Here is a 57,671-nt window from a genome sequence, read left to right as displayed (position 1 = left end):
CAATTTTCCTCAAGCCCAAGTTGAACTGGAAACAGCAACTGATTTAATGTATGCATCTGGAGCGGCGATGGAACTGGCGGCAAGTTTTAATAGGCAGGAGTACGAACATCTAATTCGTCCAGCGATGATGCCTCCTAACGTTCGCTCTGACAATTTTAGCGGACTCATGTCTTGGGATCATGCCTCACTGATCAAGATTTGGAAAAGACTTAGCCCTGTTTTTGAGACGCTGCCTGATGTACTCCATCCTCAACACAATCGATTCGTCGCTGCCTATGTTAGCTTGTCGAGCGCCCACACAGCCGTTTGTCAAAAGTTTGGAGGTGGTGAGGCAGGAAGTTTGCGGTGTAACAAAACGTCGGCAGTGAGTAAGTTAGAGAATTTCGCGGACATTCGCTTAAAGCTGCTTGATCCAAATCATCGAGTTACTGGTGGTTGCCCATTCCACCCCAGTCAAGTTTAGGGAAAGGCGATGGCTGGGAGAATTGGCTAGATCCGCCATTTTACCTGATCACAAAGAATCTTCTGATTCTTTGTGTCAAACTCTATTGAGAGTCTAGTTTACGGCAAAAAATGTAGGAATCTGCTCGTCAAATGTAATCTGAAGTTCCAAACATCCCTGATTTTTAGAGAAACAATTTAACGTTGACAATGACAACCGTACAAACCTCCACTCCTGCTCAACCTCCTTTCCCAAGACCTACACCTCTGAAGGGTGATAATAAAACGAAGTACCTGGACATAAACTTTGTCGGGCAGCGTTAATTTTTCCAACGTTTAAAAAAAAGCGATCGCCTCTACTGTCTCTGAGCGGCGATCGCTAATTTGGTTCCCTCAATTTGACGCAACCGATCCATCACGCTCACCACCCGACCGTGATGTACATAGAGTAGAGACGCGCCATGGCGCGTCTCTACTTAATTAAATCCTGAACAAATCTAGGCAACTCAAGATAGACTTCCGCAAAATCACGGTTGTGTCTAGTGGAACAAACTGGAGAGAATAAAATCAGTCCCTTTGTGGGCGATGTTCACCCAGCATTATTGTTAGAAAAATATCTTCCCAATCCCACAAACCAACCCCTGCGTTTTGTAGATATCGCTGCACCTGTATGGGATAATAATGGGCAATTTAGCGGGGTTTTAGGAGCGCACCTATATTGGCAATAGGCAGAAAAAGTTCAGGAGAATTTACTCGATCCTGTACAGCAACGGGAACAGGTTGAACTGTTGATTCTAGCGGCTGATGGCACGGTGCTAGTGGGTTCTCCTGAGGCGCAATTGTCCCCTCTGGCGTTGGCGAACTTAAGGGAGTCTCAACCTGGGGAATCGGGTTATCGGGTGGAAACCTGGTCAGATGGCAACTCTTACCTGACGGCTTTCCAGAAAACGAACGGGTTTAAGACATATCCGGGATTAGGATGGATTGTACTGGTGCGACAACCTACACCCCTTGCCTTTGCCGCCGCCAGACAACTCCAACAGCAGATTTTCCGGTGGGGATTAGTTCTGGGTTTAGTCTTTGCCAGTGGGAGTTGGTTGTTTGTCGAACGTATCACTCGCCCCCTGTTGGGGATTACGGCGATCGCCGATCGCCTGCAACGGGGTGAAAAAGACGTGAACATCAAAGTATTACCGGGGAACGATGAGGTAGCCAGACTCTCAATGTCGTTCCAGAAACTGATGAACACACTGGGACAAAAAGAACAAGCGCTGTTAGCCACGAACGCTAATTTAGCCGCCGCCAAGCAACAGTTAGAGGACTATTCTCGCACCTTAGAAGTGAATGTTCAACAGCGAACTCAGGAATTACAAACGGCTAAGGAAGCGGCTGATGTTGCCAATCGCGCTAAGAGTGAATTCCTGGCAAACATGAGCCACGAATTGAGAACACCCCTGAATGGTATCTTGGGGTATGCTCAAATTCTTAAGCGAGAAAAAAGTTTGAGTGCCAAGCAACAGGATGGTTTAGGTATTATTCAGCACAGTGGTGAACACTTGCTTACCCTCGTTAACGATATCTTAGACCTATCTAAAATTGAAGCGCGAAAAATGGAACTCCATCCCAGTGAGTTTCATTTGCCTCAATTTCTCAAAAGTATTGCTGAACTTGTCCGCATTCGTGCTGATCAAACAGGAATTGCTTTTACTGAGCAATTTTCTGCCTCACTACCTGGGGTTGTGTGGGGAGATGAGAAACGGTTGCGACAGGTATTGCTGAATTTGTTGAGTAATGGGATTAAGTTCACTAAAACGGGTGGCGTGGTGTTTAAGGTTGGCTATGTAACCGAGATGGAAAATGGGCAGAATCAGGGAGAAGAGTCTGAGTTAACTCAACATTCACTCCGGGCGGATATTGCAGCGAAAAACTCCCCAGGAATCGGCAAACTTCGGTTTCAAATTGAAGATACGGGCATCGGGATGACACCCGAACAAGTAGCCGAAATATTTTTGCCGTTTCATCAAGTGGGTGAGCATTCTCGTCAAGTGGAAGGAACGGGATTGGGACTCGCGATCGCGCAACGGTTCGTGCAAATAATGGGAGGGGAAATTCAGGTTAAAAGTCGTTTAGGTCAGGGGAGTATTTTTTGGCTGGATTTAAGGTTGCCACAAGTTCAAGCCGGGAGAACTCTTACTCGAAGTAACTGGGACGAAATTACAGGATTTAAGGGGGTATCCTCTAAGGTTTTGGTTATAGACGACAAATGGGAAAATCGCTCGATAGTGGTTGATTTATTGACACCGTTAGGATTTAAACTGATTGAGGCAAACGATGGGCAAGATGGATTGAATAAAGCCAGGATGTTGAAACCCGATATTATTTTTACTGACTTAGTGATGCCAGTAATGGACGGTTTCGAGACGATCAGACAGCTACGCCAAGACCCCCAGTTTCAGGCTGTAGCAATTATTGCCATGTCTGCCAGTGTTTTTGATTACAATCGTCAGCAAAGTTGTCAGGCAGGGTGTGATGGTTTTCTACCCAAACCGATTCAATTTCCGGAAGTTTTAGAACAGTTGAGAATTCATCTGAATTTGGAATGGGTGTATAACCAGTCAGAGGTCAAAAGTCAGACAACCCAAGTCAGCGATAGTGAACCATTGCTGAATAGTAAAGTCATTGCCCCACCACCAGAAGAATTGGCAGTCTTGTTCGATCTAGCGATGCGAGGTAACATTAAGGGTATCATAGATAAAGCCACTCTCCTGGAACAAGCGAATCAGCGTTTTGTACCGTTTACAACCCAATTGCGCCACTTTGCCAAAGGGTTTCAGGAAAGACGAATTCGTGAGTTCCTGAAACACTATATGAATAGAGAAATAGAGTAATTAAGTATGGACATGGAACAAGGGATAATTCTAATCGTTGACGATAATCCCACGAACTTGGGCGTCTTGTCCGAGGGTTTGAGCGATTCTGGTTTTGAAGTCTTAATTGCTCAAGATGGAGAGAGCGCGATCGAACGGGTAGACTATGCTCACCCTGATATTATCTTGTTGGACGTACTTATGCCAGGAATTGATGGCTTTGAAACCTGCCGTCAGTTGAAAGCAAACCCCTCCACTCAAGACATTCCAATCATTTTTATGACGGCGCTTTCTGACACAGTAGATAAAGTGAGAGGATTTGAACTGGGTGCAGTGGATTACATCACCAAACCCATTCAGCATGAAGAAGTTTTAGCCAGAGTCAGAACTCACCTAACAATCCGCAAACTGACACAGCAACTGCAACAGCAAAACGCCTGTCTGAAACAGGAAATTATTGAACGTCAGCAAGCACAAGAGGCACTCCAGCAAAGCGAACAACGCTTACAAATGCTAGCGAAAAATGTACCGGGAATGCTTTACGAATTTTTGTTGGGTTCCGATGGTTCAATGGCTTTTCCCTATATTAGTCCTGGCTGTCACCAAATCTATGAACTCGAACCTGAAGTTATCCAGGAGAATGCTACAGTAATTATTGAGCTAATTCACCCGGATCAGCGCGAGTATTTTGAGCAATCTGTTGCCATTTCAGCCCAAACGTTACAACCCTGGAACTGGGAAGGACAAATCATTTTACCATCTGGTAAGAATAAATGGATTCGTCGTTCCGGACAAGCTGCACCTTTTGAGTTTACCTGTGAGTATAATACACCCAAAACCCCAAACAGGATTGCTACCTGTTTAGACGAAAAACTGGTGCGGCATATTATTGGCAATTTGCTCTCCAATGCGATTAAATACTCCCCCGAAGGGTCTACTGTAAAACTGTCTCTATGTTGTTCATCCAAGGACGCGACTTTCACGATTCAAGACCAAGGAATTGGCATTCCCGAATCAGACCAAAAACGACTGTTTGAAACATTTCACCGGGCGGCGAATGTGGGGAATATCGAGGGAACTGGATTAGGATTGGCAATTGTCAAAAATAGTGTGGACGCCCACGGGGGAACGATTACTTTATCTAGCGAGGTTGATGTGGGTACAAGATTTACGGTTACGCTACCGTTAATATCCTTGTGAGTGGAACAAAACGTCTAAATAAATAGCTCTTCAGATGGAATCCCCATTTCTTCGGCTATGGTTTCCGCCCATATCTTCAGTTCCGTCCATTCTGTCTCACTTATCTCAGTCTTTATCAGTTTGAGAGTCGCAAATGTCCATTCATGGTTGATTATTTCTTGAATCCTCAACGCATCTGCACATAGAGTTAACCCCAGTTGTTCCTCTTCCTGACTGGGTGGTGGTGCCAGATGCTGTAATTGTTCCTCTAGCTGCTGCCATTGCTGTGGACTGATTAATTCAGCGATTTGAGGATGAAGTCGTTGCCAACTAACCGGTGGAGACACAGAATTGAAGTGAACTGCTCGATAGAGAATACCCCACCAAGCTTCTAAAGCAGCCCAGAGCCGTTGGTCTATAAAATGACGCTCAACCCAATCTTTAAATTCACTGGCTACTCCGGTAGTTGTTTGTTCTGCTAGTTGTTGTATCGTCTCCCGAATGGCTGGCTCTGGATTTTTCTGTTGCTGTATCGACTCTGCAAGTTGTTCGTGAAGTTGCCCCAGGGAGGCTGAATGCTCAATTAACGCTTCAGGTATACCCATCGCAGGCATGAATGGTTTTGCCCACGGCAGTGTCAGTATTTTAGTAGCTTCTAACCAAGCCTTTAGCTGATTCGGTTTGGCTGCTTGAGTTGTGGTTGTAGCTATAGTGGTAATTGCATTAAGGGCGTCGAGATCGATTGAATTAGAATCATTCATTTGAGAGTAGGCAACAGGGAACAGGGAACAGGGAACAGTAAGGATTTGAGACTTTTTAACATGTATTAGCACAGCGGATAGTATTTATGTCTAGGTACTTAGTAAAGGAAAATAGTTAGATTAGCTATCTACAGAGGTGGGTAGATTCAGATTCAGTTCCTGGAAAAATTCCGAACTATTTTTCAGATCAATCGTCTGGGGAAACGCAGGCTGATTGTTGATTTGCAGGCGGTATGTTCCTTGCTGTAACCGTTCTAAATAATACACGCCAGCATCGTTGGTGATGGAAAATGATTGAGTACCAGCATCCGTTTGGATGGCTTCAACTCTCGCCCCACTCACGGGTTGACCTTGGTTATCGGTGACAATTCCCGATATGGTGTAAGACTGAACCAGGGGAATCAGAATCGGTGTATAACTCCCCGCCACTACCTCCACCGCCAAGGCTTCATTAATCACTTGCCAGTCAAAGGGAAACCCCGCTGGATCAAAGTCGAGGCGATAGATTCCAGGGGGTAAATTCATGATGATCCGATCCTCTTGGATATCGGCGCGTAATGATCCCAGAGACTGCTGATTCACTAGGAGTAAGGTGGAGTCGGTGTAGTATTTTTCCCCCGGATCAGGTTTACCATTTTGATTGCGGTCAAAGAAGGGTTGAATCAAGAGTCCGCCTTGGGTGCGGAGATAGTCGGTTTTGGTGTCTCTGGGGGTAATCCCTTGCTGGAGATTGAGACTGGAGACGAGGTTTAAGCTGAAAGCGGCGTTATCGGAACTCACGGCTATCCCTTGATATCGCGCTTGTAGGCGTAAACCGGGTAAAATCGAGGTTCCCACTGAGGCGACAATTCCGGAACCGCGAGAACCGATACCATACCCTAGTTGCGCGTCCCAGAGGGGGTTCCCATCCCCCGATTTTTGGGGGGAACGATAGCGCCAAGTGAGACTCGCTAAATAGTTATCACCATTTTGGTTACGGGTATCATAACCGAGAACGAGGGAATGACCTGTACTTAAACTATCAGAGAAACGATAACTCAGTTGTGACTGGGTGCTAATTTCATTCCCCAATGACCGAAATTCCCATTGATTCAGGCGTTGAATTAGATTCCAACGGAAACGGCTTTGGGTATCAAAGCTGAGACGGGCAAAAGTAAAGGCGTTTTTGTTGCTTAAAGCGAATTGTACACCAGCCGCTGTCGCATCATTGGTGCTGGTATTGGCAAATAGAGTGAAACCCGGTAACACTTGGAAGGTAGCATTCAACCGTTGGGCGAAGCGATCGCTGGTGAAACGGGCGGTAAAATTAGGGGAGGGTTCAAACAGTACGTTGGCGTTAATATCCCAGTCGGACTCCTCTGTACCACTGAGAACCGAGACAGCGGCTTTTAAAGGGAAGCCTTCTGGCTGAAAAAAGGCTTCTGCTAATCCCCGAAACGATTCATCGTAAACCGCACCAGCCCCTAATGTCAGGCTATTAGAAACCCCCCAGCGCCCCATCACTCCACCTTGAACGTCGGTAAAATTGCCCAATATTTCTTGATTCAAACCCGACAATTGTCGCCGCCATCCCCCAGACACAATAACGGCTGTTGATCCGGCGGGGATTTGTCCGGGAACATTGGAAAAAGTGGCGTCTCGAATTTCTGGGGTTTCCGTGAGTCGCCCTTGGGGATAGAGTAAAATACGATAATTATTAAACGATTGACTCTCGAATTCCACATCCTCGAAGCGGTAAACACCCGAAGAATCCACCAGAACTTCTGCGATCGCGTCATCACTTAATCCTCGCACTAAACGCACTAATGTTCCCGGTTCCGCTGTTCCAGAAATCGTGCGCCCGATTTGCGCCGCTTGTAGGCGTTGACGGGGATCAGAACCACCGTAAAGTTGAAGTTGGGGGATAAAACCATTCCGTTGAATCGTGGTGAATCCCCAATAATCTCCTGGACTTTGACTACGCCAGAAAGGGGGTTGAGATCCAATAATATAATCCGCCGCATCCGTTTGGCGTTGAAATCGCGCTTCCGCCAAACTCCAGGTATCCGAGGAAAAGAGTTGGGGTTGATTGGCGCGGATATACCAACTCCCCCCAAATATACTGCCAACAGCGGATACATTTCCCCGATAGTTGGGTGATTGATTCGCCGATCCACTCGCATCAATTCGTTGTTCGACAGCGGAAAGGGAGAACCCAGACGGGGCAATTCGGGGTAATCCTTCGGTTTGGATAATGACGTCTCGTTTTCCCCTTTGACGCCGTTGATTTAACCAGGGGGCTTGGATGGAAACCGCATAATCAATGATGTCAAATTCGATTTCTACCCCGAATAAGGTTCGCACATCCGCCACGGAAAACACTAAGCCTAATTCCGGATCAGTCTTGAGTTGACTGGGGTTGAGGCGAACCACCTGGGTTGGCGATCGCAGTTCGATTTGATTGTCGGGTAAAACGGTGGCGGTGAATTTTAAGGCTTTGACGATGGCGTCGTAAGGTAATAACCATTGATCAAAATTAATCGCGGCTTCTCCATCTTCTTGTCCGCGAATTAAAGTGCTAGTAATCACCGGGCGATTGTTAACTTTGATTCCTACCAGAAAGGAGGAGAAGTCATCAGGAACTTGGGCGATTGAAAATTGAGTTTGAGGAAGGGTTGATATATCTGGGTTTTGCGGGGGTAATGCTTCCGGTTGGGGTGTAGGTTCCTCGTTGGCGATGTTTTCGGCTTCTGATGTTGAATCGGCGGAATTTAAACTAGAATTTGAGTTTTCTGGGAGAGGTGAACTATTCGATGTTGAATTATTGGATTCAGCCGGATAGAGAGTCAGATCCAGATTGACGGGATTGAATTGAATAGAAGGAGTAGAGGAAGAAAATTCGGGTTGTCTGGACTGATTATCAGAGATACTGACTGAAATCGGTTGTCCGAGTTTGGCGGCGTTGGATGATTCTATCCCTTCTGGTAAAGTCGGTAAATTATACTCTGAATATTCCGGGAAGAATAATTCAGGTGAACTCGGAATCCAATGAGATGCGACAGGAGTTTGGGTTGGAAATGTTGGCTGGTTGGCGATTATAAATGGATGTTCGCGAACTTTATCTACCTTGTCTGGAGTTACGTGATGTGCAATTTCTGGCGGGGAATGGGGCGGTACGGCATGAAACATAGGGCAGATATTAACGTCTGCTTAAAAAAGGAGGATTTATGTTTAGAGTTCAGGGTTCATCGCAATCAACGATGAACAATCAACAATCAAGAATGAATAATTTGCCCGGATAAATGCTTTAGGGTTCAGGAACCGTTAGATTAACGCTGAAAGGAAGTTTATTACTCTCATCCTCACCCCAGGTTACTTCTCCCGTGAGTTGGTAGTTACCAGGGGAAAGGGATTCTAACTTAGCATCGCTTAAGAGAAAATTGCGATCGCCTTGGGCTATAACTGTTGTAGCAATGGATTCGCCAGTGCTAATCACGGTTTCGCCTTGTTTCAATGTCCAAGTCGCTGTGGAAATAGCCGAAGCCTCTCCTATATTGCGAATCAGTAATTGAATTTGATTTTTAGCCTGATCAAAGCGAACACTATCGACAGCTAAGTTGGGTTCAACATCACCTTTTCGTACATAAATAACCGTTCCGACGCGAGTGACGACGCTAACGGTATTACTGTCATTATCGCCTAATTCTTTTAAACTTTCAGTAAACACTGCCGTTCTATACTCGCCATCCGGTAAACTAGGAGCCAGCATTGCTCTCAAACGGACTCGACGAGTGACTCCTGGTGGTACGGTAAGTTCTCTGGGTGAAAATTGCAGATAAGAACTTAAGTCATTGGGGCTAGATGATGCAGTTTGAAATCCCTTATCTCGGTTGTAGGTAAACGGTTCTGTGTAGAGTCGCACCCGCAAGGGAGTATCCCCACTATTTGTAACATTAATAAAGGCTTGAGCTTGACCGCGATTAGCCTGGGATTCAATAACCAAAGGAGATGCACCTAACTGGGCTTTGGCTGGATTGCTGAAAATAAAAGCGGCGGATAATGCCCAAATCCCTAACTGCAAGGCTTTGAATGTAATTCGGGATGCTGTTGTTAGATTTGGCGGTACAAAAAACATCTCTCTGGGTGTGTTGGTAGCTGATGAATGGCTTGATTGGCAGATAAACTGCTAGGAAAAAGTCTGGTTGGCTTCGTCCTAGCAGTTACACTAGAAGAGGTTGTAAAAGTCGTCGCAGCGGTGGCTAGTTTGCAGTAGCGGTTAACTCGACACCGTAAGTGTAGCCAGTACCCGCAGGTAGAACACCTGTAGCAGCCGTAGCGGTTAAGTCAATTGTTAAGGTGGTTTCGCCTTGGTTTAAGCCAGTACCAGTGCCTGCAATATCAGCTTCGGTCAAGGTTGCGGTTCCATCAGTAACTGAAAGCGTGACATTTACATTGGCAGGATCATAACCAGTAAATGCATTCGCATCTGTAACACCATCCAATGTTAACGTTCCAGCCGTATTACAAGTAACGGGAACAGAACCAGATGCTGATGTTTCTAAGGCAGTTCCTGTAGCATTTAGGGTTAAAGTACCAGCCGTTACAGTTCCGAATGTACAAGATCCTGCAACATCTCCAGTCATATTAACTGTAGTCGAATCAGCTTTGGCAGCGGCAGAGAAACCAACAGTACCGCAAAGAATTACAGCAGAAGCGATTAGGGTCTTACGAATCATTGGATTGAGTTCTCCAAAGGATGTGTTTGATTGACAATTTAATCTTATTTAGACCTACCGCCTTAATGAATCGGGCAAATTACGGGAATTAATTTAGCCTGACGGAACTAAAATCCGTGTATGTACGGAGGATGAGTGGATAAAAGTATGAGAATCCTCGCCTAACAGCCAATTCGAGAAACCTGAAAACCCTAATCATGCTGAGATTTTAGGGATAGATCAGGACAACAGAGATTATCATCGTTCTCAGCAGCCATTTCTCTGTGACACTTACCGATAAACTTCGAGAAGACTTTTCTCCACCAATGAGGGGTTTGACCCCTTATCCTGTAAAATAATTTAGATATGGGGATTATCTAGGATAAGGATTATTGGTATCTATGAAACAGGCGATTCGGGTGGTACTATCACTATTACCCCTACTGGTGCTTGGCATAAGCTGCGATCGCGCTGACGCCACACCTACTCAATGCCGTCAAATTCGCCAGGTACGCCGCCTCGCGATTCAGCAAGGTTTAGACGACGAAAACCTGGCTACCCTAGAAGCGCAATACTGTGAAACCGCCCAACCTTCCGCAGTAGAAACCATTCCACCGCCAACCGCCACCCAGGAATGTCTGGATCTCACTATCATGACACGACTGGCGCGACTGTCTGACGGAACTAACAATCTAGTGCGATTAGTCGAGAGTCAGCAACAATTCGCCTGTGGATTAACCGATACCTGGGGAAGGGCAATTATTGAGTACCCGAATGGACAACGGGCGAAAATCGGTGACAATTGGCAGTATCCCAACGGACAAACCGCGAAATTTGGCGCAATTTGGAACTATCCCAACGGACAAACCGCAAAAATCGCTTCTCGCTGGTACTATCCCAATGGGGAAATCGCCAAATTTGGCACACGCTGGAGTTACCCGACAGGAGAATCAGTCAACTTTGAAAATCTGGTAACCTGGGCGTGCAGTATCATAAATCGGGGTGAATGCGCCTCACGATTATTAGCATTACGCAATACCAATGATTTTTGGAGTGAAATGGCAACCCTAGAGTTAGCTTGGCAAGCGTACAGTCAATAGTAGAGGCGGGTTTAGGAACAATTGTAGGGGCGGGTTTAGGAACTCAATTACCTTGTCACCGATAACCTATCAACAAAACCCGCCCTCCCCACCGATAAATGAACAACTTGCACCCACCCTATCTCACCAGTAACTGATCAACAAAACCCGCCCTTGCTTGTCACCAATAACTGCTCAAAAAAAACAGCCTCTATACTCCAATGGTACTGAATTAAGGCTGGTGGGCATTGCCCACCCTACGGTATATCAAGGGTTTCGGTGATCCAAAAATGCACGCTTTTCAGTGCCATTCCTCTATACTCCTATTTCCCTATTCCATGACAAATGACAAATGATGAATGACGAATGACGAATGACAAAAAACAATTACGTCGGCGACTGCTGAAACAACGACAAGCCATGACAAAGGAAGACTGGCGAGAAAAGAGCGATCGCGTTTGTACTCAGCTTCAGTCGTCACCCCTATTCACTCAAGCAAAGACCATCCTGGCTTATTTTAGTTTTCGCCAAGAACCCGATCTCCATCCCCTGTTTACTAATACCCAACATAGTTGGGGGTTCCCTCGATGTGTCGGTAAATCTCTCCTCTGGCATCGCTGGAAGTGCGGAGAAGCCCTGCAAACGGGAGCTTATGGCATTTTTGAACCCCATGCCAATTCTCCCACCTTAGAGCCTGATGACGTAGATTTAATCTTAGTGCCAGCGGTAGCGTGCGATCGCCGAGGTTATCGTTTAGGCTATGGGGGCGGATTTTACGATCGCCTGTTGAGTTCGGCAGAATGGATATCCAAGCCTACCATAGGAATTATCTTTGATTTTGCCTTCTTGCCTACACTCCCGATTGATGAGTGGGATCAACCGTTAAATGGGGTTTGTACGGAAACAAAATTAACGATTTTTGGTAGGGTGCGTTAGCAAAGCGTAACGCACCGACTTAAAGGTTCATTGTCCTCCCCCTACTGAACAAATGCGATGAGTAAAAAGCCAGGAAAGCTGTTTTGGCAAAGATTTTGGATCTATATTCTCTTAAGTGCGATCGCGTTGGTGATGCTGTTTCCCCTCTTCTGGTTAATTAGCACATCATTGAAGTCTTCCGCAGAGAATATTTTTGCCTTTCCGCCTCAACTGTTTCCGAGTCAACCGACGATTGAGAACTATAGTAAAGTCTGGCAAACCAATCCCTTTGGTCAATATCTCTGGAATAGCTGTATTGTTGCCATTCTCACTGTTACCTTCAATCTTCTCTTTTGTTCTCTGGCGGCTTATCCCTTAGCCAGACTGAATTTTCGGGGACGCGATATCCTTTTCGCGATTATCGTTTCCACGATTATGATTCCCTTCCAAATCGTGATGATTCCCCTCTACATTTTGATGGTGCAGCTTGGCTTGCGGAATAGTTATTTAGGTATTATTTTTCCCAATTTAGCCTCAGCCTTTGGCATTTTCTTATTACGCCAAGCTTTTCAAGGGGTTCCTAAAGAACTTGAAGAAGCGGCTAGGATGGATGGCTGTTCGGAGTTAGGATTGTGGTGGCATGTAATGATTCCAGCCGTTCGTCCGGCGTTAGTCACGTTGGCTATTTTTGTCTTTATTGGCTCATGGAGTGACTTTCTGTGGCCCCTAATTGTGCTTGATCGACCCGAATATTATACCTTACCGTTAGGCGTGGCTAGGTTAGCCGGAACCTTTTCCCTCGATTGGCGTTTAATTGCCGCAGGTTCAGTTATTTCTATTGCCCCAGTTTTACTATTTTTTATCCTGATGCAGCGGTATATTGTACCTAATGATAGTGGCAGTGGCGTTAAAGGATAGATGCCAATACTTTTCGGTTAAGGGAAGTTGAAAAAGCTGGAAAAAACATTCAATGAGCAGGAAAAACTGACTCCGTAAATTTTTGACCAACTCATCAGTAATATGTTCCAGATGCGCCGACAGACGTATCACCCATTCGTCCCCACATTGGATTATAAAAAAATGGTTGGTTTTTTCCCTGTACTTTTCGACTACCCTTCTGCCCTCTGCCTTCTGCCCTCTGCCTTGTCTCCACCTAAATGTGAGTATTCAACCGGACATAATATAACCCCATACCCCTTCTGCCTTGGAGCCTTTTGCTACTGCATATAGAGGGGTTTTGGTGGAATGTCTCTACAAGCTGTGCCAATCACCGATATGATAAGAACGTTAGTCTCTGGATACGACCCTAAGCATAGACCATAATGGATTTTGCTACTATTGCTGCCCAGCTTAATGCTGGGATCATTTTGCCAGAGGGAATCGTCGTGATTACCCTGTTACTGGTTTTAGGAATTGATCTGATTGCAGGTAAACGTTCTGCTAATATCCTGCCTTACGTCGCCATCGGCGGACTACTGGTTTCCATAGTCGCCCTGTACTATCGATGGGATGTTGCCCAACCCCTAGCTTTCTTTGGCGGGTTTAATGGGGATGCCATGAGTATCGCCTTTCGCGGTATCATCGCCCTATCGACGGCGGTAACGATTTTGCTGTCAATTCGCTATGTGCAGCAGTCAGGCACCTCGTTAGCTGAGTTTATCGGCATTTTACTCACCGCTACCTTGGGGGCGATGTTCCTCAGTGGTGCGAATGAACTGGTTACCATCTTTATTTCCCTGGAAACGCTGAGTATTTCGTCGTACCTATTGACGGGATACATGAAGCGTGATCCCCGTTCCAATGAAGCGGCGCTGAAATACCTGCTGATTGGGGCGTCGAGTTCAGCGGTGTTTCTCTATGGCGTGTCGTTGCTGTACGGCTTGTCTGGCGGCGAAACTACCTTAAATGGAATCGCCACCGGGATTGCCAGTTTAGAATCGACCCCATCCTTGGGAATTTTAATCGCTTTAGTGTTTGCGATCGCCGGAATTGCCTTTAAAATTTCGGCGGTTCCCTTCCACCAGTGGACTCCTGATGTTTACGAAGGTTCCCCGACTCCGGTTGTCGCCTTCCTGTCTGTCGGGTCTAAAGCCGCCGGCTTCGCCCTCGCCATCCGCTTACTGGTAACCGCCTTTCCCCTGGTTAGCGAACAATGGCACTTTGTCTTCACCGCCTTGGCTATCCTAAGTATGGTGTTGGGGAATGTAGTCGCCCTTACCCAAACCAGCATGAAACGCCTGCTTGCCTATTCATCCATTGCCCAAGCTGGCTTTGTCATGATTGGCTTAATTGCGGGAACGGATGCTGGCTACGCCAGTATGATTTTCTATCTGCTGGTTTATTTGTTTATGAACCTAGGCGGTTTTGCTTGTGTGATTCTGTTTACCTTGCGAACCGGTACGGATCAAATCAGCGAATATGCGGGATTGTATCAAAAAGATCCCCTGCTGACATTGGGATTAAGTATTTGTTTACTATCCTTAGGCGGAATTCCTCCCCTAGCCGGATTCTTCGGTAAAATTTACCTGTTTTGGGCAGGTTGGCAAGCCGGATTGTATCGCTTAGTGTTGCTGGGTTTAATTACCAGTGTGGTTTCCATTTACTACTACATCCGTGTCGTCAAAATGATGGTGGTTAAAGAACCCCAAGAAATGTCAGACGTGGTAATAAATTATCCGGAAATCCGCTGGAATTTACCCGGAATGCGTCCTTTACAAGTGGGTTTAGTCCTTTCTGTAATTGTCACCTCTCTGGCGGGAATTTTATCTAATCCCCTATTTACCCTCGCCAATAATTCAGTGACGAATACGTCCATGCTGCACTCTTCGGTGATCCAAACTCAATCTCACACCCAACCAATTGCATCCATTGATGCCAATTTATCGCCAGATTAATCAATCAGATCCCCGACTTCTTCAAGAAGTCGGGGATCTCGTGCAGCGATAGAGAATTATTACTTATATTAAAGATGAGATATAAAACAGACTATTATCAATGGATTCAAGAAACGATCAACCAATTACGAGAACGTAATTTTAATCAGGTTGATTGGAATAATTTGATAGAAGAATTAGAAAGTATGGGTAAAAGTGAGAGACGAGCTGTATTAAGTCTTTTAACCCGTTTATTAGAACATCTGCTTAAATTATCCTATTGGGAAGCCGAGAAAGAGTATTCGGGAAATCTTATGGCTGCTGAAATTGTCAATTTTCGCGCTCAAATTCAACAGCGTTTAGAAGACAGTCCCAGCTTAAAACCTGAACTAGACGCGATGTATGCTAAAGCATATCCTGTGGCGATTAAGTCGGTTTCTAAGCTGTTTCCACTGCCCAAGGATGCTCAGATTTCCTTAGAACAAGCCCTGGATGAAGATTGGTTTGTTGTTGATGAATCTGGAGAGTCTTGAAGAATATAGCAACCGCCATAATGGTTAGGACACATCATTTGGTAGAGACGTTCCGTTGTTGTTCCAGAAAGTCATGGAAAGTCATGGAACATTAGAAATTGTAATTCACACTAAAATAAAAGCCATCATCCTGAGCATTTTCCCCGCGATCCTCTAAATCAACCAAGGGCAAGCCATAATCCAGCCGCAGGTTTAAATTAGGCACGGGTTCCCACAATATCCCTAAACCTAACCCAGCAATAAATGTCTGGTCTAGTAATTCATTCGGATTTGTGCCTCGATTCCAAACATAACCCACATCAAAAAACGGCGCTAAAACAAAGGTAGCAATCCCTGATTCATCCCGTTCTAACGTAATCCGATCTTCTACCGAAATGCGAAAACCATTGTCTCCCGCCCGGACATTTTGGCGATATCCCCGGACTGATTGACCGCCACCAATGACAAATTGTTGGGCAGGTAATAAACTATCAAAGCCTAACTGGAGATCCGCTTGAATAATTAAAAAGTTATCCGGATTGATAATTTGTACCCGCTGGATTTGGGCTAACCAACTGACAAACTGACCATCGGGATAATCCTCATTAACATCGGAATTTTCTGTCGCATCAAATAACCCTGTCCCAAAACTAAATAGGGAACGGAATGCCCACGCCCCAGAGGTTTGACGTAGGGTGTATTCTTGCCCAAACTTAAATACACTGGTGCGACTGACCCCATCTTCATCGGGCCCAAACCCAAAGGGTGTGGGTCCAGCAAAGGTAAAGGTTTGACCATCCTGATGAGTAAACCCTAAGGATAATGCCAATTCTCGACGCGGTGTGCGGATTAAGGGTTGACGATAGTTAATTTCATAGAGATCGGATTCTCCTTGGATATCGAGTTCCTGCAAATCTTCTTGAATGACTTCATTTTCATTAAACGATGCACGCAGTTGCACCGTACCATCCATGGCATTGATTGGCGCCCGATAATTAAAATCCCAGGTATGGGCACCCCCCGCCGTGGTGCGGTTGTATTGTGCCGAAATTTCATCCCCAATCCCGGTTAAATTGAGATAGCGGACATTCGCAGTTAGGCGTTCAGCCCCCACACTGGGAGGCGAATAGTTATCAATACCGACACGTCCTTCAAAGGGATCGGCTTCCGATATCCGCACCACGAGAACACTTTGTCCCAATCCGGTTCCCGCCCTCAATGAGGCTTCCACATTTTCAAATAACGGATTCACTCGTAACAAGCGCAATTGGTCTTCTAACGCGCCTGTATTCAGGGGTGTATCCGCCCCCAATCGCACCCGCGATCGCACGTAACTGGGGTTCAGCCGTTGTGTCCCTTCCACCTGGATGGCTTCCAGACTCCCTTCGATCACCCGAATTTCCACCACATCGGTATCCAGAGTTTCTTCGACCAAAACTGCCCTAGAGGTAATGTAGCCCCCTTCCAGATACAGTTGAGAAATCGCATCCGCCACACTTCTGAGTTCTTCGAGAGTGACAGTATTGCCTTCAATGGGTTCAATAATCGGGTTAAATTCAGCCTCGCCAAAAATCGTACTCCCGGTGACATTAATCTCTTGGACTTGAATCTGTCTCTCTTCGGGGGGGGCGTCATCATTCTGCTTAGTATTCGCCGAAATCAAACGAATGCTATGGCTACTGGCAACAATTGGCGACTGATTCCGGTTCTGAGAGGATATAGGTTGCCGAATAAGGTTACGTCTAGAGGGGGATTGAGGTTCCTCTACTGTAATGGACGAGTCTTGTGGGCGTTGCTGAGGGTTAACCGTTTCCGGTTGAGTCGCTGGCAATTGTGCCACCTTCCCGACAACAGACTGAACTGGGGAAACCAGCAGACTCGCTGCTTGCCGATTTTCCGGTTGGAGACGGGCGGGGTGAATCTGAGATGGGGCTAAATTCGCCGCCTGTCGATTTTCCGGGGTTAAGCGAGTGGGATGAATTTGAGTTCCCCGAATAGGGCGGTCATCTGGGGTTGAGTCCGAGTGACTTTGGAAATGACTCGTATCCAGAACCTGTATCCTGGTTTCCTCTCCATCCCCAGCTTCCCCAGCTCCCCTAGCTTTCCCGGAGGTGTTCACAAACCTTTGCCGCCAGGGGCTAGGGTTGGCGGTATCTGTCCTCTCACCCCGAAGATTAGCCCCTTGCTGACGGAATGGAGAAACATGAACCCTGTGAAAGACGGTGGGATCATACTGAGTCGGATTGAAGATATCCCCAGGTACAACAATTGGATCAAAGAGAATCGCTTGCAGCCTATCTATATGTAAAACAATACTTGAGGGTTCTAAACGGGAAGACCTGCTGTGTACACCAGCATCACGAAGCGGTGCGATCGGCAAACGGGCAGGTTTGGGCGGTTGAGGTTTGACCGCTGGCGGTTTGCGATTTGTGGGCTTTAAGGATGTTGAGGTAGAGGGTGTTGGTTTAACCTTCAGCGACAGCGGCTTAGTCGCCGCCGACCGAGTTGGTTTCCGATCATGTCCGCCGAAATAACCGTAATCTCCTTCTTCCTTCTTGCAACCTTGCTCTTTCCCTTCTGCCCTCTGCCTTCTGCCCTCTGCCTTGTCTCCACCTAAATGTGAGTATTCAACCGGACATAATATCAGCCGTGACGCCGGAGACGTGACAGGTTTATCCTGCACACTGTCCACCTTTGCCGTTTTTTGACCACTGACTTGACCACCCATGACCCCCTTTGAGGTTGAGTCAGTCAACTTGGATGGGGTTTCACCAAACGCCATGGTTGCCATGCCAATTCCCGTCAGAACTGAAAGCAAACCTACAAAAAGATTAAGCTGTAAATACCACTTCATCAAGGTAAAAACTCGACTTTAAACGAGCAAGTACTGCGTGAGCCATCAACCGATTGTTGGGAGTCTCCCCCCAAACCCTTACTGTTATCTCAGCTAAGATGTCCTTTGGGCAAGCAACTCCATCAGGAATTTGACCCAGATTTGATGTCAGGGAACAATCAAATCTGTGTCCCCAGTTGAGATTGATCGGGTAGACAACTATTCTGAACCCTAATTCTTGCTAGACCCCGAGGAAGTGCCTTAGCTGCCCAAAATAGTTTACCTTACACAAACTACCATGCTCTTAAGCCAAATGTCGGCAATTAGTTTCACTTATTAACGTTTAATCCCATCCGACGAATTTTCCGGCAAAGTGGTTCGTTCTCCATAGTTCAATAACCGTTCAATTGTTGCCAGCCGATTCTCCCACACCTGGACTTGATAAGGGTGGCGCATCCCTTGCTGCTGCATCCATTGGCGGAATTGCGATCGAAACGTGGCGAGGGCGGCTTGGGCGTTTTGGATCAGCGGCGGTGAGGGTTCCATTGCCAGTTGCTTGAGTACCTGATTCAGCTTTTCGGTTTGAGCCACCCATTCGGTCAAGGCGTCTTGATGAATGGCAATTTGCTCATTCGTGACCAAAACGTTCCATTCCCGTTGCAGCGCCACAAATCGCTCTAGGGCGACTTGGAACGGCTGACGGTAAGGAATTGGCTCGGTTAAGGTAGACTCCGGCTGACCCTGAGTCTGTTGGAAAATACGATGTAAATTATCGTTAAGATTCTCAACCGCAAACACAGCATACCCGTTGGCGGGTAAATCCCGCAGCAGTTGAATTTGGTCAACGGCGACAACATCGGGTAAATTTAACAAGCGAATCCCTGGAATGAGTAAGGCTTGCTCGAATGTCGATTCCGTGAGTAATGGTTGGGCGAGACTGTGCAACCCTTCGGTATCCAAAGCATACGTCATGGGTACAACCAGATCAATATACCCCTGCTTTGCCCATTCTTCCCAGTTTTGCTGCAATCGTTGCTGACGTTCTGCTGGGGGAAGGGCAAATACGGCAGCCGATAGAATTAAATCCGGACGTTGCGACAACAGACGCGCTGATACCGAGGCGACAAAGCTGTCTACTTGACGGATACGAAAGTCTGTCCATTGCTGCCATAATGTGCGATCGCGAGGATACACCTCAATTGGATCAACCCCGGTTCGTTGCTGAAATTGCTGACGCGCCGCCACTCCATATCCATAGGTCTGATTCACTCGCGGATCTTGAAACGGATAACGAATATAATCCAGTTGAATCCCATCCACGTCATAGCGGGTGGCAATTTCCTCCAGCAGCGTGATTAAATACTCCCGCACCTCCGGATTCGCCGGATCAAAAAATGCCTTTCTGGTATTCGGTGCAAACAAGCGTCCCTGCTGATCAAAAATCGCCCAATCGGGATGCGCCGATAACACCGGACCGGGATAATCCGGCGGCTGATTCAACAGCGCATTGTGACGTTGGTTCGCCGCCGCAAAAATCCACACCCAAGCGTGTAACTCCATCCCCCGTTCATGGGCTAACTCGACGGCGGCGTCTAGAGGGTCCCAACCGCGCACCAGGGGGTTTTGTTCCGGCGCCACCTGACTGGGGTAAATCGGATAACTGGCATTAACGGTTTCAAAGAAAACCGTATTAAATCCCGCCTTTGCCAGTTGATCGAAGAGGTTAACTAAGTCCTGTTTACCCTTTGCCTTGACAATGGTTCCCCGATCTAACCAAATTGCCCGAATTTCCGGTTGGGCAAGTTGACGTTGCATCGGATAATTATCCCAAAGCAGCCGTCGGGCATTAATCCACTGGCGTCGCGCCGCTGTATAGTCTTGTTGTTCAACCGCACCCAGAAAATTTTCTAAGCCAATTCTGGCTTGTGCCAATGCCGAGATCGTGGTGCGATGGGGATGGGAACGTTGAGTCCCATGGTCGGATTCCTTGGCACTCATCCCCGCTAATGACTCAACCCTCTCTTGAGTGAGCAGTCCAATCTCACTGTTATGAGCATTAGCCCTTAATAAGGTACTTTCCACCCGACCGATTAAGTTTTCCAACTCCCGACTCATCGCCGTCACCTGATTAGGAGTGAGAGTCCCCCAATTGTTGGCTGGAGTTTGGGCAGGAAGCACCAAGCGATCGCCTTCATTGGGAACAGGGGTTGGCTGGTTAGTGCTGCGGGGATCTTGGCGTTTTTGATCCGGGCTAATTGCAGGTACAGGAGTCGCCGCACAATTGGGTGGGGATGACGTTGCCATCTTTCCTGGTGTCGGCGTAATATCATAATGACTCAGCGCGGCTTGCAACCAAACCACATCCATCTGAGTGGTGGCTTCCCCCTCCACTCCCCAACGCCAGCCGAAAAAAACCGATTGATCGGTCGTCACTACTGCTGGGGGACTTTCCTGTTGACGCCAAACCGCCGCCGTCTCCGCATCCAGACTGGCGGGAATCACCACACCCCCTTGCCGCGTTTCCCCGAATCCGGCATTGGGTATCCACCTAGGAGAAGCCATCGACACTCGTTTCAATCGAGACGGCTGACTCAGACCAAATCCCCAATAGGCACCCAAGAGCGATCGCAAGCGATTACGCACCTCAGGTTGGGATACAATACCCACAGGACCACTCACAATGACCCGTCCGCCTTGACGCATCCAGTCTTGTAGAGTCGCCAAGTGTTCGGCTTCCAGGCGTTCAATATTGGGTAAAAATAGGAGTTGGGTATTGTCCAGATGGGAACGTTGAGCAACCTGGCTCAACTCAACCACACAGTAATCCACACCCGTTGACTGCAAGCGATCAGTAATCCCTGACCAATCGGCTTGATTATCCGGACTTTTGACCACCCCCAAGTTGACCGTTTGAGCTAACGCCCTGGGGTTACCTAGCAGGGTATTGATTGTTGTCGCGATCGCAATGCCAACTACCCATTTCTTCATAGCTATCTTTATATCTTTGTATTTAGGAAAGCGGGTTTTTGAGCAGTGACCCTGATCAATTTAGATCAATTATCAATCAACCCTGAACTAATGACAAATGACGAATAACAGATGATTCCTCGCATTACATTTTCGTTACTTAGTACAGTTCTTTTGTTGTCTTGCTCAACAAGCCCGCAATCTATTTCCACGCCGACGAATAGCCCAGACCCCACAACAGTAGCAGAAACTCCTGATCAACCATTGCCAGAGGCGATAAGCAATCAAGTCAAAGTTGCCCTTGCCGATCGCCTTAATGTTGCTGTTGATCAACTAGAAATTGGTCGCCATAGCCGTGAAACCTGGTCAGACGGCTGCTTAGGGCTAGGGGGTGCGGCTGAATCATGCCTAGCCGCGCTCACAGAAGGTTGGAACAGGGAACAGGGAACAAACTTGTCCCAGCTTGGGTTGGTAGCTGGCAGACTAATATTCAGATGAGCGATCGCACAAATTAAGGATTCAATCATGACTCAATCGCAACCGCCACTTCCCCAACCTCAGTTAAACCCTCAGGGAATTACGTTTGACCAATATGCCGAATTCACACCACAAAAGCTAGAACTGAGAAATGGCTACTTGGGTTATGGTGGACAAGAGCAAACAGGGTTTCAATTGGCAGTTTTAACCAATATGGGACTATTAGCCGCCTTGCAACACACAGGCGTGTCGCTGTGGGTGGACGCCCTGAATCACCATTTGCGGCAAACGTTGGCAGCTGTCAATGCTGAACCCGACGTCGCTGAAGCAATGATCAATCGGTTGAATCGAGCCATAGAGGACATAGAGGCGATCGCAGAGTATCTTGAGAATGAGAAAGAATGAGTTCTAACCAATCGGGAGACAAGATTCGCCAAGCTATAGCAATCCTATTTGAGTCGTGTCCAAAAATCTGATAATTTTCGGGAATGGGCAATGGGCAATGGGCAATGGGCAATGGTAAAGAGTTTCAAGGCTTTTTTCTATTTTTTGATGTTTCACAACCTATTTAGGATTGCTATATTGTTCAAGCGGATTAATCGATTGTAAACAATTCAGGACAATAGATAAGGGATTGGGGGACGAACGATGACAGTTGCTGTAGAGATTCGACGCTTAAGTGTGCAGGATTACCACCGCATGGTGGAGACGGGTATTCTGACACCGGATGAACGGGTAGAATTAATCGAAGGACAGCTTTATCAAATGGCGGCGAAGGGTACGTTTCATCGTGCGGCAATTACCCGGATTAAACGGCTACTGGAAAGACGCTTGGGAAATCGGGTGTTGCTGCGGTTTCAAGATCCGGTACGATTGAGCGATGATTCAGAACCCGAACCGGATGTGGCGGTGGTGCAACCTGATCCATTCGATTATGAAGACCATCATCCCACACCGGAGGAAATTTATCTATTAATTGAAGTGTCTGACCGCACATTGAAACGCGACAGGAAATTAAAAGCACCAGCTTATGGGCGATCGGGTGTAAGAGAGTATTGGATTTTAGATGTTAATTCTCGGCAATTATACGTGTTTCGGGAGCCAAGGATGGAGGGTTATGCGAACCAGGTGGTATTGGCTGAGTCGGATTTAATTGCTCCTTTGGCATTTCCCGATTGTCAGGTGTCTGTTCAGGATTTGCTCAGGAGGAGTTCAGATTTAGTCGATGGGGACAATTACAGTTAACGGTTCTGATCGTCATTTGTCATTTGTCATACTCAAGGGAGGACATCTTATACCTAGGAGTTATGTCTGAACAGTTTACCCAACAAGTGAGCGATCGCATCTGTAAGCACATGAACGAGGATCATGCTGACGCGATCGCGCTTTACGCCCGTACCTTCGGGAATTCTCCCGATACGGAGTCGGCTCAAATGCAGTCCATTGATGCGACAGGAATGAATCTAATCACCCAACGTCAGGGTGAGTCGATTCCCTTACGCATTGAGTTTGATCACACCCTCAAAGACTCTGAAGACGCCCACCACACCTTAATTGACATGGTGAAGCAAGCCAGAGGTGCGGCTAAATCAACCTAGCGACGTGATAAATTAACGGCGCTAATCCCAACGCGGGTAAAAAGGAAGCAACACGGATGTGGGTCAACTGTAACAGGTTGATTCCCGTCCCCAAAATCATTAATCCGCCCACTCCTGTAATCAAGAGAATTCGCGGATCACTGGCGGGATCGGGAATCGCTTGCGCCAAGACTCCCGCCACCAGAGAAATTCCGCCCTGATAGACTAAAATCACAATAATCGAAAAACCGACGCCAATCCCAAAACTACTCGAAAGTGCGATCGCGGCGATTCCATCCATCACGGCTTTTAGTGTCAGCAAGGTATCGTCACCTGTCAAACCATTATTCAGACTCCCCAGCAACGTCATTGGACCGACACAAAACAATAAACTAGCCGCCACAAACCCTTCGGTGAACGCACCACTTCCGCGAAACCGAGTTTTCAGCCAATTCCCCACCGATTGCAGTCTCGCTTCAATTTGCCACCATTCTCCCAATAATCCCCCCAACACAATACTAATCAGCGCTAATACCACACCATCAATGCGCCCTGCTTGCACCTGAGTCATACTCGCCGCCATTGTGACACCCAGAAATAGGGTAAGAAGTCCTACCCCTTGGGTGATAATTTGTTGCATGGGTTTAGGTAAACGGTGCTTAAGTAACAAGCCTACAGTTGTGCCAATAGTCACCGTTATCACATTAATCCAAGTCCCGCTTGTCTTGGTAAAGAAATCAGTGAGCAAAGAATTTCCCTTTTTATAAAAATCGTAAACAGTATATTTTTTATAACCTTTTCCCACCCCCATCAAATTGGCTTACCCTTGGATAGAATCCGCTCTAATTTTAGATTAAATCGATATATAACGATGAAGCGCCGGAAATTCTGCAAAAATGCTGTACTCAAAACAGCAGGGTTCACCACAGTAACCTCAACTCAAACGCCCTCTCAACCTTCTGCTTCTACACCAACTCAACCCGCGATTCAATGGCGCATGGCAACCAGTTGGCTCAAAAGTGATATTACCTTTAACGCGGTGGAAGACCTTTGTCAACGAGTGAAGGCGGCGACGAATGGACGGTTTGTGATTATTCCCTATCCAGCGGGTGAAATTGTTCCCCCATTACAGGTATTTGATGCCGTTAAAGCGGGAACGGTTGAGTGCGGTCATACCACGGCGCTTTACTATCTGGACAAAAATCCCACCTTAATCTTTAGCATTTCTGTTCCCTTTGGACTAACAACGTATCAACAAAATGCTTGGTTACATTATGGGGGCGGTTTAGAAATAATGCATCAGATCTATGCTGACTTTGGCATTATCGCATTTCCCGCTGGTGCGGTGGGTATCCAAATGGGTGGATGGTTCAACCAAGAAATGAATCATTCGGCTGACTTTAAAGGACTAAAAATTCGCATTCCTGGATGGGGAGCGCAAATTCTTAGCCGTTTTGGGGCGCAGGTGATTGTGTTAGGCGGTGATGAAATTTTGGCGGCGCTAAAGGCGGGTAGAATTGAGGCAGCCGAATGGCGCAATCCTCATGATGATCAGCAGTTAGGATTGCACCGTGTTGCTCGCTATTACTATTATCCAGGGTGGTGGGAACCGGGAGCGAGTGAAGATATTCTGGTGAGTCGTCAGCAATGGCAAACGTTACCGAAAGCTTATCAGCAAATTTTTCAAGCGGCGGCGACGGAAACGAGTTTGACGATGTTAGCCGCCTTGGATGCAGCAAATGGGGAAGCGCTAAAAGGGTTAGTTGAGGGTGGAACCCAATTAAAATCCTACAGTCAAGAAATATTACAAACGGCGTATCAAGTGAGTGTTGACCTTTTAGCAGAAAATGCTCGTCAAGATGTAATCTTTCGAGATGTATACGATAAATGGAAAGCGTTTCGCCGTAATATTTATCAGTGGAATCGGATCAATGAATTGAGTTTAGAGCAGTTTGTCCTGAAAGATTTTAGCTAAAATCAATGATTCAGTCGGAATTGATTCGGGTAAAAGGTGCTAAACTATAAAGTTTAAACTTGGTATCAGTTTAACCCGATTACATGGGGTGAGGTTAACACCGTGAATTCCAGGCTGAATGCTTTTAAAGCTAAATTCTTGAATCATCGAGTTCAAGCTAACCGTCGGAAACTAGCCGCTCAGCTCCGTAATCAGAAAATTGGACAAAAATTAAATATCGCCTTTGGTGTTTTAATGGTGATGACGTTTCTGGTGATTGGGCGAAATTATTTGGGGGGACGAGAGGCTCAAGTTAATATTAATCGAACCCAAAGTATTCGAGTTCCGACTGTCCTCGCTTCCGCCCAAGCCCAGGCAAATTTGCTGAAAATGTTATCCCAAGTGCGAGCGTATATAGCCACGGGAGATCCGGAATACCGCTACCGCTACCAAGAGTCGAGACAGAAGTTTGAAGCGGATTTAGCCCAAATGGAGGCGCTGGCGAACCATTCCGCCTCTGATATTCGCGATCGCGTTGGTAAACTGAAACAAACGTATCAGATTTGGTCGGAACTCCCCGATCAGCTCATCGCCCTGCGAGATAACTTGCTGGAAAATCAACCCGCCTTAAAACTCTTGGATAACCAAGGAAAAAACCGATTATTATTATTCAGCGAGAGATAGAAGAAATGCTCGATGATCAGGAGACGCGATCGCCCTCCGCCACGAACACGGCTCTCCTCCGGGATATGGCTGAATTTCAAAGTAGTTTTGCTCTCCTCGTCTCCGCCTTACAAAGCTATTTAGTCACTCGTTCTCCCTCGTTTCGCTTTGAGTACAATGCTTTAGCTCAAGCCAACCAAAATGCTTGGCAAGAGTTAGTAGCAAAACAAGAATTTTTGACCGCTAATCAGCGCACCCGCTTTAATGAAATTGCCAACAGACGTATTGAATTCTTTCGGTTACCCCCACAAATGTTTGAGATTGTAGAAAGTGACCGCTATCGCCAAGAATTATTCTTACTGAAAACTCAAGCTGAACCGCTAGCTGAAGACATGTTGAGCCAGCTTGATCAAATTGTTACAGATCAGCAATTAATGCTAGCTCAGGAATTAAAAAAAGCCAATCGCAGTCTCAATCAAGCGCAATGGCAAACCTTAATTGGGGGGATTTTCGCCTTAATCCTCGCCATAGCTATGGCATTTTGGTTACGCCGACAAATTGCTGAACCGATTAAACGACTGACAGTCGTAACCCGTCGTCTCCAAGATGGGGATTTGAGTGTGAAAGCGGCGGTTAACTCCACCGATGAAGTGGGGGAACTGGCTGACTCATTTAACTGTATGTCAGGACAACTTCAGCACGCATTTGTCACCTTAGAAGATAAAGTTAGAGAACGCACCGCCCAACTCGCCACAGCGAATCAAGAGATTCAGGCGCTCAATCAGAAGCTGAAAACTGAAAACCTCCGCATGAGCGCTCAACTGGATATTGTCCGTCAAATGCAACATCTAATCCTACCCAAAGCCGAGGAACTTCAATGTATTGAAGGACTCGATATTGCTGGATTTATGGAACCCGCTGATGAAGTGGGAGGTGATTATTATGATGTACTCTACAGTGACGGTGTTGTCACTATTGGTATTGGTGATGTTACCGGACATGGACTCGAAAGTGGTATTTTAATGTTGATGACCCAAATGGGTGTCCGCACTCTTAAAGAAATTCGCGAAACTGATCCGATTCGATTCCTGGATACGCTTAACCGGACTATTTATAAGAATGTTCAACGGATGAACTCGGACAAAAATTTGACATTAGCGATTCTTAATTATGCCCAAAATCAAGTCAGCATAAGTGGTCAACATGAAGAAACTATTGTGGTGCGAAAGGGTGGCAAAATAGAGCGAATTGACACCATCAATTTAGGGTTTCCCATTGGTTTGGAGTATGAAATTTCCGAATTTATTCATCATACTCTCGTACAACTCAATCCGGGTGATGGGATTGTCCTTTATACCGATGGGATTACCGAAGCTGAAACTATAAACCGGATTCAGTATGGGATAGAAAAGCTTTGTCAGGTGGTGCGTCAAAATTGGCAAAAGTCAGCGGAGGAGATTAAGCAGGCGGTGATTGATGATGTACGGCGACACATTGGTCAGCAGAAAGTGTTTGATGATATTACGTTGCTAGTTCTGAAGCAACAATAAATGACATACTCCCTCCCAGCTAGATCCCCGACTTCTCCAAGAAGTCGGGGATCTGTGTACCTCACTTACGCGCCATCGCGCTGTAATTATAAAAATTTATATCACTAAGTACAGCCGAGCCATTTGAGCCGATTTAATTTAAATAACAGAAATGTTTAAGGTAGTTATACAGTTCGCGAAATAATGGACATTTTTCTTGGACTATGTGGGGATTTATTTTCCCCAAAAGCACAGGGGTATGTTCTTTTTTAGAAAAGCGCGGCTTATTGCGATCATCTTCATGTTGTACACTGGAATTAATCAGCGCCTCTGATAATTTTTCTCGACAGCAATCTCTTTGTGGATCGTATTCGCTAAATGATTCTGGACGATCAAAAGGAATATACTTTTGGGTACTAAGCCACCAACGCATACGCTCATGTCTACCTCGAAAATCTGGATGTTGAGCTATTGAATTATTCCAATCCGCAATAATCCAAGCTTCGAGTTCAGGTGCAGCGAATCCCACAAATTTATCGATATCAGCAGATTCATGAACTTGTGATATCTCCTGCAATATTTTTTGTCTTTGTATTTCAGGATCGCGACAATCCAGATCATCAAACACTAAAATTAGATCACATCTATTGGCTTCTACTTTCAAGGCGATAGGGAGTTCATGTTTGATTTGCTCAATCAAGCTTTGACCTGTTCTACCATAACTGACGCCTCGATTCGGTTTCGGACCCGGTTTTTGGCGGACTGGTGTTTTCCGTTCAAATCTACACCCTGGAAAATTTTTCTCTAAAAACGGAATTAATCCTCTCACTTCAGATTCACCACCTCCAGCGAAAACCCATACTACCACGGCCATCCTCCAATACTGGGATCGCCAACCCGATAGAGATCACCTAATTGCCATCCTTGTTCAAGTTTTGGTTCTAGAATATCCTGAGAAAGAGATTTAACTGAAAAATGGGTTTTATTTTCTGAGTAAAAACAAAGCACGTTGTCTAAACAATCAGTAAAATGATCCAAAAGATCCGGACTATGTGTTGTAATAATAATTTGAGTTTTTTGGGACGCTTTCTTAATCCACTCCGCTAAAATTTGCATCCAGGATACATGTAATCCTAATTCAGGTTCATCAATGACTAGCAACGAAGGAAGCATGGGAGAATGTAAAAGAATTGCCCAACATAGCATTCTCACGGTTCCATCTGACATTTCATTCAGGTAGAATGGTTCGTCTATGCCATCAAAGTACCATTCGACAGTGAGAGATAAGCGACCAGAATGTATAGATCTCAAACGACGAGTTTTTGGCAAGATTGATTTCATTGCCACATTAATACTATCCTCAAAATCAATATTTTTTTGACTTAAGTTGTGCAATACTAACGGCAAATTATTACCGGATGAAGATAAATAAATATCACTCCCACCTATTTTCGGTTCAGCCAGTCTGATTTGATGTAAATCCATATTGTTGGCATTATAAAATTGCCACTTTGAAATAAATTCAACTAATTCTCTTCTGATTCTATAGACGGGAGTTTTTTCCGGAGCATGTTGGCTATACTCAAGCAGTTTTGGTAAAGAAGCAAGTCCTAAATCCTTAGCAGAAATATTTTCTAATCTTTCAAAATGTGTTTTAGATTGAGCGGGTTCATCATAAACAGAGACAACTCCTTTTCCGACTTCTTGATCATGAAATTTATAATAATAAAACGGTGAAATTGGTGCTGATTCATGTAAATCTGCTCCACTGTATAGATATTCTTCGGAAAGAGTGACTTTAGGGTTATTGCGAGCAATATAAAGCTTTAAATCAAGGATGCTGCTTTGTTTATGTGTCGTCTGGTTTTGTGAAAGATTGGTAAAACAGTAGGCAAGGCTGACTTGAGCCGGACTATCCAGGTTCCCAGCTAAAATTTTATTCCCACCCATTTGGGCAACGGCATTTTCAAAACTACTAACCCCTCGACTTTCATCAGGACTAGTTGTTAGGCAATTTTTTAAGAACTCTAAGCAACTAATAAAATTACTTTTCCCTGAACCATTTGAACCGATAAAGACGTTAAGATTATTGAGATAGTTTGACTGATATAATTGTAGGTTTTTATAATTTTTTGCTGCCAGGAACTGAAGAATTGGTTGATTCATTTTATTTGTAGCAAATCTGTATTTTCCCAAATATAGCAATCGCCATAGCGGTTAGGACGCATCTTATGGTAGAGACGTAGCATGCTACTGGTAGAGACGTAGCATGCTACTGGTAGAGACGTAGCATGCTACGTCTCTACAGTTGGGGGGAGAACTATCCAATTCATTCGACTAAGTTTAAAGAGGTGACCTCAAGGATTGTCCCTTCTAGTTTGGTACTATCAAGTTTTACATTTGTCAAGTCCGTCCCCGCTAAATTGGCGTCGCTTAAATCCGCATCTTTGAGAATCGCCGCCGTTAGCTTGGCATAAGCTAAATTAGACCGACCTAAATTGGCTCCATTCAACTGAGCTTCTGTGAGGTTGGCTTCAATCAGGTTCGCCCCACTCAAGTTAACCCCACTCAGGTTAGCATTGGTGAGATTGACTCCAATCATATTGGTGATACTGAGATTAGCACCTGTGAGATCAGCGTTACTCAAATTCGCTTTGATCAGGTTAGCGCCGCTCAGGTAAGCAATCATCAGGCTGCTATGACTCATATCCGCACAACTCAGTTCAGCCCCGCTTAAGTTAGCGCCACTGAGATTGGCATATCGCAGGTTGGCAACGCCAAGTTTGCTGCCAATCAAATTCGCATCCTTGAGGTTAGCATCTCTAAGATCCGCATTACTGAGCGTGGCAATAATCAGATCAGCTTTACTGAGATCCGCTCCAATCAGTTTGGCATCTCGCAAGTTGGCATCACTGAGGTCAGCATTACGCAGGTTAGCCCCCATGAGCTCAGCACCCCGTAAGTCAGCGTCGCGCAAGTCAGCATCACGCAAGTCGGCATCACGCAGGTCAGCATTCTGAAAACTTCGCTCTCCTGCTGCGTAACGTGACCGAAATTCGTTTGCATCCATAGGTGTAGGTGGGTTGGGTGTCTTGGGAAATCAGCTTGAATGAGCTTTTCCCAATGCTAGGTTCTAGCACGAACCAGAAAATACCGGAATCCTAACTCACGGAACTGGTTTGGGAATCTCCAGTCAAACTGATCAGGGTTCCTTCTAGCTTAGCTTGATCTAGATTGGCATCGGTCAAATCCGCACTAGCAAAATTGGCGTCGCGCAGATCGGCATGACACAATAATGCGCCATTTAGTTTGGCATGAGCTAGGTTGGCTCGATACAATTTGGCTTCACTTAAATTTGCACCACTGAGATTGGCTTCAATCAAGTTAGCCCCATTGAGATCCGCACTAATTAGGTTAGCCCCACTGAGATCCGCTCCGATGAGATTGGTAATACTTAGATTAGCACCGCTTAAGTTAGCGTCGCTTAGGTTAACTTTGATTAAACTCGCATCACTCAGATAAGCGCGACTCAGGCTGGCGCTTTTGAGGTTAGCGCCACTAAGTTCGGCACTGATTAAGTTGGCACCAATCAGGTTTGCCTCACCCAGATTGGCAACCCCCAACTTTGCCCCAATCAGGTTTGCCTCACTCAGATTCGCCCCCCTCAAATCCGCATCACTGAGGGTGGTAAAAATGAGATCCGCACCCGTTAGATTGGCACCCTGCAAATTAGTCTCGCTGAGATTAGCACCGCTAAAGTCCGAATAACTCAAGTCAGCTTGGTTGAGATCAGCACCAATCAGATTGACACTGCGGAAATTTCTTTCACCTGCGGCATAACGCGACCGAATTTCTTTAGCATCCATAGGTTTTATGTTGTAAATTTAGGCTTAACAAATTTTTACGGTAAAACCAGTTGTCTAATCCCTCTGTGGTCACTTTACATCCAAAAAAACAAAGGACAAAGAACCAATGACCAATAACCCATCAAATGAAAACCCGATGTTCGAGTGATGGCATCTGACGGCGAACTTGTTCAAGGCGAGTCGGATTAATCTCTGCGATCGCAACACCTGGTTGATCACCAGCATCGGCTAAGATCACCCCCCAAGGGTCAACAATCATGGCATGACCATGGGTTTTACGCATGGCGTAATGACGCCCGGTTTGCGCCGGAGCAATCACATAACAGGTGTTTTCAATGGCTCGTGCTTGAAGTAAGACTTGCCAATGATCTTTTCCTGTATAGGCAGTGAAGGCAGCCGGAACAAACAAAATGTCCGCTCCTTTATAAGCTAAATGACGGTACAGTTCTGGGAAGCGAACATCATAGCACACTGATAGTCCTAAATTACCCAGGGTGTCGCAGGCGCAAACCGGTGGCAGTTGCTCCCCTGGCATTACCGTACTCGATTCTTGATAGGTGTTGCCATCAGGGACATTCACATCGAACAAGTGAACTTTTTGATAACGCACCAGTTCGACGCCATTGGGATCAAGAAGTAAAGCGGTGTTGTAAACTTTTGTATTGTCTACAGGCACAGGAAATCCTCCCCCCAGCAGAGTGACCTGGAAACGCTGTGCCATGGTTTTGAGGAATTTTTCACTCTGGAGGGCGATCGCCTGAGCTTGCGCCACTTTGTCTTCTTCTTTACCGAGGAACGAGAAGTTTTCCGGTAAAGTAATCAGCTCAGCGCCTTGGCGCACCGCCAGTTCAATCAATGTTTCTGCCTCAACCAGATTCTTCTCTAGGTCAGGCAGGCTTGTCATTTGCACAGCAGCGGCAAGGTAAGATTTCATCGGTAGCAGGCGTAGATGATTCTATCGTTGAAGTTTTTGCCATTAACTATACCAGGCAACGCCGTTCACAGCCATATCAATTCTGGACGCACTGGCGCGATCGCGGCTTCTGGGGACGCTGGCGTCGGGTGCGGCGCATCCTCCGCCTTTGGGTTAACGCTAATTTAGATTAATTCTTGCTTCAGAAGGATACCTAAGACGGAATGATTTAGCTAACTTACTCACTAACGGTTAAGCACTGGTCAACTGAGTCAAGGCTTTCTGTAAATAAATGTAATCTTTAATCAAGAACTTGACACCTATCCGCGCCACCTTGAAACAAACCATTAAGGAGTGCGTCTTTTTCGATCAGAAATCTAGTTTACCCTTGAAGTGTAACCGTAGATTTGGATACAGTTGGTGGTAAAATACACCTGATCTTGAACAAATGTATACAGGAGGACATGTTCGGTGAATCTAATTTGTGAAATTACTCAACAAGCACTCTTAACCGGTTGTTTAACTATAGAATCTGAAAATCAACTGCGCCAGCTTCTGTCTGGAAAATATGGCACAGAAGACTTGAAAGCCTTCATTCGATTGCAGCAAGCGGTCATGGAAGGCTTAGTTAGGCAAGAGTCTCGTGAACGATTCTTTGCTCAGGTATCCCCAGGAAGCTTTACCCAGGAGGTCGCGATCGCGTCTTAACAAAACATCAACTTAACTCTAGTCCCTAATATCCATAAACCTCAAATCCTTGCCCATGACCAATGAACCATGAGCCTAACCGCTCACTTTTGTTTTGCCTCCTATTTAATCATCATTTCGTCGCCACAACAGCGATATTCCACGCCAATCGCTTGATCAACGGTATCTTTTTGAGGCTCTGATCGATTATCTCCAACCGCCGATACGTCGGACTTAATCGTTTATGTTCAATAATAATCTTTTTCCAATAACGTTCTTTATTGGGATCAACCTTTTCAATTAAATAGAAGCGCAGAAAAATCCAAAGGCTTGCCAACCAAAAGGTATCATAAGTTGTCTGGGCAAAGAGAGACTCAACCACATTAACAATATTAATATCCAACGGCATTTCATCATCGGTACGCACCTCAGTCGCCATACGCCGATAAATATTAATCACAGGATTATGCTTCAGTGGGTCCCAAAAACAGGCTTTTCCTCCGGGTTTGAGAACACGGTGCATTTCCTGCAATGCGATTTTGGGATCGGGAATATGGTGCAATAAATTGGAGGCATAAACAATATCGAACGTATTGTCTGCAAAATCCAGCGCCATAGCATTCGCTGTCTGTCCCTCAATGTTAACACCGTTAGCTGCTGCTAATTTTAGCGCCACCTCTACCATTCCGGCTGAATAGTCAGCGGCGACACAATTCGCGCCTTTTTGGGCAAAATAAACACTATTTTCACCTGCACCACAGCCTAAATCTAAGAGACGTTTGCCACGAATATTACCGAGTTGTTGCAGAATAAATCGGTTTTCTGGGGCGGTACAGGCTTCAAAATAATCAGCCACGCGAATGCCATCGACATCAATGGCGGCTGCCCAGGTATCATGAAACTGGCGTTCTTTGCTGAGAGTGTCGTCAATCATGTTGTGGGTAAGAGTTGTACAGAGACGGTTAGGGAATTGATAGCAATCTATAAATTTCGTTCATAATTTTCAAATAAAGAAAGCTGAGTATGGTTCTTAAGATAAGGTCTATTCGGTTTAGGTTTATTTTTGTTATCACTTGTGTGGTTGACATCTTTCCATTTTTCTACGGTTGGTCTGTACCACCAATATTCAAGTAAAGATTTATCAACAAAATTTATTAGTTCTGAGTCGGGCCAGATATGAAGTTTTTCGATACAACCTAATTTGTCTGCTGCATCCTCAATTTCACCCCACTGTCTTATGAAGTGCTTTGCCCAAGATTTTTTTTCCATGACTAAGTTAACAAAGTCTAATCCAGCGGACTTCATTCGTTGGCCATTACTACCACGCGCATTGATCGGCTCCCAGAAAATTACTTCAGGTTCAACCTTCATTAAATGCTCTAAGCACTCAACCAAGTCTTTAAAGGTTAACTGAGGTGGAGTCGGAGCCACTGCAATATACAAGCGACAGTCATGTTTGTATCCTTCTAAAAGTGCTTTGTAGCGTTCGCTAGGAGGAGGGGAGTGAGGTTCAATACATCGACTAAGTTCATCATCTATAAAAGGAATACTCATCCCAACAGTTACATTCGGGTGATTGAGGATATCTATATCTTCGAGCCATAATGGACTACGAGTTAGAATCCTAACTCGCTTATCATATTTCAATAACACTTCAATGGTTCTTCGAGTTACATTAGCAGTCTCCTTGTTCTGATAAGGATCGGTTCCAGAGCATAAAAGTACAACCCCTCTTCCAGAAGCCGTCTCACGCCAAACTTTCTTTCGGCTTAATTTTTTCTCTAATTTTTCGGGAACCTCTTCTCGAATAAAAAGATACTGTCCCCAGTTCATTTGGGGATTAGCTACCCCTTTCTCGGCTAAGTGAGATTGCCTCGCTCGAATAACTGGTGTAGACGGAACATAGCAGAATGTGCAGCCGTGTAAGCATCCTGATGCAACATTGATAACGTAGTCACAAAGTGCTTTCTTGTTTAAAGCGCTTTCTTGAAGAGGATTAGTAATAGCTTCGGTACCTTTGACAACTGCCATTATGGTATAAATATACTATCTATGTATCCTAATATTAGGCTAGAACCTTGGCACTTACAAGTTCGACTTTAACTCAAAATCAAGTGTCTTTAACTGTTAAGTTAAGTAAATTACACTTGACATTAGGGTATGACTTGGGCAAACCAAGATTATGTAAGCATTGATCTCTATAGGATCTATCCAAGGGGATACTGAGACAGAGAACATGTAGTATTTTATACAAAAAATATGATGAGCAAGAAGGATAGAGCAAGCCACAACAATAGTTGCTACTGGAGTGCTGATGGTACTCACTTACCTGAGATACAGCCTCATACTAAAATCAAACATCAGGTACTTGGAGATTACACTCAGAGGTGGGTAGAGACGCTAACGGGACATGGCAAATATGGGGTTAGGACTGTCACCTTAGTGGATGGTTTCTGTGGTGGAGGAATGTACACTGATGGGAACCAATTATGGGAAGGTTCGTCGCTTCGCATGATCCGCAAAGTTGAAGAGGGACTGAGGAATGTTCAGGAGCGTAAGCCTTATCAGGAGCTAGATGTTAAATTTATCTTCATCGATAATGACCCAGACCATACTGCTTGCTTAAATTTACAGCTTAAGAATGCAGGTTTTGAGAACTATATCGAATCTGGTAAATGTGAAATTATTACTGGTAATTTTCACGAAAAACTCGACTATTGTTTACACCGTATTATAGAGAGAAAAGGTCACTCTTTTTTCTTCTTAGATCCCTTTGGGTTAGATATTACTCCAGAAATTGTTAAAAAAATTATTGACCTAGGTCGATCAGAAGTACTCTTCAATCATATGCTATTCGTCTCTGACAGCCAACAACTAAGTCTATTCGATAGGCTTATTGGTGATTAAATTGTATTATTCTACGACAACGCTTGTTAATAGTCCCATGAAATCGCGCCCTAAAAACAAAGAAGAAATCAGGGAACCCCTGAAGCTCAAAAACCAAACAAGCCAGCTTCGGTAAAAGCGCGGTCTAGGTCAAGTGTCAAACCCAGATTTTCAGCCCACTCCCATAAATAATCAAAATCAAGTTGTTCTGCTTGCACCTTGAGGACTGCCAAGACATCACGCCATTGTTTTTCCGAACCTGAACCCTGCCTCCATCGGAGTTTACTTAAAATAACATCTTCAGGAGAAGCAAAATAGATCCTTGTGCCTTCAAACTCAATCACCCGTCGGCGCTCAAACTTCAGGCGATCAAATTCCTCGGTTCCGCTTATCAGCAAATCAGCACGGCTAATGCTCTCCATATCGGTAATTTGCAGGGTTCTCATCCGACCCAATTTCACAACACTGGGGACAGAAAAACCACACTCGCTGAGGGCGTCGGTAATGCGATCAATATCAGTCGGAGAAATCCCGATTACCAAATCTAAATCCTGTGTTGTGCGGGGTTCACCGTAAGCAATTGCTGCTATCCCACCCGTGATGTAATAGGGAATGGAAAATTCTGCAAAAATGGGATGAAGTTTAACCGCTAACTGTACCGAATCCTGAATCCACATTTGTGACTTGAGGGTGGGAGTGTAATTAGCAGGGCAATGGTCTTGTAACCACGCTCTGGCAATTTTTTGGGCGAACTGGGTTGGGGAAAGATGTGCAAATTGTTGGCTTAGAGAACACAACGACAGCTTACGGGCGCTCTTTGTCAGCGAGGCTGCCATTTTCAACCGATCGCCCGGTGTTCGTTGTCGGAGTAAGTGGAATGTTAGTTTATCTGTTTCTACACTGGTGTCTTCAGCCTGGGAACGGTATCCTGACACAACAGAGAATGGAGACATGGCTGGAATTATCGCGATCGCGAGTGCAAGATCTGAGTTTAAGTAGGTGGACACAATTAAAGTTAGCGGTGGAGATTAGGGAACAGGGAACAGGGAACAGGGAACAGGGAACAGTAAGGGTTTGAGGCTTGTTTACATAACTTAATATCGTTAAATTTATTTCCACCAACCTACTTATTTCTACAATCTTATCGACCTAGTTGCCGTCTCAATTCCCGCAACATCCGACTGGTTCCTTGTTCAATGGCTTGTTGCACCAATGGGGGAATCAGTTCGGTAATCGACATATCAGGAAAGATGGTTGTTTCTGGGGAAAGACTATAGTCCCCATTGCGGAAAATATAAATCCTAAGCTGGTGATGGCGATAAATCCAAACTTCTGGAACTTGTAACGCGGCGTAAGCGTCAAGGGTGGTTTTTGAGGTGACATCGCACTCAATAGCCAGATCTGGGGGTGGGTAAATGTCTAAATCCATAATCGTGCAACCCTGAACACGGTTGGCGTTCTGGATATAGAGACAGGTATCAGGTTCAACACCAGCAATCACTGGACGTTTGAATGTTGTTGAACCAAAGTCTTCCCAATCCCGCTCTTGGCTATCTAGGATTGTTTTAACAATATCGGCAATGATGCGATGGGGACGTTCATGAATGGCTAACGGGGACATGATTGAGAGAATGCCTTGGTAGTAGGCGATGCGGGTGTTTCGGTGTTCGCCTAACTCTACCAGAATTTGTTCAAAGTCTTGCCAAGATACATCAGAAATCTGAATGGTGCTACCTGGAGTTAGTTCAATGGCGCGAATGGGAATAGTGACACTCAAGCTATTTTGCTCCAATTGATGCAATTGATGATATCAAATCCACTGAAGCCACGGCGATTAAAATCGCGGAACCCTATTTTAAATTAGATCCCCGACTTCTCAAAGAAGTCAGGGATCTGGTAAAGATGAATTAAACTGAGGCTACCGCTTTATCTGTCGCGCGATCGCTCTCTTGTTGACCTTGCCCCTGTAACCAACCATAGAGGCGGTTCAGGGCATTCACATAAGCTTGGGCGGATGCCACAATAATATCGGTATTGGCAGCATGACCAGAAAAGACGCGACTGTTATACCGTAGCCGAATTGTGACTTCCCCTAAAGCGTCAATCCCGGCTGTCACTGACTGAACAGAATATTCAATCAGTTCGTTGGGAACATTCACCACCCGGTTAATTGCTTTATACACCGCATCCACTGGACCGGTTCCAATCGCCGCATCCATCAATTCTTCACCTTCTGGCGTGCGTAAGGTTACGGTAGCCGTAGGACGGGCATGATCTCCACAGGATACCTGGACTAATTCTAAATGGAAGAGTTCGGGAACTTGGCGAATTTCGTCGTTAACCAGGGCTTCTAAGTCCCAATCGGATACCTCTTTTTTCTTATCCGCCACTTCTTTAAAGCGGACAAAGGCTTTATTCAACTCTGTCTCCGACAGATCAAACCCTAATTCTTGGAGACGAGTGCGGAAGGCGTTGCGCCCGGAATGCTTACCTAAGACAATCTGATTATCAGTTAACCCGATTAACTTGGCATCCATGATTTCGTAAGTCAGCTTATTTTTGAGGACGCCATCTTGGTGAATTCCCGATTCGTGGGCAAAAGCGTTTGCACCGACAATTGCCTTATTCGGTTGCACTAACATTCCGGTTAAATTCGACACTAACCGCGAGGTTTTGTAAATCTGGCGCGTGTCAATATTGGTTAAGGACTCCTCTGACTCCGGAGGACGTCCCAAATAGGGGTTGTAAAATTGCCGCCGGACGTGTAATGCCATGATGAGTTCTTCTAAGGCGGCATTTCCCGCACGTTCACCAATGCCGTTAATCGTGCATTCTAACTGTCGCGCCCCATTTTTCACGGCTTCCAGGAAGTTAGCAACGGCTAATCCTAGGTCATTGTGACCATGAACGGAGATAATCGCTTGGTCGATATTGGGGACGTTTTCTTTAATCCCACGAATCAATCCGCCAAACTCAGTGGGGGTGGTGTAGCCCACGGTATCGGGAATATTTACCGTTGTAGCCCCCGCCGCGATCGCCCGTTCTAGCACCTCGTACAAAAACTCTGGATCAGAACGCCCTGCATCTTCCGGGGAAAACTCCACATCCTCAACAAAGGATTTGGCATACGCCACCATTTCCTCGGCGATCGCCAATACCTCTTGTCTGGTCTTTTTCAGTTTATATTGGAGATGAATATCAGATGTGGCGATAAACGTATGAATTCGCCCATGGGCGGCGGGTTTGAGGGCTTTGGCGGCGGCTTCGATATCCTGACGAGTGGCTCGGGCTAACCCACATATTGTTGGTCCCGACTCGCCACCGACGGCTTGGGCAATCTTTTGCACCGCCTCAAAGTCACCGACACTGGCATAAGGGAACCCGGCTTCAATCACATCTACACCGAGTCGTGCCAATTGCCGTGCGATCGTCAGTTTCTCCTCGACATTTAAAGTGGCTCCGGGACACTGTTCGCCATCGCGCAGCGTGGTATCAAAAATAATAATTCGATTGGGTTGCTTGTTCATGATGATTGTCTCCAGTCAGAACGTCGTTAACCTTGGTAATGGGTCAAACGGTAAGGGTTAGTTTGCCTCATCAATCAAGAATCCATTTTCTCGATGTAATCACGTATATCATTTAAATCGATATACCGATCTGTTGCATTTCTTAATTCTCTGGCAATCATTCCTTCCGTTGATACGACGGTAATATGAGTATTTTTTGAACGCAGCAATTCGATCGCCCGTTCAAAATCACCATCGCCACTAAACAGAATAACTCGGTCATACTGTTCTACAGTATTAAACATATCAACAACAATTTCTATATCAAGATTAGCTTTTTGGGAGTAGCGACCCGAACTATCATCATAATACTCTTTTAAAATTTTAGTTCGGACGGTGTAACCGAGACTAATTAGGGCATCTCTAAATCCGCGCTGATCCTGAGGATCTTTTAATCCGGTGTACCAAAATGCGTTGACCAGAACAATATGGGGTTCTTTTCTAAAATATTCTAAGACCCGCTTTGGATCAAAGAACCAGCCATTTTTTTGTTGAGCATAGAACATATTATTCCCATCAACAAAAATAGAAATACGGTTCATCGAGCAAGGCATATAAACTCAGACCTAATAGTTTTGGGAAATTTAAGTGAACTTCTTATTTTAGCAATTTTAATCTAAATATTGGCTGATAGTTAGTCTATCGGCTTAAGTTTTAAGCGTTTTCGCCCTATTTCAATGGTCTCACTTTCTCACCTCCAGGTTCAATCTCCCAGCAAAGAAACTAATGTCGCTAGATTTCTCTGTGCTTTAGAAAAGCTTAGCGACACGATAGGACATAGACAGTGAGCTATTTTCAAGCTATCGTCAGAATTGAGGATAACACCAACCCATTGGCTGTAGATGTACTTTATTCACTCTACATTCAATTTTGCCGTTTTGGGTGAACGGTAATCTCCAACGCCTTATAGCTAGAGGAGGTGAGGGAGAAGGGGAAGCTGGGGGAGTAGAGACGCGCCATGGCGCGTCTGGAAGCTGGGGAAGCTATGAAAAAATACCCCAGTAAAAAAGGGGGTTACAAAAGCGGGTTTGGTATGAAACCCAACTGACTCATGGGAGTTGTTGTTGGGTCTGGTGTCTGTTCAAGTAAGCGTCACTCAGAGGTTTCTGGTAAGTAGGAACACCAGTCGCTCCAACTTCCTGCATAGAGCTTACCCTGTCCCATTCCAGCTAATTCCAGGGATAAGAGATTCACACAGGCGGTGACTCCAGAGCCACAATAGACAATAATATCGGATTTATCTTGAATATCCAGCCATCGCTGTTTTTGCTGATCGGGGGAATGGAGATAACCTTGAGTATTCGTGACCCCTTGCCAAGGGTAATTCATCGCCCCAGGGATATGCCCCGCAATCGGGTCAATCGGTTCATGCTCTCCTAAATAGCGATCGCGTGCCCGTGAATCGACTAAGGCGGCGTCTGGTAACTCTTTCCGGGCTTTGACCCCGTTGATATCAACCACCCACTCAGAGCGCACTTGCGGCACAAACTGCCCTGGTTGAGGTTCCGGTATCGCATCGGTTACCGGATACCCTTGGGATTGCCATGCGCCCCAGCCACCATCCAATACCGCCACGCGATCATGTCCCAGGTAACGCAGTAACCACCACAGACGCGCCGCAAACGCGAAGCGGGAATCATCATAAGCCACGACTAAGGTTTCACCGAATCTGACCCCAATCGCGGCAAGTTTTTGGGCAATCTGGTTGAGATCCGGTAAGGGATGACGCCCACCATGACGTTCCACGGGGGCAGACAGATCTTGGTTCAAATCCAAGTAATACGCTCCCGGAATGTGACTCGTCTGATACTGGTGATATCCCTGTTGCGGATCAGCAAGGGCAAAACGACAATCAATGACGACCACTTGTGGATCATCAAGGCGTTCTTTTAGAGATTGGGTGGAAATAATAAAAGGATGATCAATCATTATTATAAGAATTCCGTTAAAACGGATTAATCGTTATTGAAAAATATACGCCATTTTCTTGCAGGGTATCATCCTCAGAATCAACTGAAATCAAGGGAATCCCCCAGTCTAAGCGAGCAGTAATGCGATCGCCTTGTTGCCATTGTAGTCCCAACCCTAACGATGCCAAACTACTGGGATCAGGATCATCGATCTCACCGTTATTCCAAACTGTGCCAACATCCACAAAGGGAGTCACCTGTAAAACACCATCCCACTCAGGAATGCGTAAAATGGGCAGCCGCACCTCAGCTGAGGCAAAGGCACCATTATCGGTGAGTCGAATATCTTGGCGATAGCCGCGCACACTCCCTAGACCCCCTAGACCAATCTGTTCAACGGGTAACAAATCTTGAGCCGCCAGTTGAACGTCACCCTGAAGAACGAGTAACGTATCCGGGGCTAAGAGTCTCACCCACTGGGCTTGACCTCGCCAGGAAAAGAAGAGACTATCCGGCGCATCATCATTGACGGTGGCATTAAACAGACCTAGACCCCAATTAAACTGAGAGCGTAGGGCAAAGACTTCACTCGCCCCTCGTTGAGTCCACTCTTGAAAAAATCGCAGGGCGGAAACGCGAATCTCTCCATCTTCATCAGCACCCAGAGATGGAAAACCCACTTCTTCTCCCACTAAGTCTTCTAAGAAAACGGTTTTGGTATTGCGTCGGGACGCGGTTAAACCCACTGCCAATTCCTGAGTCGGCGTTTCTATGAGGGGTTGACGAAACGTCAGGTCAAAGCTGGTGGAGTCGGATTGGATATCGAGAAAGTTAAATGGATCTTCAATAATCTCGCTGGAGGTGTTGCTAAAGCTAAAGCTAATCGTGCCATTACGCGGATTAACGGGTAGGGTGTAGTTAAATTCAATCTCATCGCTACCATCAGTATTGGTATAGCTGAGGGTTACGCCATCACCGAATCCGAGTAAATTGGCTTGGGTGATAGACGCCCCGCGTCGGAAACTCCCCACACTGGGGGAACGCCCATTGTTGGCAAAGAGTTGGTAACTCCAGGTGTTGGCTTCGATAATATCGACAATGAGTAAACTGGTACCTGGTCCAGAACCGGTTGAGAGTTCCGCCGAGATATTTTCGATCAAGGGATCGAGTTGCAAAAGACGCAGGGATTCCAGTAGATGGGGCACATTCAGGGGTTTGGGATTCGCCACCGCAATCCGCGATCGCACGTAGTTGGCACGCAGACGGCGCAGTCCATTGACTTGAATCTGTTCAATTCCACCTTCGACAATTTCAATGGTTACGGTGTCTTGGGTTAGGGGTTGAGGTGGGATGAAAGCACCGGATGTGGCATAGCCATTGTTCACGTATAACTGCGTAACGGCGGTTCTGGCATTTAAAAGTTCGGCAAAGGTAATCGGGCGATTCGTGAACTCCGCCGTCACCTCGGCTAATTCTTGATCACTAAAGGCGGTATTGCCTGTGAATTCAAATTTTTGCACCGTAATTTGCTCTTGAGTCGCCCCCTCCGGTGTCTCCGGTATTTCAGGCGTTGTTGGGGTAAATTCCGGGTCTAGAAGCTGTTCGGGGGGAGGTAATGTAGGAGACGGCGTAGTTTCTGGCCGCCTTGAGGGAGGCGGTGGCTCAATGTCTTGAGGCGGAGGGAGTTCCGGAATTGAGGGACTCTCACGGCGAGGGGTGCGATCGGGAACTTGAGCGTTGAATGTTGAGTGTTGAGGGTTGAGTATTGACCCAACCCTAGGTGGAATAGCACTGAAATAAGCATTTGGGGAGCGCCAAAACCCTTTATCTATCGTAGGGTGGGCATTGCCCACCAGCCTTAAGTCAGTGACATTCACCCTAGGTGTATCGGAAACCTGGTTTGTAGGGGCGGGTTTAGGGACTGTCGTTTGGCTATGGATAGTAACGTTTGGGCAAAACCCGCCCTGACTGAGGGTTGAAGGGGTAATCTCATGTCCGCCTAAACAGTTATCATGTCCTTCGACCTTGCCACCTGACTGCTTACCTGCTGCCCTCTGTCCTCTATCTTCTGCCTTGATGGAATCTTCTGCCTTGGTGAGAGACAAGCCCTGATCGGCTGAGGATTTAGTGTTTGTGGAGATAGTTTGAGCGTTGACCGAGGGAGTTAGCCAAAACGCCGCCCACAATGCTGCTATAGAAGTGAATAGAATTTGCCCGTTGGAATTAACACCAATCATCTTGTTCATTTGTAAAAAATAAAGAGGCTAATTATCGAGAAACGTGGTGAGGTAATTATCGTTGCTCATGAATAGAGTCGTCTGTTTGATCGACCACTAGTAGTGAGGCATGGCAAAGATTCTACACCTATTCTCATTAATCGTCTCCTATAGTAAAATCCTAGGAGACTGGCGACTTTGAAGCCCCTGATGTGATGAAGCGTTTGATGCTTAAACCTATTCCGTTACTTGCCAATCTTTTCAGTAGGCTTTAATTTTCTGATCTTATTTAGTGATCACACCAATGAGGGATTTGAGTGAAGGGATTTGAGTGAGTGCGTTCTGTCTCAAATACCAATAAATTATGTTAATATAAATTACTTTAGTTAACATGCTAAAACCTCTCCGCTTAACAGACTGGTATAATCATACCCTCACGAGCCAATACGTCATTGGGAAAGACCGATTTCACTTGGGATTCCATCCAGTCGAGAAACTCATCATCATGGTCAGGATGATAGTGAGACATGACAATCCGCTTAACTCCTGCGGCTTTAGCTGTGGCTAAACCCGTTTGCCAGAATTGGTCTTGCCAGTCTAACGGCGAAGGTTTGAGAGCATCATTGGCATGAATATTACAGGGGGCATCCAAAATCAGCAAGTCAGCTTGGCGGGCTAAGTGTAACAAATTGTGATCTAGTTGATCCGGCGATTGGGAGTGAGCGATCGCGTAGACAGCAGAATGACCGTTCCAGGTGACTCGGTAGCCCACTGAGTGGGATGCGGCGTTCAGTAAAACCGCTTCAACCACTAGATCATCCACAGTGATTTTATCACCCGAACTCAGTTCGTAAAACTTTAGCTCCGATTGCATGACCTGGAGGGGTACGGGAAAATTCGGGGCTAACATTTGCCGACTTAGGCGCTTTTCGATGGAGTCTCCGTTCGTTGCCCTTGCACCATAGATGTGGAAACAATTGCCGGGAATAAAGGCAGGTGTAAAAAAAGGAAATCCCTGAATGCTGTCCCAGTGGCAGTGAGAAAAGAAGAGGTAAGCTTCGAGGGGCATTTGGCGGAGTAAATGGTTGCCGAGAAGTCGCAAACCGCTCCCGCCATCAAAGATTAGGCGTTTGGAACCGACACGCATTTCCACACAGGAGGTATTGCCACCATAGCGTACCGTTTCTTTTCCTGGAGCCGAAACTTTACCTCGAACGCCCCAAAATTGGACAACAAAATTGACGGTAGGGCCAGTTACCATGTTGGCTATAACATTAGATGTGCGGGGACTGGGTGACGCTGGATCAGAATCTGGCATCGTTCAATTAAGTGAGCTGCCCTTAGCCAAGCTTCACACCAAGCAATTTCCACTATATGATACTCAGATAAGGGTACTTTCGGTGAGATAGTCGCTAAGGCTTGTGTGTCCAAGGGGGCAAATTAGGTATTGTTAAAGGATATTACGTCGGAAGAACTCGTACAAAAACGACGATGAATTTACAGCTTTCCCCTAGGTTGAATTTTCTAGCACCCTGAGTCCGATCAGGACGTTCCTCTCAAGTCTGTCAATTTTAGCGTGCTTGATGCACTTGACTTGTGAGTTCTGTCACAAAAAGCGATGAGTAGGGGTTTGGTTCCCCATGGGCGTCAACTTAAGCCACATTACCCACGATAGGATACTGGGTGTGGGGTATGGGGTGACCGGGTGTGGGGGAAAGCGAGCAATTTTGGCTCACTAGGTATTAAAGTTTCCTGTTTGAAAAAAACATTGTGGATGAATAGGTGAGGTGAATGGTGGTAGGTGTGAGGTTTTTTAGCCGACACCCGACACCCTTGCTCAACCGAGCTTTCACCTTAAGTTGACACCAATGTTTGGGTCCCAAACCCCTAGTTAGGCTACTGGACTATCTGCCAGCCTTGTCCCCAGCGGCGACACACTTCTCAACCAGTGGCATAACGTCCTCGATATCCTTCCAGCCTAGAATTTCCGTGACTTTTTTCTCCAGATTTTTGTACGTCCTGAAAAATTCAGCAATTTCATCCAACCGATGCTCAGCAATATCTTTGAGCGACTTCACTTGAGCATAGCGTGGATCTTTGTCAGGAACACAGAGGATTTTCTCGTCGCGATCGCCCGCGTCAATCATTTCCAGCATGCCAATGGGTCGGGCGGTAATCACACAACCGGGAAAGGTGGGCTGATCCATGATCACCATACCATCGAGGGGGTCGCCGTCATCAGCTAAGGTGTTGGGGATAAAGCCATAATCATAAGGGTATTGCACCGAGGAATATAAAACCCGATCAAGGGCAAAAGCCTGTAAATCTTTGTCGTACTCGTATTTGTTTTTACTCTGGGCGGGAATTTCAATTAAAACGTTGATCAGTCCCGGTTTGGGTTGACTTGGAATGCGTGATAAATCCATAACTAAATCGTGTAAGCGACACAGCAGATGGGGATAACTGAACTATCCCTGGGAAGTGTTTTCCCACGCTTCTCAACGGATCAGCGCAGGTTGCTCCCACTGGATGGGCTTCAAGGCGCAGCATGTCTTTTGGTCAAGCGTTTGATCGGGTGGAGACTCCGCCCTCGCCTGAACCCTACTAAAGAATGCTCACTCCTTTGTACTGCTGGGATTTTACCCACCCACAGTCTCCAGGGCAATTGCCTGCTGGTTTTGGATGGAACCCCCTATCCTAGATTGTCAAAGTCAAGCCAGCACAGGTAGCAGTTCGCTTTGATTTTTGACCTGTGCCTTTTCTGTTATACAACTTTGGGGGAATTGTTCAAAACATTTCCCTCAATCCGGGTTAACTAGGGCTTGCTGAATCAGTGTTGTGGCGGGGGAAAGAGGCAGGAGGTAGAGGGGAGGAAGGAAGAAGTAGTCGGACAAAAGAAAACGCCATGTTCACGCTTATTTTGTAAATAGTCCTCAAACCCTTATTGTTCCCTGTTCCCTGTTCCCTCATCTCAACCGTTAACTTTATTTAATACAAGTCCGACTACTTACCCAATTTAAATGCGTGACAGCTTATCAGGCAAAAGACTTTTGTCAGGATTCGTGCTTCATTAATTACTTCATCGTTATTTTGTTATTTAAAAATTTTTCCAATTGTTTGTTTCTGACCTTGGCAGTGAGTAGGGTGTTCCTGGCAAAACATCCAAGCTGCCAGAGGAGTAATAAGCAATGGCTAAGAAGGGTAAGGTCAGAGTCAAAAAAGCCATTACCGCACCGATAATTTCTGCCCACCTATGAGGATGGGGTTCAGAAGACTTGGCAGACGAGCCGCTGGATTCCATAAAAGAGCTTTTGATCAGAACTTGAGTCAATTGAGAATTTATCTGACGATGGGCTATACTATAGACCATACCCTGTATATTTTAACAAGTTTTTTCCGAAAGAATTGTTTTCTAGCCCACAATTTCCCTAAAATTTTACACTTGACTAATTAGGGCTGGCTGAATCAGTGTTGAGGTGAGGCGACTGAACCGGGAACAGTTTCAACCCCTTCCAGCTTTTCCCAAAGACTGAATCAAAACACTGAACTTTAGACAGATTTACGAAACTCCTTGTGTCTGCTGATCCTTGTCATAAAAATACAAAAAACCGCCTCTAACACTAGGCGGTGGAATTAAGCAATCGGAGGGTTCTATTAGACTACGTTCCTTGCTTATGGCAAGACTGTAACAATGTTTACCAAATCATTCCTGTTTGGGTTTTGAATGTTAAATTTTGATCAAAAACGATAGGGCAATGATCAGATTAGCGATGAGCATAAACATTCATTGGCTCTTTGATCCACCGGATGTAAAAATGCTTAAAGGTGGAGCGAATCAGGCGGGGCATCCCAAAATCAATTGGCATTAACCGATCCGGTAGCTTCCAATCGAGTACATTGATATCGGCTGGGTGCAGGTGAGGAAATTGCAGGGTGTCCAGAGTTGGATTTAACCCTAAGTTCATCGCGGCGGCTAGAGTGGGGACTTGAGTCGGATCGACATTGAGTAAATTCGCGATCGCCCAATCCAAAGCAAATACATCCGCCGACGCCGCTAGGGTATCCAAGCGTCGGGGTTCTCCTCCACTCGGACCATTGCCCTCATGACCGATGATCGCATCCATAATCGTCAAGTTGGGATTAATTGCCCGCGCCGTTTCCACTAACATTTCCCCAAACCGTAAGGCATCCTTACCCGCTTCTGCGTGCCACCAGGCTTTCATTTTACCAGGGACACAGCCAAATAGGTTCTTAACCCCCAGCGTCAGGGTTAACTGGGTGTGAGATTTCAGCTTGGGTAAATTAATCACCACATCCGCATCCATCGCTTCTTTACACAGGCGCAGGTGATTAAAGGTATGGCTAACCGTTTGATAACGCTGACCATGGAATTCGACAATGGGGATATTCAGTTGATCCATCATCGGCAAATAGCCATTCGCCTGCGCCACCCCTTTTGCTGTACCAAAGGCGGGACTATCACCCAGAAACGGTTGACCCCCCGCTTCCTTAACCAATTGGGCGACAGTGTAAACCAGTTCGGGGCGAGTAATACATTCTTTTCCCGGACGCCCAGCCGTCAGCAGATTAGGCTTGAGGAGGACGCGATCGCCGACGTTGACAAATGCCCTAATCCCGCCCAATGGTTCCAGCAGGGTTTCTACGGCGGTTCTCAATAGCTGTTGGTTATAGGAATCTGCCCGAATTAAACTAACGCTAGACATAAGTGTCGTGAAATAGCTTTAGTTTATCTTAGACCTTCGCGCCACGGGACAGAGCCGTGACTCGTTGACAATCAAAGAAAACCCCATCCCCTTCCAGTTGAGTTAGCTGGGGTGTCACTTCGACTTTGACAATTTGTGCGGTGAGGATCAATACCGTTTGATCGAACAGATGCAGGGTTAACCAAGGTTGACTGAGGAAATCGGCAAGTTGTTCGCCAAAGGCTTCTGGTGTCACCGGAATATCAAAGGATTCGGTTTCGCCATTGATGTAATGCAAGGTGATTTGGGTAAAACTATCTTGACTTTGCATGGTTGGTCATTGTTCAGGGAACAGGGAACAGGGAACAGGGAACAGGGAGAGTTGTTGGTTAATTCAAAACTCAAATAGGGAATTCATAAGGCACTCATTTTATCAAGATCGAGTACCTTGGCTAAGTCCTCAGCACTCATCAATCCTTTGTCGAGTACGATTTCTCGTAGAGATTTGCCTGTTTCCAGAGATTCCTTAGCGACAGCCGCCGCATTAAGATAACCGATGTGGGGATTCAGGGCGGTGACTAATGCTAGACTTCCTTCGGCATAGTCCAAACAGCGATCGCGTCGGGCTGTGATTCCGGCTAGACATTTTTGGGTTAGGGCAGATAGGGTATTGCCTAAAATTTCAATACTGTGGATCAGATTATAGGCAATCAGCGGCATCATCACATTCAACTCCAATTGACCCGCTTGAGCCGCCAAAGCGATCGCGCTGTCATACCCGATCACCTGAAAGCATACCATAGAGGTCATTTCTGCCATCACTGGGTTATATTTTCCTGGCATAATCGATGATCCTGGTTGCACCGGGGGAAGTTGAATTTCCTTGAATCCGGTTTTGGGTCCCGAATCCATTAGCCGCAAGTCATGGGAAATTTTAACTAAATCCTGTGCCAAATTGCGTAAACTGCCCGATACATTCACAAATGGTGCCATACTCTGCATCGCCGCCATGAGATGGGAGGCAGATTTGAGGGGTTGATCCACCAGTTGGGCAAGAATTTGGGCAACCTGATGGCGATAGTCGGGATGGGTATTTAATCCGGTTCCTGTGGCGCTTCCACCTAATCCCAGTAGCATTAAATCTTCCGACGCCCGTTCAATCCGAGTGGTATGATCGGTGAGAATTTGCGCCCACGCCCGAAAGTCTTCCCCCAGGCGCACGGGTACGGCGTCTTGGAGATGGGTTCTGCCGGATTTAACTACATCTTGGAATTCATCGCCTTTGTTATCCAAGGCGGTAATCGCATCGGATAGGGCTGGATACAAGGTATGTTCTAACGCCAACAGCGCCCCAATTCTAATCGCTGTGGGGATGACATCATTCGTGGATTGTCCATAATTGACGTGATCATTGGGACTAACCCGTTTATAGTTCCCCTTCTCATCGCCCAGAATTTCCAATGCCCGATTTGCCAGCACCTCATTAATATTCATGTGGTGGGATGTACCAGCGCCCGCTTGGTAAACATCGACGACAAATTGATCCCGCCATTGCCCTTTGAGGATTTCATCCGCCGCTTGGACAATCGCTTGGCTAATCTCTTGGGGAATACAGCCTAGATTACCATTGGCGATCGCCGTGGCTTTTTTAATCAGCACACAGGCGTCGATATAGGTGGGTAAGGGTTTAATCCCGCTGATGGGAAAGTTTTCAATTGCCCGTAGGGTTTGAATCCCGTAGTAGGCATGGTTGGGGATTTGTCGTTCCCCCATAGAATCCTGTTCGATTCGATATCCGGCACTGGATTTATCAGTCATAAGTCACTCAAAACTGAACACTCTCTCACTTAGGCGGGGTTGGTTTTGAGAAAACTTTATCATTAATTTCCTATTCCTGCTCCGACTTAGGGCGGACTGAATGAATCTATGAGCCATGCCAGACAAAGCTTTCAGACATTTTCGACTAAACAAGTGCGTTGGTTATTCTAAGCAAGATCCCCGACAAGGATACTGCTTGCACTCCCGCTATTTCATCAAAATTAATATAGCTGCAGAAAAATACCGCTAAACCATCGATTAAACTGGCAAAGAACCCCCTCTTGTTCTATCGCCTTCTCTGATGAGCCAAAGTTTCCCTCTGTCTAAACTCTCCCGTACATTATCTTGGGTGTTACTGAGTGCGATCGCGATCGCCGTACTATTAAGACTCGTTCACTTAAGTAGCCGAGAATTTTGGTATGACGAGGTGTTGTCCCTGCTGCTGTCTACGGGTCAAAAAACGTCCTATTCCACGCCGAAGGAGTTGCCTGTTACCTTAGCCGAGTATACAGCGTTACTAAGTTTACCTGTAGAAAACGGCATTGGTGCTATCCCAGCCACTCTCAAAAAGTTACTCCAAGGATTAGCTGGTGAACCCCATCCGCCTCTATTTTTTCTGGGTCAACATCTGTGGTTGCGCCTGTTCGGTAATGGGGTAGCCGCGACGCGCAGCTTGAACGTTCTGTTCAGTATCGGTGCAATCGGTAGCGCTTATGGTTTAGGTCGTCGTTTGCTGGGTGATCAAGGCGGTTTGTTATTGGCGGCTCTTTTAGGCACTAATGCTTATTATCTCTTTCACTCGCTCAATGTCCGCATGTATGGTCCTCTACTGCTGTGGGTGATTCTTAGTGCTTGGGCGGCGCTGGAATTGATTGAACCCAAAAGGCTAACGGTTCCCGATAAAGAATACAAGGATGGTGAGGGATCAAGTCTCTATACTAAACTCTTATGGAATCTAGTCTTCATTGGTTCCATTACCGCCGGGTTCCTCACCTTTTATTACTTTGCCTTTTTTATCGTCGCTCTGGCTGTCTTAGTCTTATGGTTAGATCGACACCATTGGTGGCAACATGGACTACGGTTTGCAACGGGGATCGCATTAATGATTCCCTGGGTATTATGGGGAACCCGACAACAGCTACGAAATGCTGATTTAGAGAGGTTCGGCGGGACTCAAACCTGGATGGAAACGGTGGGAAAACACCTAGAAGGAGTGGTGCAAACTCTAGGCATTCATTTAGTGTTAGGAGATTGGATTACCAGTTTACCCCTGGTCAGTGCTACTATCGCTGGAGTCGGCGCGATCGCATTCTTGGTTGTCTGTAGTATCAGGCTGTGGCGTCAGCAGCACTACCGGGTTTTGGGTGTGGCATTGCTATTGGGGATTTTCCCACTTGCTCTAGCGTTAATGGTGGATATTGTCAAGGGTCAGTTTACCGTCGGCTTTGGCTGGGGGCGATCGATGATCTTTATTTTACCTGGATGCTTGCTCCTAATTGCCGCCTGGATTGAGCGGACAATGGGAAAATGGCGACCCCTCGCGGCTGCGATAGTGTTAGGGTTCTATCTAGTGATTAGTATCGGGGATTTCACATTACGCGATCGCAGAATGTTCCATCAAATCGCTGACTTCATCGAGCAAGAACCCAACACTCCCACCTTAATCGCCATGAATTCTCAGGCTTGGGGTCACGTCCTTCGTTTAGCCTACTATATTCCCCCCGATTTGCCCGTAACCTTACTGGCGCAATCCCCCGCGAAACTGGCTCCAGCGTTAGAGAAAACCTTGGATACTCAAACGGGTAACTTTCCGCGTGTACTCTGGTTAGATAGCGGCGATCCCGTTTGGTCAGAACCTGAAACCCAGGCAGAAAAACTCCAGTTTCAACAAAACATCCAAACCACTTTAACCTCTGAATATGAGTTGGTCAAAACCCAGCCACTGGTGGGAACAATGGATATAGACCAATTCACGGTTCACCTCTATCAACGTTCTCAATCAGTCGGTGAGAACGATGAACGTTAACGGCTTTGATCGTCTTATGTCTTATGTCTTATGTCTTATGTCTTATGTCTTATGTCTTATGTCTTATGTCTTATGTCATTTGTTATACTCGCTCCTGAAAAGAAGCAAGCTACGTCATACTCGCTTCACCAAATGCAATCAAGCTGCTTAAATCAAACCTAAAAAACAGCTAATGAATGACAATCCCCCGAATTCCCTGATCCCTGTTCCGTCCGGTTCCTTTGTGGTTCCGGATATAACCACTGTCTTAGGGATAACCGCAGCACGTCCCCTGCGATTTTCTCTGATTATCCCCACGTTTAAAGAAGCCAAGAATATTCCCCAGATTGTCGAGCAATTGAGCCGATTACTCGATTCACAATTGGCGGGGGAGTATGAACTGATTGTCGTGGATGATAATAGTCCCGATGACACCTGGAAAGTGGCACAGGAACTCACGGCGGATTATCCGCAGCTACGAGTCATGCGGCGGATTGAGGAACGGGGACTGTCTACCGCCGTGATCCGAGGGTGGCAAGTGGCGCGGGGAGAGGTTTTGGGGGTGATTGATGCGGATCTCCAGCATCCCCCAAAACTGTTATTGCAGCTATGGAGCGAGATCCAACGGGGCGCCGATTTAGCCGTTGCCAGTCGCCATGTTGAAGGTGGTGGTGTGAGTGATTGGAGTATTATCCGCCGATTTTTATCCCGTGGCGCTCAGACGATTGGCTTAATCCTCTTACCGGGAGTCATCGGGCGGGTTTCTGACCCGATGAGTGGTTATTTTATGGTGCGCCGTCAATGTTTAGTGGGTCGCCCTTTGAATCCTCTGGGGTACAAAATTTTGATTGAAGTTTTGGGTCGGGGAAACGTTCCTTGGATTGGGGAAGCAGGATATGTGTTTCAAGAGCGTCAAGCGGGCGAAAGTAAGGTTACATGGAAACAGTATGTCGAGTATTTACAACACTTAGTACGCTTACGTTTATCCCTGGGACACATTGGTCGATTTATTCGCTTTGGTGTAGTCGGCTTTAGTGGAGTCTTTGTGGATATGGCGGTCTTTTATCTGCTGCGAGAACATGTAGAATTGGGATTAACCCGCAGTGCGATTCTGTCAGCCGAAGTCGCCATTCTCAATAATTTTTTGTGGAATGATTTATGGACGTTTGGCGATATTTCTCGACATCAACGGGGATGGCGTAAGCGACTGAAACGATTTTTGAAGTTCAATTTAATCTGTTTAGCAGGACTGATTCTCAATGTTTTGCTGGTGAATTTGTTGTTTAATGTCTTTGGCATCAATGAATATGTTTCTAAGTTAATCGCGATCGCGGCGGTGACGGTGTGGAATTTCTGGATCAATCTTAAGCTGAGTTGGCGCGTAACCGATGTGCGACAGTAATTGACATCACAGCATTTGACCCCTGCTTAAATATTTAAAATTTATCGGACTTGGTCGGGGCGGGTTTAGGTCAGTTAGTGGTTGGAACCGCAGCGTTATCGGTAAAACCCGCCCCTACACATTCAAACAAATGACAAAGGACAAATGACAAAGGACAAATGACAAATGACAAAGGACAAATGACAAAGGACAAATGACAAAGGACAAATGACAAAGGACAAATGACAAATGACAAAGGACAAAGGACAAAGGACAAATGACAAATGACAAAGGACAAAGGACAAATGACAAATGACAAAGGACAAATGACAAATGACAAAGGACAAATGACAAAGGACAAAGGACAAAGGACAAATGACAAATGACAAATGACAAATGACAAATGACAAATGACTAACTAGGCTTGCTGCCACATTTGTTGAATTTTAGACGGTAAAAACTCAGCAACTTCTTTGACTCGTTCCTGAGACAACTCGTCTTTTGTGGCGGAAAAGATGGCTTGAACCACGGTTTCTGGACTAACGCCTTTGGGCAAGCTGGCTTCTTGGCGGATTCGAAACAAGAAGGTATCAGCATCAAATTCGAGAGGGGGACGAACTCGACTCAGGAAGCTGACAATTGGATTAGTATCTTTCCACAGATCGGCAATCTCTTTTTGCTGTTGTTCGGCTGGAGTCGGTACAGATCCATCGTTTTGACGCAATTCTGATTCGACCCGATCTGAAGCGTCTGTGTTCATTAAGTCGCGCATGGTGCGGAACACTACTTCAGTGACATCGCGGGCGTCGTAGATGTCTTCTAATTGACCCTGCTTTTTGATTTTTTCTAAGAAAGCTGTATTGTCGGGCATACATATTCTCCTTCTGTTTCAGGTTATGGTTGGGGACTTTGAATGTCCTGATTTCCCAGTTTTATCTGAATGTTCCAGTAAAGACAGAAAAACGATTTGTATGAATTTCGGATTATTTTGAGGATTTTTCAGGTTCTGGGTTAACACTTTAAACTAGGATAGCAGCGTTAGGGTTGGCATCTACCTCAAGAGGCATATTTTATTCGTCAATCCTTTGTCATTTCATCGGGGTTTGGAAACCAAACCCCTACTCCGCGATTAATTTGCCAATTTGCCCAATGACTAAGGGAACTAAACTCATTCCCAGGATGAGTAACCAACCCTGTAGGCTAGGGGCATGAGTTTGCAGGATATCGGAGAGGATGGGTAGATAAATGGCAATGGCGAGTAATCCAGTACAAAGGATGAGGGCGCCCCAGACGTATTTATTGCGGGTGACTTCGTTAATCAGTACACCTGATCCGCGATCGCGCATATTGAAGACGTGCCACAGTCGGGAAAAGGCGATGGTGAGAAAGGAAATGGTAACGGCTTGATTTTTGTCTAGTCCTAACCAGTTGAATGCCAGGTAAAAGGAACCCAGAACCGGGGCAGCAATGATTAAACCATATCCGGCGATCGCCAACCAGTGGCGCCTAGTGATAATCGACTCCTTGGGATCACGGGGAGGTTGTTCCATTAGGGCAGGAGACCCTTCACCCACACCCAGCGCCAGGGCGGGGAAAACATCGTTAATGATATTCAGATATAAGATTTGTAGGGGCAAGATGGGTAAGGGCGCATTGACTAACGAGGTGGCGGTGACTGCCATAATTTGACCGACATTCCCGGATAGCAGATAAATCGTGAATTTGCGAATATTATTAAAAATCGCTCTCCCCTGTTCCACTGCCGCGACAATGGAGGAAAAGGCATCATCTTGCAGCACCATATCCGCCGCTTCTTTTGCCACCTGGGTGCCTCGTTGTCCCATGGCGACACCGATATCCGCTTTTTGCAGGGCGGGGGCGTCATTGACCCCATCCCCCGTCATTGCCACAATTGCCCCGGTGTCTTGGTGCAAGGCAATCAGGTTCAATTTTTGTTCTGGAGATACCCGGGCAAAAATCGGGGTTTTGACTAAGCGTTCACGTTCCTCAGAAGAGGATTCTTCGGGGCTTTTCAAGTCTTTCCCCTGCACCACATCCGCTTGTTCATCATCGGTTAAGCCCACAGCGATGCCAATATTTCGGGCGGTGACGGGTTGATCCCCTGTCACCATAATCACCCGAATTCCCGCATCTTGACATTCATCAATTGCCGCCCGTACCTCTTGGCGGGGAGGATCAAGTAAGCCAACCACACCTAAAAACGTCAGATCTTCGTAAGGGTTAGCCTCTTCACTATCCACCCTTTTTTGTGCCAATGCCAAAATCCGTAAGCCTTGGGCGGCTAAGTCATTACTGCGTTGCTTCCAGGAGTCGCGATCGCGAAGTTCTTTTTCCCCTTCTGGGGTTAAAATCTGAGTACACACCTCTAGGACAGATTCCGGTGCGCCTTTGACGGCAAAGCGATAATCACCATTGCTTTTATGCAGGGTTGCCATCATTTTAGTGTCGGGCTCAAATGCCTCTTCCCGCACTTCCGGCATATCTTCTAATAGTTCTTCGCGTTGAAGATCAGCTTTTGCCCCCGCAATCAGCAGCGCTACTTCCATCGGATCACCGACAACTCGACTTTCATTAGAATCCTCCGGTTGTAATGCTGCATTATTACATAAGACGCCAACTTCTAAGGCGGGGCGGAGACTATCATGGTCTAAGGGGTTCAGGGTTTCATCATTTTGGGTGAACTCGCCTTCCGGTTCTAATCCCTCCCCACTAATTTCAATATCACCGGAGTCGAGAACAATATGACTCACCGTCATCCGGTTTTCGGTTAACGTTCCGGTTTTATCGGTACAAATAACGCTCGTCGCCCCTAGGGTTTCCACCGCCGCCAGTTTATTAATTAGGGCGTTCCGCTTCGCCATGCGCCACATCCCACGCGCTAGGGCAATCGTCGCCACAATCGGTAGTCCTTCGGGAATTGCGGCGACAGCGAGGGCGACAGACGTTTCTACCATCAGGCGAATCTCTTTGCCCACGCTAATGCCGGAAATGGCAATCAGGACGACAATAATTAGAGTGACCCAAATTAAACGGCGTCCCAGTTGATTTAGCCGTTTTTCCAGGGGAGTGCGTTCCTCGGTTCCCGCTTCTTGGGCTAACTCAGAAATGTGACCTAATTCTGTCTGCATTCCTGTAGCTACAACCACCCCTTCCCCGGAACCCCGAGTTAGGGCTGTCCCTTTAAATAGCATATTGGTGCGATCGGCAAGTTCCACATCTCCTTCGATGGGTTCTGTGGTTTTGGTAACGGGGACGGATTCACCTGTAAGGGACGACTCATTCACCTGCATTTTCGAGGTTTCCGTCAGCCGCAGATCTGCCGGCACCAGATCTCCACTTTCCAGGAGTACCATGTCTCCAGGAACCAGGTTTTCCGCGTCAATCTCCTGCATCTGCCCTTGGCGACGCACTTTGGCTTTGGTGCTACTCAGGCTTTGCAAGGCTTCCATGGAACGCACGGCTTGATATTCCATGAAGAAGCCAATGGCGGCGTTAATTAAGATGGCAAAAACAATGGCAACTCCCTCTATCCACTGCGTAAAGGCAAAGGATAGAATTGCGGCAATGGCGAGAATCCCAATCACCAGACTTTTGAACTGTTCGATCAGGATTTGTAAGGGTCCCCGACGCTGGGCTTCTTGCAGACGGTTGGCGCCATACTGTTCCCGTCGCTGCTGTACCTCGGCGTCAGAGAGTCCGTCATCCTCAGAAACATCTAGTTTCTTAAATAGGTCTGCTGATGAAATTGTCCACGGTTGGTTGGGAAGATCCGCCATAATTGGTTTGATTGTGGTTAACCTAACTGAGATTGGGTAACGAATTTGGGGATGGTGCCAAGGGGGGTTGGAGGTTAGCGCGATCGCACTACAGGATTACCCTATTAGGGTTATATACTAGAGAGTTAGGCTAAAGAATCCTCCTTTTGAAGGAAGATTCAGCTCATTCTGGAGAACAAACGGCTCTAGCGTGGTAGAGCGTAAGCGTTACCCAATCGGCTAACGATGGATTGAGTTTCGTTTCTCAACCTTTAATCAGTCGCCCATTAATATTCTGTCTCCACCGTGCGGTTAAATTGAATAAGGGCGGGTTTTGTTGTTCCGTTATCGGTGAGGAGGGCGGGTTTTGTTGTTCCGTTATCGGTGAGGAGGGCGGGTTTTGTTGTTCCGTTATCGGTGAAGAGGGCGGGTTTTGTTGTTCATTTATCGGTGAAGAGGGCGGGTTTTGTTGTTCATTTATCGGTGAAGAGGGCGGGTTTTGTTGTTCATTTATCGGTGAGGAGGGCGGGTTTTGTTGTTCCGTTATCGGTGAGGAGGGCGGGTTTTGTTGTTCCGTTATCGGTGAAGAGGGCGGGTTTTGTTGTTCCGTTATCGGTGAAGAG

General features: G+C 46.3%; 48 protein-coding genes and 1 pseudogene (1 of these 49 running past the window's edge). 20 read left to right on the top strand and 29 right to left on the bottom strand.

Going from position 1 to position 57,671, the window contains the following annotated elements:
- The 3 genes from RIE73_RS03345 to RIE73_RS03335 form a co-directional block, all read left to right on the top strand.
- Positions 1–463, top strand: the 3' portion of a protein-coding gene (locus tag RIE73_RS03345; protein ID WP_446399834.1) for a siderophore biosynthesis protein. 125 nt of this gene lie to the left of the window's left edge; 463 of the gene's 588 nt are visible here — the last part of the coding sequence; the start codon falls outside the window, past its left edge; the stop codon is at positions 461–463.
- A 766-nt stretch (positions 464–1,229) separates the two neighbouring features.
- Positions 1,230–3,329 (top strand): ATP-binding protein, encoded by a 2,100-nt coding sequence (locus RIE73_RS03340; RefSeq protein ID WP_446399833.1) that lies wholly within the window; start codon positions 1,230–1,232, stop codon positions 3,327–3,329.
- A 6-nt stretch (positions 3,330–3,335) separates the two neighbouring features.
- The gene (locus RIE73_RS03335) at positions 3,336–4,508 is read left to right on the top strand and encodes a response regulator (RefSeq protein ID WP_446399832.1); all 1,173 of its coding nucleotides are present in this window, start codon (positions 3,336–3,338) and stop codon (positions 4,506–4,508) included.
- 14 nt (positions 4,509–4,522) lie between these two features.
- Here RIE73_RS03335 and RIE73_RS03330 read toward each other — a convergent pair whose 3' ends face one another.
- The 4 genes from RIE73_RS03330 to RIE73_RS03315 form a co-directional block, all read right to left on the bottom strand.
- Positions 4,523–5,248, bottom strand: a complete 726-nt coding sequence (locus RIE73_RS03330; protein WP_446399831.1) for a hypothetical protein — start codon at positions 5,246–5,248, stop codon at positions 4,523–4,525.
- A gap of 120 nt (positions 5,249–5,368) precedes the next feature.
- Positions 5,369–8,416 (bottom strand): carboxypeptidase regulatory-like domain-containing protein, encoded by a 3,048-nt coding sequence (locus tag RIE73_RS03325; RefSeq protein WP_446399830.1) that lies wholly within the window; start codon positions 8,414–8,416, stop codon positions 5,369–5,371.
- A gap of 118 nt (positions 8,417–8,534) precedes the next feature.
- Positions 8,535–9,362 (bottom strand): P pilus assembly protein, chaperone PapD, encoded by an 828-nt coding sequence (locus tag RIE73_RS03320; RefSeq protein WP_446399829.1) that lies wholly within the window; start codon positions 9,360–9,362, stop codon positions 8,535–8,537.
- 124 nt (positions 9,363–9,486) lie between these two features.
- Complete coding sequence (locus RIE73_RS03315; protein ID WP_446399828.1) at positions 9,487–9,963, bottom strand: hypothetical protein; 477 nt, start codon at positions 9,961–9,963, stop codon at positions 9,487–9,489.
- 380 nt (positions 9,964–10,343) lie between these two features.
- On the opposite strand from RIE73_RS03315, the gene RIE73_RS03310 reads away from it, so the two are divergent.
- The 5 genes from RIE73_RS03310 to RIE73_RS03290 all read left to right on the top strand — a co-directional run bounded on the left by RIE73_RS03310 (position 10,344) and on the right by RIE73_RS03290 (position 15,342).
- Positions 10,344–11,042 carry a hypothetical protein gene (locus tag RIE73_RS03310; RefSeq protein WP_446399827.1) on the top strand — a complete coding sequence of 233 codons (699 nt, stop codon included), beginning with the start codon at positions 10,344–10,346 and terminating at the stop codon, positions 11,040–11,042.
- A 345-nt stretch (positions 11,043–11,387) separates the two neighbouring features.
- Positions 11,388–11,957, top strand: coding sequence for a 5-formyltetrahydrofolate cyclo-ligase (locus RIE73_RS03305; RefSeq protein ID WP_446399826.1), 570 nt, complete (start codon positions 11,388–11,390; stop codon positions 11,955–11,957).
- A gap of 57 nt (positions 11,958–12,014) precedes the next feature.
- Positions 12,015–12,854, top strand: a complete 840-nt coding sequence (locus tag RIE73_RS03300; RefSeq protein WP_446399825.1) for a carbohydrate ABC transporter permease — start codon at positions 12,015–12,017, stop codon at positions 12,852–12,854.
- Positions 12,855–13,258: 404 nt separating this feature from the next.
- Complete coding sequence (locus RIE73_RS03295; RefSeq protein WP_446399824.1) at positions 13,259–14,830, top strand: NAD(P)H-quinone oxidoreductase subunit N; 1,572 nt, start codon at positions 13,259–13,261, stop codon at positions 14,828–14,830.
- Between the two features lie 74 nt (positions 14,831–14,904).
- Positions 14,905–15,342, top strand: a complete 438-nt coding sequence (locus tag RIE73_RS03290; RefSeq protein WP_446399823.1) for a DUF29 domain-containing protein — start codon at positions 14,905–14,907, stop codon at positions 15,340–15,342.
- A 91-nt stretch (positions 15,343–15,433) separates the two neighbouring features.
- Here the strand turns inward: RIE73_RS03290 and RIE73_RS03285 are convergent, their stop codons facing one another.
- On the bottom strand, positions 15,434–18,175 hold the full coding sequence (locus RIE73_RS03285) for a ShlB/FhaC/HecB family hemolysin secretion/activation protein (RefSeq protein WP_446399822.1): 2,742 nt from the start codon (positions 18,173–18,175) through the stop codon (positions 15,434–15,436).
- Positions 18,176–18,490: 315 nt separating this feature from the next.
- A complete protein-coding gene (locus tag RIE73_RS03280) occupies positions 18,491–21,142 on the bottom strand; it encodes a glycoside hydrolase family 10 protein (protein ID WP_446399821.1) in 2,652 nt (883 codons plus the stop codon).
- 111 nt (positions 21,143–21,253) lie between these two features.
- Here RIE73_RS03280 and RIE73_RS03275 point away from each other — a divergent pair, with 111 nt between their 5' ends.
- The 4 genes from RIE73_RS03275 (at position 21,254) to RIE73_RS03260 (ending at position 23,196) form a co-directional block, all read left to right on the top strand.
- Complete coding sequence (locus RIE73_RS03275; protein WP_446399820.1) at positions 21,254–21,619, top strand: hypothetical protein; 366 nt, start codon at positions 21,254–21,256, stop codon at positions 21,617–21,619.
- A 27-nt stretch (positions 21,620–21,646) separates the two neighbouring features.
- On the top strand, positions 21,647–22,003 hold the full coding sequence (locus RIE73_RS03270) for a hypothetical protein (RefSeq protein WP_446399819.1): 357 nt from the start codon (positions 21,647–21,649) through the stop codon (positions 22,001–22,003).
- Positions 22,004–22,246: 243 nt separating this feature from the next.
- Positions 22,247–22,843 (top strand): Uma2 family endonuclease, encoded by a 597-nt coding sequence (locus RIE73_RS03265; RefSeq protein WP_446399818.1) that lies wholly within the window; start codon positions 22,247–22,249, stop codon positions 22,841–22,843.
- Between the two features lie 62 nt (positions 22,844–22,905).
- A complete protein-coding gene (locus tag RIE73_RS03260; protein WP_446399817.1) occupies positions 22,906–23,196 on the top strand; it encodes a DUF2470 domain-containing protein in 291 nt (96 codons plus the stop codon).
- Here the strand turns inward: RIE73_RS03260 and RIE73_RS03255 are convergent.
- Positions 23,183–23,923, bottom strand: coding sequence for a DUF554 domain-containing protein (locus tag RIE73_RS03255; protein ID WP_446399816.1), 741 nt, complete (start codon positions 23,921–23,923; stop codon positions 23,183–23,185). The genes RIE73_RS03260 and RIE73_RS03255 overlap by 14 nt on opposite strands.
- Positions 23,924–24,046: 123 nt before the next feature.
- Between RIE73_RS03255 and RIE73_RS03250 the strand changes: the two genes are divergently transcribed.
- The 3 genes from RIE73_RS03250 to RIE73_RS03240 all read left to right on the top strand — a co-directional run bounded on the left by RIE73_RS03250 (position 24,047) and on the right by RIE73_RS03240 (position 27,342).
- Entirely contained in the window at positions 24,047–25,150 is a 1,104-nt protein-coding gene (locus RIE73_RS03250) for a TRAP transporter substrate-binding protein (protein ID WP_446399815.1), read from the top strand.
- A 102-nt stretch (positions 25,151–25,252) separates the two neighbouring features.
- Positions 25,253–25,813: a CHASE3 domain-containing protein gene (locus RIE73_RS03245; protein WP_446399814.1), complete on the top strand. Its 561-nt coding sequence runs from the start codon at positions 25,253–25,255 to the stop codon at positions 25,811–25,813.
- A 5-nt stretch (positions 25,814–25,818) separates the two neighbouring features.
- Positions 25,819–27,342, top strand: a complete 1,524-nt coding sequence (locus RIE73_RS03240) for a PP2C family protein-serine/threonine phosphatase (RefSeq protein WP_446399813.1) — start codon at positions 25,819–25,821, stop codon at positions 27,340–27,342.
- Positions 27,343–27,475: 133 nt separating this feature from the next.
- On the opposite strand, the gene RIE73_RS03235 is transcribed toward RIE73_RS03240, so the two are convergent.
- From RIE73_RS03235 to RIE73_RS03215, 5 genes are all read right to left on the bottom strand, one after another.
- Positions 27,476–28,195 (bottom strand): hypothetical protein, encoded by a 720-nt coding sequence (locus tag RIE73_RS03235; RefSeq protein ID WP_446399812.1) that lies wholly within the window; start codon positions 28,193–28,195, stop codon positions 27,476–27,478.
- Complete coding sequence (locus tag RIE73_RS03230) at positions 28,183–29,487, bottom strand: AAA family ATPase (protein WP_446399811.1); 1,305 nt, start codon at positions 29,485–29,487, stop codon at positions 28,183–28,185. The genes RIE73_RS03235 and RIE73_RS03230 overlap by 13 nt, the downstream gene beginning before the upstream one ends.
- A 163-nt stretch (positions 29,488–29,650) precedes the next feature.
- Entirely contained in the window at positions 29,651–30,391 is a 741-nt protein-coding gene (locus RIE73_RS03225; protein ID WP_446399810.1) for a pentapeptide repeat-containing protein, read from the bottom strand.
- Between the two features lie 91 nt (positions 30,392–30,482).
- Positions 30,483–31,187, bottom strand: a complete 705-nt coding sequence (locus RIE73_RS03220; RefSeq protein ID WP_446399809.1) for a pentapeptide repeat-containing protein — start codon at positions 31,185–31,187, stop codon at positions 30,483–30,485.
- A gap of 121 nt (positions 31,188–31,308) precedes the next feature.
- Positions 31,309–32,121 carry a carbon-nitrogen hydrolase family protein gene (locus tag RIE73_RS03215; RefSeq protein ID WP_446399808.1) on the bottom strand — a complete coding sequence of 271 codons (813 nt, stop codon included), beginning with the start codon at positions 32,119–32,121 and terminating at the stop codon, positions 31,309–31,311.
- On the opposite strand from RIE73_RS03215, the gene RIE73_RS03210 reads away from it, so the two are divergent.
- Positions 32,085–32,294: a hypothetical protein gene (locus RIE73_RS03210; RefSeq protein ID WP_446399840.1), complete on the top strand. Its 210-nt coding sequence runs from the start codon at positions 32,085–32,087 to the stop codon at positions 32,292–32,294. The genes RIE73_RS03215 and RIE73_RS03210 overlap by 37 nt on opposite strands.
- A 277-nt stretch (positions 32,295–32,571) precedes the next feature.
- Positions 32,572–32,808 (top strand): hypothetical protein, encoded by a 237-nt coding sequence (locus tag RIE73_RS03205; protein WP_446399807.1) that lies wholly within the window; start codon positions 32,572–32,574, stop codon positions 32,806–32,808.
- Positions 32,809–32,920: 112 nt separating this feature from the next.
- Here the strand turns inward: RIE73_RS03205 and RIE73_RS03200 are convergent, their stop codons facing one another.
- Both RIE73_RS03200 and RIE73_RS03195 read right to left on the bottom strand, forming a co-directional pair.
- Positions 32,921–33,721, bottom strand: a complete 801-nt coding sequence (locus RIE73_RS03200; protein ID WP_446399806.1) for a class I SAM-dependent methyltransferase — start codon at positions 33,719–33,721, stop codon at positions 32,921–32,923.
- Positions 33,722–33,768: 47 nt separating this feature from the next.
- On the bottom strand, positions 33,769–34,818 hold the full coding sequence (locus RIE73_RS03195) for a radical SAM protein (protein WP_446399805.1): 1,050 nt from the start codon (positions 34,816–34,818) through the stop codon (positions 33,769–33,771).
- Between the two features lie 228 nt (positions 34,819–35,046).
- Between RIE73_RS03195 and tcmP the strand changes: the two genes are divergently transcribed.
- A complete protein-coding gene (tcmP, locus tag RIE73_RS03190; protein ID WP_446399804.1) occupies positions 35,047–35,694 on the top strand; it encodes a three-Cys-motif partner protein TcmP in 648 nt (215 codons plus the stop codon).
- Between the two features lie 86 nt (positions 35,695–35,780).
- Here the strand turns inward: tcmP and RIE73_RS03185 are convergent, their stop codons facing one another.
- The 12 genes from RIE73_RS03185 to RIE73_RS03130 form a co-directional block, all read right to left on the bottom strand.
- Complete coding sequence (locus tag RIE73_RS03185; protein WP_446399803.1) at positions 35,781–36,680, bottom strand: hypothetical protein; 900 nt, start codon at positions 36,678–36,680, stop codon at positions 35,781–35,783.
- 134 nt (positions 36,681–36,814) lie between these two features.
- Positions 36,815–37,450 carry a Uma2 family endonuclease gene (locus RIE73_RS03180; protein ID WP_446399802.1) on the bottom strand — a complete coding sequence of 212 codons (636 nt, stop codon included), beginning with the start codon at positions 37,448–37,450 and terminating at the stop codon, positions 36,815–36,817.
- 130 nt (positions 37,451–37,580) lie between these two features.
- Entirely contained in the window at positions 37,581–39,200 is a 1,620-nt protein-coding gene (locus RIE73_RS03175; RefSeq protein ID WP_446399801.1) for a 2-isopropylmalate synthase, read from the bottom strand.
- 74 nt (positions 39,201–39,274) lie between these two features.
- A complete protein-coding gene (locus RIE73_RS03170) occupies positions 39,275–39,793 on the bottom strand; it encodes a LabA-like NYN domain-containing protein (protein WP_446399800.1) in 519 nt (172 codons plus the stop codon).
- A 538-nt stretch (positions 39,794–40,331) separates the two neighbouring features.
- Positions 40,332–41,168 (bottom strand): sulfurtransferase, encoded by an 837-nt coding sequence (locus RIE73_RS03165; protein ID WP_446399799.1) that lies wholly within the window; start codon positions 41,166–41,168, stop codon positions 40,332–40,334.
- Positions 41,169–41,184: 16 nt separating this feature from the next.
- Positions 41,185–43,395, bottom strand: a complete 2,211-nt coding sequence (locus RIE73_RS03160; protein WP_446399798.1) for a ShlB/FhaC/HecB family hemolysin secretion/activation protein — start codon at positions 43,393–43,395, stop codon at positions 41,185–41,187.
- A gap of 379 nt (positions 43,396–43,774) precedes the next feature.
- Positions 43,775–44,626 (bottom strand): MBL fold metallo-hydrolase, encoded by an 852-nt coding sequence (locus RIE73_RS03155; protein WP_446399797.1) that lies wholly within the window; start codon positions 44,624–44,626, stop codon positions 43,775–43,777.
- A 643-nt stretch (positions 44,627–45,269) separates the two neighbouring features.
- A complete protein-coding gene (locus RIE73_RS03150; protein ID WP_446399796.1) occupies positions 45,270–45,791 on the bottom strand; it encodes an inorganic diphosphatase in 522 nt (173 codons plus the stop codon).
- Between the two features lie 671 nt (positions 45,792–46,462).
- Positions 46,463–46,666 (bottom strand): hypothetical protein, encoded by a 204-nt coding sequence (locus tag RIE73_RS03145; protein ID WP_446399795.1) that lies wholly within the window; start codon positions 46,664–46,666, stop codon positions 46,463–46,465.
- 463 nt (positions 46,667–47,129) lie between these two features.
- Positions 47,130–48,089, bottom strand: a complete 960-nt coding sequence (locus RIE73_RS03140) for a DUF362 domain-containing protein (RefSeq protein WP_446399794.1) — start codon at positions 48,087–48,089, stop codon at positions 47,130–47,132.
- A 28-nt stretch (positions 48,090–48,117) separates the two neighbouring features.
- Positions 48,118–48,399, bottom strand: coding sequence for a hypothetical protein (locus tag RIE73_RS03135; protein WP_446399793.1), 282 nt, complete (start codon positions 48,397–48,399; stop codon positions 48,118–48,120).
- An 83-nt stretch (positions 48,400–48,482) separates the two neighbouring features.
- Complete coding sequence (locus tag RIE73_RS03130; RefSeq protein WP_446399792.1) at positions 48,483–49,886, bottom strand: aspartate ammonia-lyase; 1,404 nt, start codon at positions 49,884–49,886, stop codon at positions 48,483–48,485.
- Between the two features lie 301 nt (positions 49,887–50,187).
- Between RIE73_RS03130 and RIE73_RS03125 the strand changes: the two genes are divergently transcribed.
- Together RIE73_RS03125 and RIE73_RS03120 are read left to right on the top strand one after the other, a co-directional pair.
- Positions 50,188–51,912: a glycosyltransferase family 39 protein gene (locus tag RIE73_RS03125; RefSeq protein WP_446399791.1), complete on the top strand. Its 1,725-nt coding sequence runs from the start codon at positions 50,188–50,190 to the stop codon at positions 51,910–51,912.
- Positions 51,913–52,084: 172 nt separating this feature from the next.
- Positions 52,085–53,293 (top strand): glycosyltransferase, encoded by a 1,209-nt coding sequence (locus tag RIE73_RS03120; RefSeq protein WP_446399790.1) that lies wholly within the window; start codon positions 52,085–52,087, stop codon positions 53,291–53,293.
- Between the two features lie 397 nt (positions 53,294–53,690).
- Here the strand turns inward: RIE73_RS03120 and RIE73_RS03115 are convergent, their stop codons facing one another.
- The 3 genes and pseudogenes from RIE73_RS03115 to RIE73_RS03105 all read right to left on the bottom strand — a co-directional run.
- Positions 53,691–54,143: a DUF2267 domain-containing protein gene (locus RIE73_RS03115; RefSeq protein WP_446399789.1), complete on the bottom strand. Its 453-nt coding sequence runs from the start codon at positions 54,141–54,143 to the stop codon at positions 53,691–53,693.
- A 247-nt stretch (positions 54,144–54,390) separates the two neighbouring features.
- Positions 54,391–57,069, bottom strand: coding sequence for a cation-translocating P-type ATPase (locus RIE73_RS03110; RefSeq protein ID WP_446399788.1), 2,679 nt, complete (start codon positions 57,067–57,069; stop codon positions 54,391–54,393).
- Between the two features lie 244 nt (positions 57,070–57,313).
- Positions 57,314–57,671: pseudogene (locus RIE73_RS03105) on the bottom strand (hypothetical protein); the annotation flags it as partial.

Origin of the sequence: Coleofasciculus sp. C1-SOL-03 (assembly GCF_040220555.1) — a bacterium.
GTDB lineage: Bacteria > Cyanobacteriota > Cyanobacteriia > Cyanobacteriales > Coleofasciculaceae > Coleofasciculus.
Note: the sequence above shows the minus strand (reverse complement) of the source record. Positions and strands in the feature narration are given on the sequence as shown.

What these genes read in the sequence shown, in the direction of transcription:
- RIE73_RS03335 (WP_446399832.1), top strand. Translation starts at nt 3,336, where the DNA reads ATGGACATGGAACAAGGGATAATTCTAATCGTTGACGATAATCCCACG.
- RIE73_RS03330 (WP_446399831.1), bottom strand. Translation starts at nt 5,248, where the DNA reads ATGAATGATTCTAATTCAATCGATCTCGACGCCCTTAATGCAATTACC.
- RIE73_RS03325 (WP_446399830.1), bottom strand. Translation starts at nt 8,416, where the DNA reads ATGTTTCATGCCGTACCGCCCCATTCCCCGCCAGAAATTGCACATCAC.
- RIE73_RS03320 (WP_446399829.1), bottom strand. Translation starts at nt 9,362, where the DNA reads ATGTTTTTTGTACCGCCAAATCTAACAACAGCATCCCGAATTACATTC.
- RIE73_RS03315 (WP_446399828.1), bottom strand. Translation starts at nt 9,963, where the DNA reads ATGATTCGTAAGACCCTAATCGCTTCTGCTGTAATTCTTTGCGGTACT.
- RIE73_RS03310 (WP_446399827.1), top strand. Translation starts at nt 10,344, where the DNA reads ATGAAACAGGCGATTCGGGTGGTACTATCACTATTACCCCTACTGGTG.
- RIE73_RS03305 (WP_446399826.1), top strand. Translation starts at nt 11,388, where the DNA reads ATGACGAATGACAAAAAACAATTACGTCGGCGACTGCTGAAACAACGA.
- RIE73_RS03300 (WP_446399825.1), top strand. Translation starts at nt 12,015, where the DNA reads ATGAGTAAAAAGCCAGGAAAGCTGTTTTGGCAAAGATTTTGGATCTAT.
- RIE73_RS03295 (WP_446399824.1), top strand. Translation starts at nt 13,259, where the DNA reads ATGGATTTTGCTACTATTGCTGCCCAGCTTAATGCTGGGATCATTTTG.
- RIE73_RS03290 (WP_446399823.1), top strand. Translation starts at nt 14,905, where the DNA reads ATGAGATATAAAACAGACTATTATCAATGGATTCAAGAAACGATCAAC.
- RIE73_RS03285 (WP_446399822.1), bottom strand. Translation starts at nt 18,175, where the DNA reads ATGAAGTGGTATTTACAGCTTAATCTTTTTGTAGGTTTGCTTTCAGTT.
- RIE73_RS03280 (WP_446399821.1), bottom strand. Translation starts at nt 21,142, where the DNA reads ATGAAGAAATGGGTAGTTGGCATTGCGATCGCGACAACAATCAATACC.
- RIE73_RS03275 (WP_446399820.1), top strand. Translation starts at nt 21,254, where the DNA reads ATGATTCCTCGCATTACATTTTCGTTACTTAGTACAGTTCTTTTGTTG.
- RIE73_RS03270 (WP_446399819.1), top strand. Translation starts at nt 21,647, where the DNA reads ATGACTCAATCGCAACCGCCACTTCCCCAACCTCAGTTAAACCCTCAG.
- RIE73_RS03265 (WP_446399818.1), top strand. Translation starts at nt 22,247, where the DNA reads ATGACAGTTGCTGTAGAGATTCGACGCTTAAGTGTGCAGGATTACCAC.
- RIE73_RS03260 (WP_446399817.1), top strand. Translation starts at nt 22,906, where the DNA reads ATGTCTGAACAGTTTACCCAACAAGTGAGCGATCGCATCTGTAAGCAC.
- RIE73_RS03250 (WP_446399815.1), top strand. Translation starts at nt 24,047, where the DNA reads ATGAAGCGCCGGAAATTCTGCAAAAATGCTGTACTCAAAACAGCAGGG.
- RIE73_RS03240 (WP_446399813.1), top strand. Translation starts at nt 25,819, where the DNA reads ATGCTCGATGATCAGGAGACGCGATCGCCCTCCGCCACGAACACGGCT.
- RIE73_RS03235 (WP_446399812.1), bottom strand. Translation starts at nt 28,195, where the DNA reads ATGGCCGTGGTAGTATGGGTTTTCGCTGGAGGTGGTGAATCTGAAGTG.
- RIE73_RS03230 (WP_446399811.1), bottom strand. Translation starts at nt 29,487, where the DNA reads ATGAATCAACCAATTCTTCAGTTCCTGGCAGCAAAAAATTATAAAAAC.
- RIE73_RS03225 (WP_446399810.1), bottom strand. Translation starts at nt 30,391, where the DNA reads ATGGATGCAAACGAATTTCGGTCACGTTACGCAGCAGGAGAGCGAAGT.
- RIE73_RS03220 (WP_446399809.1), bottom strand. Translation starts at nt 31,187, where the DNA reads ATGGATGCTAAAGAAATTCGGTCGCGTTATGCCGCAGGTGAAAGAAAT.
- RIE73_RS03215 (WP_446399808.1), bottom strand. Translation starts at nt 32,121, where the DNA reads ATGAAATCTTACCTTGCCGCTGCTGTGCAAATGACAAGCCTGCCTGAC.
- RIE73_RS03200 (WP_446399806.1), bottom strand. Translation starts at nt 33,721, where the DNA reads ATGATTGACGACACTCTCAGCAAAGAACGCCAGTTTCATGATACCTGG.
- RIE73_RS03195 (WP_446399805.1), bottom strand. Translation starts at nt 34,818, where the DNA reads ATGGCAGTTGTCAAAGGTACCGAAGCTATTACTAATCCTCTTCAAGAA.
- tcmP (WP_446399804.1), top strand. Translation starts at nt 35,047, where the DNA reads ATGATGAGCAAGAAGGATAGAGCAAGCCACAACAATAGTTGCTACTGG.
- RIE73_RS03175 (WP_446399801.1), bottom strand. Translation starts at nt 39,200, where the DNA reads ATGAACAAGCAACCCAATCGAATTATTATTTTTGATACCACGCTGCGC.
- RIE73_RS03170 (WP_446399800.1), bottom strand. Translation starts at nt 39,793, where the DNA reads ATGCCTTGCTCGATGAACCGTATTTCTATTTTTGTTGATGGGAATAAT.
- RIE73_RS03165 (WP_446399799.1), bottom strand. Translation starts at nt 41,168, where the DNA reads ATGATTGATCATCCTTTTATTATTTCCACCCAATCTCTAAAAGAACGC.
- RIE73_RS03160 (WP_446399798.1), bottom strand. Translation starts at nt 43,395, where the DNA reads ATGAACAAGATGATTGGTGTTAATTCCAACGGGCAAATTCTATTCACT.
- RIE73_RS03155 (WP_446399797.1), bottom strand. Translation starts at nt 44,626, where the DNA reads ATGGTAACTGGCCCTACCGTCAATTTTGTTGTCCAATTTTGGGGCGTT.
- RIE73_RS03150 (WP_446399796.1), bottom strand. Translation starts at nt 45,791, where the DNA reads ATGGATTTATCACGCATTCCAAGTCAACCCAAACCGGGACTGATCAAC.
- RIE73_RS03145 (WP_446399795.1), bottom strand. Translation starts at nt 46,666, where the DNA reads ATGGAATCCAGCGGCTCGTCTGCCAAGTCTTCTGAACCCCATCCTCAT.
- RIE73_RS03140 (WP_446399794.1), bottom strand. Translation starts at nt 48,089, where the DNA reads ATGTCTAGCGTTAGTTTAATTCGGGCAGATTCCTATAACCAACAGCTA.
- RIE73_RS03135 (WP_446399793.1), bottom strand. Translation starts at nt 48,399, where the DNA reads ATGCAAAGTCAAGATAGTTTTACCCAAATCACCTTGCATTACATCAAT.
- RIE73_RS03130 (WP_446399792.1), bottom strand. Translation starts at nt 49,886, where the DNA reads ATGACTGATAAATCCAGTGCCGGATATCGAATCGAACAGGATTCTATG.
- RIE73_RS03125 (WP_446399791.1), top strand. Translation starts at nt 50,188, where the DNA reads ATGAGCCAAAGTTTCCCTCTGTCTAAACTCTCCCGTACATTATCTTGG.
- RIE73_RS03120 (WP_446399790.1), top strand. Translation starts at nt 52,085, where the DNA reads ATGAATGACAATCCCCCGAATTCCCTGATCCCTGTTCCGTCCGGTTCC.
- RIE73_RS03115 (WP_446399789.1), bottom strand. Translation starts at nt 54,143, where the DNA reads ATGCCCGACAATACAGCTTTCTTAGAAAAAATCAAAAAGCAGGGTCAA.
- RIE73_RS03110 (WP_446399788.1), bottom strand. Translation starts at nt 57,069, where the DNA reads ATGGCGGATCTTCCCAACCAACCGTGGACAATTTCATCAGCAGACCTA.